Source organism: Bacillus hominis (assembly GCF_030348325.1).
GTDB classification, from domain to species: Bacteria; Bacillota; Bacilli; order Bacillales; family Bacillaceae_G; genus Bacillus_A; species Bacillus_A hominis.
The window spans coordinates 1-57,671 of sequence record NZ_JAUCFS010000003.1 but is presented as its reverse complement, the minus strand read 5'-3'; the positions used below and the strand labels follow the sequence as shown (position 1 = coordinate 57,671).

The 57,671-nt window shown below is 32.8% G+C and carries 57 protein-coding genes and 10 pseudogenes (1 of these 67 running past the window's edge); 25 read left to right on the top strand and 42 right to left on the bottom strand.

The features are described 5' to 3' along the window. Positions 1-722, top strand: the 3' portion of a protein-coding gene (locus tag QUF93_RS00710) for a YfcC family protein (protein ID WP_289361074.1). It extends 691 nt beyond the left edge of the window; only the last 722 of its 1,413 coding nucleotides appear in the window; the start codon falls outside the window, past its left edge; the stop codon is at positions 720-722. 77 nt (positions 723-799) lie between these two features. Here the strand turns inward: QUF93_RS00710 and tnpB are convergent, their stop codons facing one another. Then, entirely contained in the window at positions 800-1,921 is a 1,122-nt protein-coding gene (gene tnpB, locus QUF93_RS00705; protein ID WP_289361073.1) for an IS200/IS605 family element RNA-guided endonuclease TnpB, read from the bottom strand. A gap of 220 nt (positions 1,922-2,141) precedes the next feature. Here tnpB and iadA point away from each other — a divergent pair, with 220 nt between their 5' ends. Next, positions 2,142-3,314 (top strand): beta-aspartyl-peptidase, encoded by a 1,173-nt coding sequence (gene iadA, locus QUF93_RS00700; protein WP_289361072.1) that lies wholly within the window; start codon positions 2,142-2,144, stop codon positions 3,312-3,314. A 26-nt stretch (positions 3,315-3,340) separates the two neighbouring features. Here iadA and QUF93_RS00695 read toward each other — a convergent pair. The 3 genes and pseudogenes from QUF93_RS00695 to QUF93_RS00685 form a co-directional block, all read right to left on the bottom strand. Further along, positions 3,341-3,478: pseudogene (locus QUF93_RS00695) on the bottom strand (IS6 family transposase); the annotation flags it as partial. Between the two features lie 99 nt (positions 3,479-3,577). Then, entirely contained in the window at positions 3,578-4,462 is an 885-nt protein-coding gene (locus QUF93_RS00690; protein WP_199710455.1) for an Rpn family recombination-promoting nuclease/putative transposase, read from the bottom strand. Positions 4,463-4,737: 275 nt separating this feature from the next. Further along, positions 4,738-5,445, bottom strand: coding sequence for an IS6 family transposase (locus tag QUF93_RS00685; RefSeq protein ID WP_289361071.1), 708 nt, complete (start codon positions 5,443-5,445; stop codon positions 4,738-4,740). A gap of 119 nt (positions 5,446-5,564) precedes the next feature. On the opposite strand from QUF93_RS00685, the pseudogene QUF93_RS00680 reads away from it, so the two are divergent. After that, positions 5,565-5,687: pseudogene (locus QUF93_RS00680) on the top strand (vancomycin resistance histidine kinase VanS); the annotation flags it as partial. Positions 5,688-5,807: 120 nt separating this feature from the next. On the opposite strand, the gene QUF93_RS00675 reads toward QUF93_RS00680, so the two are convergent. Genes QUF93_RS00675 through QUF93_RS00665 form a run of 3 tightly spaced genes read right to left on the bottom strand, consistent with a single transcriptional unit; the run spans position 5,808 to position 7,908 of the window. Continuing rightward, positions 5,808-6,383: a replication-relaxation family protein gene (locus QUF93_RS00675; RefSeq protein ID WP_289361225.1), complete on the bottom strand. Its 576-nt coding sequence runs from the start codon at positions 6,381-6,383 to the stop codon at positions 5,808-5,810. A gap of 22 nt (positions 6,384-6,405) precedes the next feature. Continuing rightward, positions 6,406-7,572: an FtsK/SpoIIIE domain-containing protein gene (locus QUF93_RS00670; RefSeq protein WP_289361070.1), complete on the bottom strand. Its 1,167-nt coding sequence runs from the start codon at positions 7,570-7,572 to the stop codon at positions 6,406-6,408. A 15-nt stretch (positions 7,573-7,587) separates the two neighbouring features. Then, a complete protein-coding gene (locus tag QUF93_RS00665) occupies positions 7,588-7,908 on the bottom strand; it encodes a hypothetical protein (RefSeq protein ID WP_001202663.1) in 321 nt (106 codons plus the stop codon). Positions 7,909-8,199: 291 nt separating this feature from the next. Between QUF93_RS00665 and QUF93_RS00660 the strand changes: the two genes are divergently transcribed. From QUF93_RS00660 to QUF93_RS00640, 5 genes are all read left to right on the top strand, one after another. After that, positions 8,200-8,430 carry a helix-turn-helix domain-containing protein gene (locus tag QUF93_RS00660; RefSeq protein ID WP_289361069.1) on the top strand — a complete coding sequence of 77 codons (231 nt, stop codon included), beginning with the start codon at positions 8,200-8,202 and terminating at the stop codon, positions 8,428-8,430. Between the two features lie 108 nt (positions 8,431-8,538). After that, the gene (locus QUF93_RS00655; RefSeq protein ID WP_289361068.1) at positions 8,539-9,804 is read left to right on the top strand and encodes a Y-family DNA polymerase; all 1,266 of its coding nucleotides are present in this window, start codon (positions 8,539-8,541) and stop codon (positions 9,802-9,804) included. Positions 9,805-10,590: 786 nt separating this feature from the next. Continuing rightward, complete coding sequence (gene ltrA, locus QUF93_RS00650) at positions 10,591-12,573, top strand: group II intron reverse transcriptase/maturase (protein ID WP_289375106.1); 1,983 nt, start codon at positions 10,591-10,593, stop codon at positions 12,571-12,573. A gap of 123 nt (positions 12,574-12,696) precedes the next feature. Next, a complete protein-coding gene (locus QUF93_RS00645) occupies positions 12,697-13,038 on the top strand; it encodes a YolD-like family protein (RefSeq protein WP_289375173.1) in 342 nt (113 codons plus the stop codon). Positions 13,039-13,086: 48 nt separating this feature from the next. Beyond that, positions 13,087-13,461 carry a hypothetical protein gene (locus QUF93_RS00640; RefSeq protein ID WP_289361066.1) on the top strand — a complete coding sequence of 125 codons (375 nt, stop codon included), beginning with the start codon at positions 13,087-13,089 and terminating at the stop codon, positions 13,459-13,461. Between the two features lie 246 nt (positions 13,462-13,707). On the opposite strand, the gene QUF93_RS00635 is transcribed toward QUF93_RS00640, so the two are convergent. The 12 genes from QUF93_RS00635 to QUF93_RS00580 all read right to left on the bottom strand — a co-directional run bounded on the left by QUF93_RS00635 (position 13,708) and on the right by QUF93_RS00580 (position 23,198). Continuing rightward, a complete protein-coding gene (locus tag QUF93_RS00635; protein ID WP_289361065.1) occupies positions 13,708-14,130 on the bottom strand; it encodes a protein-tyrosine phosphatase family protein in 423 nt (140 codons plus the stop codon). A 26-nt stretch (positions 14,131-14,156) separates the two neighbouring features. After that, a complete protein-coding gene (locus QUF93_RS00630; protein WP_088232983.1) occupies positions 14,157-14,438 on the bottom strand; it encodes a HesB/IscA family protein in 282 nt (93 codons plus the stop codon). A gap of 39 nt (positions 14,439-14,477) precedes the next feature. Continuing rightward, positions 14,478-16,238: an arsenical pump-driving ATPase gene (arsA, locus tag QUF93_RS00625; protein WP_289361064.1), complete on the bottom strand. Its 1,761-nt coding sequence runs from the start codon at positions 16,236-16,238 to the stop codon at positions 14,478-14,480. Between the two features lie 18 nt (positions 16,239-16,256). Next, positions 16,257-16,616 (bottom strand): arsenite efflux transporter metallochaperone ArsD, encoded by a 360-nt coding sequence (gene arsD / locus QUF93_RS00620; protein ID WP_289361063.1) that lies wholly within the window; start codon positions 16,614-16,616, stop codon positions 16,257-16,259. 64 nt (positions 16,617-16,680) lie between these two features. Further along, positions 16,681-17,085, bottom strand: a complete 405-nt coding sequence (arsC, locus tag QUF93_RS00615) for an arsenate reductase (thioredoxin) (protein ID WP_289361062.1) — start codon at positions 17,083-17,085, stop codon at positions 16,681-16,683. Positions 17,086-17,110: 25 nt separating this feature from the next. Next, complete coding sequence (gene arsB / locus QUF93_RS00610; RefSeq protein ID WP_289361061.1) at positions 17,111-18,166, bottom strand: ACR3 family arsenite efflux transporter; 1,056 nt, start codon at positions 18,164-18,166, stop codon at positions 17,111-17,113. A 28-nt stretch (positions 18,167-18,194) separates the two neighbouring features. Continuing rightward, the gene (locus QUF93_RS00605; protein WP_088232987.1) at positions 18,195-18,542 is read right to left on the bottom strand and encodes an ArsR/SmtB family transcription factor; all 348 of its coding nucleotides are present in this window, start codon (positions 18,540-18,542) and stop codon (positions 18,195-18,197) included. A gap of 680 nt (positions 18,543-19,222) precedes the next feature. Further along, positions 19,223-19,717, bottom strand: coding sequence for an arsinothricin resistance N-acetyltransferase ArsN1 family A (locus QUF93_RS00600; protein ID WP_289361060.1), 495 nt, complete (start codon positions 19,715-19,717; stop codon positions 19,223-19,225). Positions 19,718-19,748: 31 nt separating this feature from the next. Further along, complete coding sequence (locus tag QUF93_RS00595) at positions 19,749-20,807, bottom strand: flavin-containing monooxygenase (RefSeq protein ID WP_289375104.1); 1,059 nt, start codon at positions 20,805-20,807, stop codon at positions 19,749-19,751. Positions 20,808-21,026: 219 nt separating this feature from the next. Continuing rightward, positions 21,027-21,230, bottom strand: coding sequence for a hypothetical protein (locus tag QUF93_RS00590; protein ID WP_289361058.1), 204 nt, complete (start codon positions 21,228-21,230; stop codon positions 21,027-21,029). Between the two features lie 79 nt (positions 21,231-21,309). Next, positions 21,310-22,695 carry an FAD-dependent oxidoreductase gene (locus QUF93_RS00585; RefSeq protein WP_289361057.1) on the bottom strand — a complete coding sequence of 462 codons (1,386 nt, stop codon included), beginning with the start codon at positions 22,693-22,695 and terminating at the stop codon, positions 21,310-21,312. A 182-nt stretch (positions 22,696-22,877) separates the two neighbouring features. Next, positions 22,878-23,198: an ArsR/SmtB family transcription factor gene (locus QUF93_RS00580; protein ID WP_002202396.1), complete on the bottom strand. Its 321-nt coding sequence runs from the start codon at positions 23,196-23,198 to the stop codon at positions 22,878-22,880. A gap of 249 nt (positions 23,199-23,447) precedes the next feature. On the opposite strand from QUF93_RS00580, the gene QUF93_RS00575 reads away from it, so the two are divergent. Beyond that, entirely contained in the window at positions 23,448-24,122 is a 675-nt protein-coding gene (locus QUF93_RS00575; protein ID WP_289361224.1) for a recombinase family protein, read from the top strand. A gap of 266 nt (positions 24,123-24,388) precedes the next feature. Here QUF93_RS00575 and QUF93_RS00570 read toward each other — a convergent pair whose 3' ends face one another. The 6 genes and pseudogenes from QUF93_RS00570 to QUF93_RS00545 form a co-directional block, all read right to left on the bottom strand. After that, entirely contained in the window at positions 24,389-25,405 is a 1,017-nt protein-coding gene (locus tag QUF93_RS00570) for a sensor histidine kinase (protein ID WP_289375102.1), read from the bottom strand. Continuing rightward, complete coding sequence (locus QUF93_RS00565) at positions 25,402-26,073, bottom strand: response regulator transcription factor (RefSeq protein ID WP_289361055.1); 672 nt, start codon at positions 26,071-26,073, stop codon at positions 25,402-25,404. The genes QUF93_RS00570 and QUF93_RS00565 overlap by 4 nt, the downstream gene beginning before the upstream one ends. A gap of 196 nt (positions 26,074-26,269) precedes the next feature. Then, positions 26,270-26,641 (bottom strand): YxeA family protein, encoded by a 372-nt coding sequence (locus QUF93_RS00560; protein ID WP_289361054.1) that lies wholly within the window; start codon positions 26,639-26,641, stop codon positions 26,270-26,272. A gap of 61 nt (positions 26,642-26,702) precedes the next feature. After that, entirely contained in the window at positions 26,703-28,685 is a 1,983-nt protein-coding gene (locus tag QUF93_RS00555; protein ID WP_289361053.1) for an ABC transporter permease, read from the bottom strand. Then, complete coding sequence (locus QUF93_RS00550) at positions 28,675-29,442, bottom strand: ABC transporter ATP-binding protein (RefSeq protein ID WP_289361052.1); 768 nt, start codon at positions 29,440-29,442, stop codon at positions 28,675-28,677. Before QUF93_RS00550 ends, QUF93_RS00555 begins: the two co-directional genes overlap by 11 nt. A 329-nt stretch (positions 29,443-29,771) precedes the next feature. Next, positions 29,772-29,945 (bottom strand): annotated as a pseudogene (locus QUF93_RS00545) (DUF6262 family protein); the annotation flags it as partial. On the opposite strand from QUF93_RS00545, the pseudogene QUF93_RS28955 reads away from it, so the two are divergent. Further along, positions 29,927-30,037 (top strand): annotated as a pseudogene (locus QUF93_RS28955) (YolD-like family protein); the annotation flags it as partial. The pseudogenes QUF93_RS00545 and QUF93_RS28955 sit on opposite strands and share 19 nt — an antisense overlap. 48 nt (positions 30,038-30,085) lie before the next feature. Further along, positions 30,086-30,460, top strand: coding sequence for a hypothetical protein (locus QUF93_RS00540; RefSeq protein WP_289361051.1), 375 nt, complete (start codon positions 30,086-30,088; stop codon positions 30,458-30,460). 597 nt (positions 30,461-31,057) lie between these two features. Here QUF93_RS00540 and QUF93_RS00535 read toward each other — a convergent pair. From QUF93_RS00535 to QUF93_RS00520, 4 genes and pseudogenes are all read right to left on the bottom strand, one after another. After that, positions 31,058-31,255: a hypothetical protein gene (locus QUF93_RS00535; RefSeq protein ID WP_289375100.1), complete on the bottom strand. Its 198-nt coding sequence runs from the start codon at positions 31,253-31,255 to the stop codon at positions 31,058-31,060. A 142-nt stretch (positions 31,256-31,397) separates the two neighbouring features. Beyond that, the gene (locus QUF93_RS00530; RefSeq protein WP_048376245.1) at positions 31,398-31,595 is read right to left on the bottom strand and encodes a hypothetical protein; all 198 of its coding nucleotides are present in this window, start codon (positions 31,593-31,595) and stop codon (positions 31,398-31,400) included. Positions 31,596-31,922: 327 nt separating this feature from the next. Beyond that, a pseudogene (locus tag QUF93_RS00525) lies at positions 31,923-32,578 on the bottom strand (SMI1/KNR4 family protein). A 96-nt stretch (positions 32,579-32,674) separates the two neighbouring features. Beyond that, a pseudogene (locus QUF93_RS00520) lies at positions 32,675-32,788 on the bottom strand (aminoglycoside phosphotransferase); the annotation flags it as partial. Between the two features lie 902 nt (positions 32,789-33,690). Here QUF93_RS00520 and QUF93_RS00515 point away from each other — a divergent pair. The 7 genes and pseudogenes from QUF93_RS00515 to QUF93_RS00485 all read left to right on the top strand — a co-directional run bounded on the left by QUF93_RS00515 (position 33,691) and on the right by QUF93_RS00485 (position 39,752). Further along, positions 33,691-34,167, top strand: a pseudogene (locus tag QUF93_RS00515) (DUF3967 domain-containing protein). 120 nt (positions 34,168-34,287) lie between these two features. Further along, positions 34,288-34,431 (top strand): hypothetical protein, encoded by a 144-nt coding sequence (locus QUF93_RS00510; RefSeq protein WP_221784302.1) that lies wholly within the window; start codon positions 34,288-34,290, stop codon positions 34,429-34,431. Positions 34,432-34,710: 279 nt separating this feature from the next. After that, entirely contained in the window at positions 34,711-35,139 is a 429-nt protein-coding gene (locus QUF93_RS00505; RefSeq protein ID WP_289361049.1) for a hypothetical protein, read from the top strand. 32 nt (positions 35,140-35,171) lie between these two features. Continuing rightward, complete coding sequence (locus QUF93_RS00500) at positions 35,172-37,340, top strand: DUF1430 domain-containing protein (protein ID WP_289361048.1); 2,169 nt, start codon at positions 35,172-35,174, stop codon at positions 37,338-37,340. 4 nt (positions 37,341-37,344) lie between these two features. Next, positions 37,345-37,989, top strand: a complete 645-nt coding sequence (locus tag QUF93_RS00495) for a putative bacteriocin export ABC transporter (RefSeq protein WP_289361047.1) — start codon at positions 37,345-37,347, stop codon at positions 37,987-37,989. A gap of 293 nt (positions 37,990-38,282) precedes the next feature. Further along, the gene (locus tag QUF93_RS00490; protein ID WP_289361046.1) at positions 38,283-38,672 is read left to right on the top strand and encodes a DUF3221 domain-containing protein; all 390 of its coding nucleotides are present in this window, start codon (positions 38,283-38,285) and stop codon (positions 38,670-38,672) included. Between the two features lie 78 nt (positions 38,673-38,750). Beyond that, positions 38,751-39,752: a trypsin-like serine peptidase gene (locus QUF93_RS00485; RefSeq protein WP_289375099.1), complete on the top strand. Its 1,002-nt coding sequence runs from the start codon at positions 38,751-38,753 to the stop codon at positions 39,750-39,752. 154 nt (positions 39,753-39,906) lie between these two features. On the opposite strand, the pseudogene QUF93_RS00480 reads toward QUF93_RS00485, so the two are convergent. The 8 genes and pseudogenes from QUF93_RS00480 to QUF93_RS00450 form a co-directional block, all read right to left on the bottom strand. Further along, positions 39,907-40,614: pseudogene (locus tag QUF93_RS00480) on the bottom strand (IS6 family transposase). A 168-nt stretch (positions 40,615-40,782) separates the two neighbouring features. Continuing rightward, positions 40,783-40,917 (bottom strand): hypothetical protein, encoded by a 135-nt coding sequence (locus QUF93_RS00475; RefSeq protein ID WP_289375097.1) that lies wholly within the window; start codon positions 40,915-40,917, stop codon positions 40,783-40,785. Between the two features lie 307 nt (positions 40,918-41,224). Next, positions 41,225-41,422: pseudogene (locus QUF93_RS28950) on the bottom strand (hypothetical protein); the annotation flags it as partial. Between the two features lie 131 nt (positions 41,423-41,553). Then, the gene (locus tag QUF93_RS00470) at positions 41,554-42,066 is read right to left on the bottom strand and encodes a hypothetical protein (protein WP_289361044.1); all 513 of its coding nucleotides are present in this window, start codon (positions 42,064-42,066) and stop codon (positions 41,554-41,556) included. A 27-nt stretch (positions 42,067-42,093) separates the two neighbouring features. Next, a complete protein-coding gene (locus QUF93_RS00465) occupies positions 42,094-44,241 on the bottom strand; it encodes a DUF1430 domain-containing protein (RefSeq protein WP_289361043.1) in 2,148 nt (715 codons plus the stop codon). 15 nt (positions 44,242-44,256) lie between these two features. After that, positions 44,257-44,880, bottom strand: a complete 624-nt coding sequence (locus tag QUF93_RS00460; RefSeq protein ID WP_289361042.1) for a putative bacteriocin export ABC transporter — start codon at positions 44,878-44,880, stop codon at positions 44,257-44,259. A 77-nt stretch (positions 44,881-44,957) separates the two neighbouring features. Further along, positions 44,958-45,239, bottom strand: coding sequence for a hypothetical protein (locus QUF93_RS00455; RefSeq protein ID WP_289361041.1), 282 nt, complete (start codon positions 45,237-45,239; stop codon positions 44,958-44,960). Positions 45,240-45,536: 297 nt separating this feature from the next. After that, positions 45,537-47,828 (bottom strand): PA14 domain-containing protein, encoded by a 2,292-nt coding sequence (locus tag QUF93_RS00450; protein ID WP_289361040.1) that lies wholly within the window; start codon positions 47,826-47,828, stop codon positions 45,537-45,539. Positions 47,829-47,978: 150 nt separating this feature from the next. On the opposite strand from QUF93_RS00450, the gene QUF93_RS00445 reads away from it, so the two are divergent. The 3 genes from QUF93_RS00445 to QUF93_RS00435 all read left to right on the top strand — a co-directional run bounded on the left by QUF93_RS00445 (position 47,979) and on the right by QUF93_RS00435 (position 50,708). Beyond that, complete coding sequence (locus QUF93_RS00445; RefSeq protein ID WP_289361039.1) at positions 47,979-48,620, top strand: polymorphic toxin type 44 domain-containing protein; 642 nt, start codon at positions 47,979-47,981, stop codon at positions 48,618-48,620. Between the two features lie 157 nt (positions 48,621-48,777). Next, positions 48,778-49,599 carry a C39 family peptidase gene (locus QUF93_RS00440; protein ID WP_289361038.1) on the top strand — a complete coding sequence of 274 codons (822 nt, stop codon included), beginning with the start codon at positions 48,778-48,780 and terminating at the stop codon, positions 49,597-49,599. Continuing rightward, positions 49,593-50,708 carry a hypothetical protein gene (locus QUF93_RS00435; RefSeq protein ID WP_289361037.1) on the top strand — a complete coding sequence of 372 codons (1,116 nt, stop codon included), beginning with the start codon at positions 49,593-49,595 and terminating at the stop codon, positions 50,706-50,708. Before QUF93_RS00440 ends, QUF93_RS00435 begins: the two co-directional genes overlap by 7 nt. Positions 50,709-50,854: 146 nt before the next feature. On the opposite strand, the pseudogene QUF93_RS00430 reads toward QUF93_RS00435, so the two are convergent. Together QUF93_RS00430 and QUF93_RS00425 are read right to left on the bottom strand one after the other, a co-directional pair. Then, positions 50,855-51,054 (bottom strand): annotated as a pseudogene (locus tag QUF93_RS00430) (tyrosine-type recombinase/integrase); the annotation flags it as partial. Between the two features lie 100 nt (positions 51,055-51,154). Next, entirely contained in the window at positions 51,155-51,421 is a 267-nt protein-coding gene (locus tag QUF93_RS00425; RefSeq protein ID WP_098323423.1) for a hypothetical protein, read from the bottom strand. A gap of 190 nt (positions 51,422-51,611) precedes the next feature. Here QUF93_RS00425 and QUF93_RS00420 point away from each other — a divergent pair, with 190 nt between their 5' ends. From QUF93_RS00420 to QUF93_RS00405, 4 genes are all read left to right on the top strand, one after another. Beyond that, positions 51,612-51,962, top strand: coding sequence for a hypothetical protein (locus tag QUF93_RS00420; RefSeq protein ID WP_353050831.1), 351 nt, complete (start codon positions 51,612-51,614; stop codon positions 51,960-51,962). A gap of 166 nt (positions 51,963-52,128) precedes the next feature. Further along, positions 52,129-52,365 (top strand): hypothetical protein, encoded by a 237-nt coding sequence (locus QUF93_RS00415; protein ID WP_289361036.1) that lies wholly within the window; start codon positions 52,129-52,131, stop codon positions 52,363-52,365. Beyond that, on the top strand, positions 52,359-53,474 hold the full coding sequence (locus QUF93_RS00410; RefSeq protein ID WP_289361035.1) for a hypothetical protein: 1,116 nt from the start codon (positions 52,359-52,361) through the stop codon (positions 53,472-53,474). The genes QUF93_RS00415 and QUF93_RS00410 overlap by 7 nt, the downstream gene beginning before the upstream one ends. A gap of 404 nt (positions 53,475-53,878) precedes the next feature. Then, complete coding sequence (locus QUF93_RS00405) at positions 53,879-54,130, top strand: hypothetical protein (protein WP_289361034.1); 252 nt, start codon at positions 53,879-53,881, stop codon at positions 54,128-54,130. An 866-nt stretch (positions 54,131-54,996) separates the two neighbouring features. Here the strand turns inward: QUF93_RS00405 and QUF93_RS00400 are convergent. The 3 genes from QUF93_RS00400 to QUF93_RS00390 all read right to left on the bottom strand — a co-directional run bounded on the left by QUF93_RS00400 (position 54,997) and on the right by QUF93_RS00390 (position 57,040). Next, positions 54,997-55,428 (bottom strand): NUDIX hydrolase, encoded by a 432-nt coding sequence (locus QUF93_RS00400; protein ID WP_289375095.1) that lies wholly within the window; start codon positions 55,426-55,428, stop codon positions 54,997-54,999. A gap of 305 nt (positions 55,429-55,733) precedes the next feature. Beyond that, on the bottom strand, positions 55,734-56,171 hold the full coding sequence (locus tag QUF93_RS00395) for a DoxX family protein (RefSeq protein WP_098489204.1): 438 nt from the start codon (positions 56,169-56,171) through the stop codon (positions 55,734-55,736). Between the two features lie 365 nt (positions 56,172-56,536). Beyond that, complete coding sequence (locus tag QUF93_RS00390; protein WP_097904902.1) at positions 56,537-57,040, bottom strand: DinB family protein; 504 nt, start codon at positions 57,038-57,040, stop codon at positions 56,537-56,539. Between the last annotated feature and the right edge of the window lie 631 nt (positions 57,041-57,671).

The following is a 57,671-nucleotide window of genomic DNA, read 5'->3' as shown; positions in this document are numbered from 1 at the left end:
ATCCTTCTATAGGAATCTACGGAAAGTATACAAAAGAAGACGCGAAAAAGTTACTGCAATCAAGTGGGAAGTTAACAACAAGACATAAGTTCATCTTAGGAGCTTTTGTAATTAATTATATCGTTTTGGCGTTTGGTGTAATCAAATTCCAATGGTATATTACAGAAATCACATCTTTATTCCTTTTATTGACAATAATAATTGGAATCATCGGCAAACTATCTGCAGATCAGATTGTTAACTCCTTTATAAACGGCTCTGCATCCTTGCTCGGCGGTGCTTTGATTATTGGTGTATCGCGCGCCATTCTTGTTGTATTGAATGAGGGACATATCGTTGACCCTATGCTGCATCAATTATCTGTATCAATCAAGCATATTCCGGACTATTTAAGCGTTGTTGGCATGTACAATTTCCAAGCTCTTATTCATTTTGTTCTAGCATCTGGCACTGGCCATGCGATGCTGACAATGCCGATTATGGTGCCACTTGCAGACTTATTGGGTATTACACGCCAAACTGCAGTGTTATCTTTCTCTTTTGCTGATGGAATCGGAAATATGATTTTTCCGACCGCTACGACCTTAATGGCAGGCTTGGCGATTGCAGGAATTTCTTGGACAAAGTGGGCAAAGTGGATTCTGCCACTTGTGTTCATTCACTATCTCATCGGATTAGTAGCTGTTATCATAGCTCACTTCATAGGATATGGTCCATTCTGATTTGAACTACCCCCACTTTCACTTCGTTTAGAAGAGGGGGGATTCCTAAGTAAAGAGTTCTATCGAACTCTAATTTATTAGGCTAGCTCCACAGTCCTTGCGGTTAGAAGCCTTATCGCTTCATTCTTTAGATTGATACTTGCGTTAATATCCCTATCATGGTGTGTAAGGCAAGAAGGGCAGTCCCATTTACGTAGGTTTAGATTTTTAACGTCTTTGTTTTGATATCCACAACAAGAACATAATTGGCTTGAAGCAAATGTTTTCGATACGACAATGATTTGTTTGCCGTACCATTTTGCCTTATATTCCAACATAGTTCGAAACTGAGACCATGATACCTCACTAATTGCTTTTGCTAACTTATGATTCTTTAACATATTCGATACTTGCAAATCCTCTATACCGATAACATCGTGATTTTTGATGATTTCAGTCGAGATTTTGTCCAAGTAATCTTTTCTAGCATTCGTCATGTATTCATGAATTCTAGCTACTTTTACTCGTTGTTTATTCCAGCGAGAAGATCCTTTCATTCTTCTAGAAAGAACACGCTGTGCTTTTGCCAACTTCTCTTCTAATGATCGAAAAAACTTCGGATTTTTATAGGTAGTTCCATCTGACAAAATGGCGAAATCTTTTAGTCCCACATCCATTCCAATGTAAGAGTTTGTTTTCGGAAGTTCTTGCACTTCTGTTTCAACTAACAATGACACAAAGTATCTGCCAGAAGGGTTCCGTCTAACTGTAGCATTTAAAATACGTCCAATTACTTCACGACTTTTGTTAAATCGAACAAGACCTAGTTTTGGCAATTTCATTTTGTTTCCTACAACGGCAATGTTTTCATTTGTTTGTTTTGTGGTATAAGATTGTACGTTATTCTTCTTAGATTTGAAACGTGGGGCACTGTTTTGTTTTTTGAAAAAGCGTGTATAAGCATCCGCAAGGTTGCGAACAGACGACTGAATCGCAATACTGTCCACTTCTTTTAGCCAAACAAACTCTTTCTTCATGGCAGGAATTTTGGCAGAACATGTACCATATGTCAAACCTTTTCCTGTTTCTTTGTATGCATTATCCCATAGAGATAGGAAATGATTGAATACAAAACGAGAACAGCCAATTGTTTTATTGATTAGGCTCGCTTGTGTTTTATTTGGATAGATACGAAATTTATATGCTTTATTGATCATCATTCGTTTCACCCCCATTTCGATATGTGTCTATTATACAACAAACGTACATTCGATAGGTAGTGAAGTAACAGTTTATGTATGTCGAACAATTAAGATGGCTTCCTACCATCCCTTGTCCGAAGCCAATTTATCTCCCACCTACTCACTTCGCGTTCCTTGAGGAAGGAGTTTTCTTGGCTAAAATGATAAAACGAAAAGTATTGACAGGAGGAAAAAAGAATTGATTACCTTAATAAAAAATGGAGAAGTATACGCACCCAACTGCCTAGGACGGAAAGACATATTAATTGCAGATGATAAAATCGCATTCATAGATGATAGAATCGCAATTCCTAACAACTTTGCTCCTATTCTAGTCATTGACGCGGCAAATCTTTTGGTTGTTCCAGGATTTATCGATTCACACGTTCATATTATTGGTGGAGGCGGAGAAGGCGGATTCAAAACCCGCACACCTGAGCTGATGCTCACTGATATTACAACTGCAGGTATTACAACACTAGTCGGTTTACTCGGTACTGACGGGACAACACGTAAAATGGAAAGTCTACTTGCCAAGGCGCGGGCACTTGAAGAAGAGGGAGTTTCTTGTTTCATTCACACAGGCTCCTATCAAGTGCCAGTAAAAACGCTGACGGGAAAAATCGAAGATGATATTATTTTAATTGACAAAATTATCGGTGTTGGAGAGATTGCTATCTCCGACCATAGATCATCAGAACCTACATTTGAGGAGATAGTTAAAGTCGCCACTGCCGCACGCAATGGCGGCATTCTGTCAGGAAAATCTGGCATATTAGAAGTTCATGTAGGGGACGGAGAGGGAAAACTTTCATTGTTGCATGAAATTGCAGATAAAACCAACATTCCGATTCGGCACTTCCATCCAACACATATAAACCGAAACGAAGAATTATTCAGAGCGGGTATTGATTACGCAAAACGAGGCGGTTACGTAGACTTTACCACAAGTACTACTCCTCAATTTTTGGAGGACGGAGAAGTGAAATGCAGTGAGGCATTACGTATTATGCTTGAAGATGGGGTCCCGGTCGGACATATTACCTTCTCCTCAGATGGACAGGCCAGCCTCCCCTTCTTTGACAACAACGGGGAGTATGCAGGCCTTCAAGTCGGAAAAGTATCTTCGCTATTTCACGAAGTACGAGAATCTGTTTTAGTGGAAGGTATTCCGTTAGAAACGGCACTGGAAGTCATTACTACGAATCCCGCACAATTACTGAAGCTTTCAAGTAAGGGCTGTATCCAAATCGGGAAGGATGCTGACATCGTATTGTTGGAAAAAGAAACGTTGGACATTCACAGCGTCATTGCAAAAGGCAAGTTTATGGTAGAAAATAAAGTTCCGATAGTGAAGGGAACATTTGAATAAGAAAGATAAGAAGCTTCTAGTAATTGTTACAATTCATAATTTACTGAAAAGGCGGAGTCTGTTTGATGTCTTCGCCTTTGTTTATATAGAGCATGAACGGTTTCGATTCCTTTTATCGTACGTGAAGCATAACGAATACTTTGAAATCCTGCGAATTTGGAAAAAGCACTGCTAAAATCTTCAGCAATGTTTTTCCATTAGACGTACTACGATAATGAACGTCTAATTTCTTCTATTCATAGGTTCTATAGGTTCATATATATTTACTTTAATTTCAAGATACGTTCTATTTCCTCCACACTTAATTTACTTGCTTTTGCAATAGTTTCAAGCGGTACACCAATTTCATGCATCCCCCGAATCATTTGCATTTTACCTTGCTCAATGCCTTTTTCCATACCCTCTTGTTCTGCATGCGCTAGCTTAGCTTGTTCATCTAGAAGTACTTTCTCACGAGCTTCATAAGCTGTTCGGAAAGAAGAATCATGGCTCATATTTTCCCATTTATTAATTGCTTTTTGTAATATTGGATCTTGATTCATCGCAATCTCCTCCAATGTTTGAGTTAAATGTTCATCTTCATGGGCTGGCAACAATAACATCCAACGGACAAATGTATTTTCCCACGGGTTTACTTTTTCTTCACGCCATTGTTTCACTAATTTTGGAATCTCTACAAAATGGATTTCAATGTCGTCACTTAATAGTTGCTGCATTTTTGTATTCCATAATTGTCCGATGGTATGAAATGCATCATCCTGAGAAAATAAAATAAAGTCTAGTAAGTTAATGGTAATTGTTTTCCGAAGTGAACGATATGGCATCCCTTCTTGCATTTGGGATGTAAAAAGTTTACTCCAATAGTATAAAGATCGCTTCACCATATCATGTGTATTTCGAAGCTGAATTTCTATATTTACTTGCGTCCCATTATCTAGTGTTGCTAATAGGTCTAAAATCGATAACTTATCATCTTCATAGGATTTATGGAGATGTGGATCTTCTAGTTGTAGCGATGTAATAGGTGCATCTAAAGATTCCTCTAGAATTGCATTTAAGAAACCAGTTAAAATTTCCTCATTTCCTTTCGTCCCAAATAACTGTTTAAAAGCAAAATCAATGCGTAAATTTACTAATTTGGTGGACATGGATCTCCTCTCCCTGTCTATATCATCTCTTATTCTTATTGTACATAAAAAAAGGTAGCACATGCAAACAGGCTCTTATGCTATCTCACATAAAAATCTGCCTAAATCCTTAAATTTTTTACACCAGAACCAAAAATGGAATAATGCCTGGAATATCGATTTTCTCAACTGAAAATGCATCAGACCTTTTTATAAATTATTGAGCTTTATTTGGTTCTGGTGCAAAAATAAAATAAAAGAGAATAAAGCGCATATATTCCTAACGGAATTGTATCTTATGCTACCAGTCCAAACAATTGATGGATGAATTTTTTCTGATTTTGGACAGACTGGTCCCGTAAATCAATCTGTTCTTTTTTAATCATATGCATAGCTTCTACTCCAGAAAGAATGGATGTAGCTGTGTCAAAACATTTGAACCCTAGCATAGAACGGATTCGCTTCTTTATAAAGCGATGATCTTGTTCTACTATGTTATTCAAGTATTTTTGTTGTCTAAGTTGCATACCATCAGGTATGCTTTTCTTTTTTTTCAACTGTTCAATTGCTATAGGATAAGCTGGATTCTTATCGACTGTCATAACACGAGGCTGCGAAACATGAAAAGACCGCAAAGCTTTCTTGAAAAAGCGCTTTGCAGTCTTCTGGTCTCTTGTTTTGCCTAGGCAAAAATCGATTGTGTTTCCTTTCGAATCAACAGCACGATACAGGTACATCCATTGACCTTTTACTTTGATATATGTTTCATCGACTCTCCAAGAGTCATTTGTTTGTTTGAGGTGACGTCGGATTCGTTTGTCCAATTCAGGACCATACTGGTGTACCCAACGCATAATCGTTGTATGAGAAATGGATAAACCCCGTTCTTCTAGCATTTCCACCAAATCACGAAAACTGAGGTTGTACCGTAGGTACCATCTTACCGTTAACAAAATAATATCAGGCTGATAATGCCTCCATTTGAATACATTTTCCTTTTCCATACCAATCACGCACCCTTTCTAAAGTAATAGTAACAGTATGTCCAAGATTTATAGATTCATTGCAATTGTCCTTAAGTTTTTGCACCAGAACCCTTTAAAAAGATATTGGTACAAACGAATATGTGGGACAAGTTGTAGATATGAATGGATATAGTGATAATCGAGAGGTTATCATACAAGTTATTAATTATGGAGATATCATTCTAGAAGAAGTTTTACCCTATCTTTTTAATATACTTTATTACCATTTCATAACTTACTTTAAATTTACTTTGCTCATTTACTGCATTTTAACAATCATCATCACACATGACTTAATATATTATTGAAAAGAAAAAAGCTCTGCACTATGCAGGCTTTCTTTATGATTTCACTGTTAAATTATTCATAAAACTTTCTATAGAATTCGCCTGGAATATACGAAAATAAGGAGATTGAACGTCGTAATGTTTGTCAGTAATGATAAGGATTGAAGGAAAGAATTTAGAAGCTTTCGGTTGCCAATATTCATTATGCCATTCTTGGCTATGGAAGTAAAACTCATATCTATTTATCTTATCTTGCATTAGCTTTTTACTGTACACTGACTTTTGAACTTCAATAAAGAATGGCGATCTACGCCATATTGTAAAAGCATCCGGCTCCATATATTCTTTCCCATACTTTGGTTCAACTTCGAATAGTTTAGGATTTTCATAATGAACGAGTTGTTTGTATACGTCCACAATACCAAGGAAATGAGGAATTTTTTGACTTGTCTTTCTGATAGAACTTGGCTGCGGAAAATAAATGTATGGGTGCTGCAATACGTTAGCATCAACATAGCCGTCTCTTCTTAATCGTTTCATAACCGTATTACAACAAGTTACCGCATTCTTTAAGCCTTGAAAATGCAAGTCAATAATATCGTCACGGGACATGCATCTAAATCGATTCAAATCATTCAAAATTCCTTTATCTCTACTCTTCATCATCTAACACCCCAAATAACGGAATTTCTTCTTGCGATGAATTCTGGAGTATTTTCTCCTCTTTAGACATGCGATATGTTTCAACAATTTGTTTCGCCTTACTTAATTCCAAATAAGGAGCTTGCACTTTCTTTAATCCATTTCGTTTTAAAATCATTTGGCCTGATTGCTCTAAATGCTCTGAACCAGGAGTACCCATGATATTACTATTAATTGCACTATCACATTTAAAGCCGATTCTTACGGTCATATTGAGCTTTAACTTACCATCTAACACTTTCGCATCTGGCCTCTGCATACTAAGCATAAGAAACACCCCAAGTGATCGGCCGACTGCTGAAATCTTTTCAATTGTAGTCATACACTCTTTTTCATCTTTTAGCATGGCCACTTCATCGATAGCAAGTAGAATATATGATTTTTGATGATTAGGATTTAATTTGTTGTACGCATCAATATGATCAACTTCATATTCTTCCATAAGTTTTCTTCGTTCTCTGATTTCCTTCCATAACTTTTGAAGCATTATTTTCATTTCAATTTCTTCCATACAAACTTCTTTCACATGCTTCACTCTACGCAAAAAATGAAATTCAGAGTTTTTTAAGTCACCAAGGTACAAATGCAACTTTTCAGGAGACATATATTGAATAAGTGTGGATAATACAACACGTACCATACTACTTTTCCCGCTTCCCGTTTCTCCTGCTATTAATAAGTGTGGTGTATTGGAATCAACCATATCGTACGTAATCGTTTTTCCGAATTGGTCCCGGCCAACCACAACAGGAAGACGGTATTCTTTTAATAATGGCTGCCATTCTTTATAACAGTAATTGTATGGTTTTAGTCCAGCATCTGAACGGAATACATGTAGTACAAACTTTTTCACATCCCCTTCAATCGTAATATTCCGTCCTAATATTTGCTGAAAACAAAACCACTTCTTTTCAATCTTCTGTGGATCTAATCCGTTTGGTATGGTAAAAACATACCTCACGCTTTCTGCTGAAGAAGAAACATTATGTAACTTTGGATAAATAGGCACTTTTCCCCCACGCGTTTGATGTTCCGTATATAAACCTGCTTTTCCGAACACCTCCATAAGCTGATTCCTTAACCTTTGCGTACGAAGCCACTCCTTTATAATCCCCATTACTCCCTTCCCTCCTTAAAACATGATTACGATACGAACAAATACATATCCAATCAAGCAAACTCCACCAATTCGCGTTCCGTGATAAATACCTTCACTTACAAATTTAGCTGCTGATATATAGTCATGTCGCACCAAGTATTTTTCTAACATGACTGCTCCGATTAAAATCGTTCCCATAACTCCTAATGCAATGTAAGTATGTAATACCTGATCCGACATATGAAGGAATGCGAAAGGACTTAATGAATTGTATTTACGGATTTTCTGTTCTTTATCTTTGTATGACCGATCCATAAACTCGCGAAAAGGAATTGTTTCTTTCCTAGCACGCATTTAAATGCCCCCTTTATAAACAGAATTTAGAATATAGATATTACATAGCTTCATCTACTTAATACCGTGGTAGTTTTACATTGGTAGAAATCTTGATAAATACTGTGGTAATCATTCGCAACTTACTTTGGTAACCTCGTATTCTTCTACCTTAATAAATACCGTGGTAGCTGCTTTGATACATCATATTGTGTACAGCTTGTACATTATGTAAAAAACTTTTGCCGTCTATGCGAATAGTTTTTTACATTTATGTCCACAATGTTGAAAATAGGTTCAGGAGGGATTTAAGTGTTTTGGAAATTCGGAGGGAAAAACCGAACGAAATTAGGTGATTTTTTAGATCGGAATGGCTTCACCCAAAATGATTTAGAAAAGACCGCGAAATTAAGTCGTCCTACAGTTTCAAAGGCGTGCAATGATAAAGAATACATACCTAGTCCAACTGTAATGAAAAAGATTTTAAAAGCTATTAGGCAAATAAAACCCAATGTTAAATCCACCGACTTTTGGGATATGTAAAAACTGGCTAACTAGAGTCAGTTTTATTTTTTTACAAAAATCACTTCATAAAAGAACATATATTCGTGTATAATAAGAACAGACGTTCTTATTAAAGGAGGCATAACGGTGTATGATTACTCAATTTTGCCAAATCGAATTGTTTTATGTGTAGATCTTCGTAGCTTTTATGCAAGCGTGTCCTGTATCAAGATGGGATTAGACCCACTACATACCAAATTAGCTGTAGTAGGAGACGTAAACAGGAGTGGCTCCATTGTTTTAGCTGCAACACCACCACTAAAGGCATTAGGTGTTAAGAAAATGGCAAGGTTGTACGAAATACCACGACACAAAGACATTCTTGTGGTAAACCCAATCATGGGCACTTATATAAAATGCTCAAATTACATAACAAAATTAGCTTTACAATACGTTCCGATTGAGGATTTCCACCAATACAGCATCGATGAATTCTTTATGGATATTACAAATAGCATCCATCTGTTTGCGAATGAGCCATATGAATTCGCGTTGAAATTCAAACGTGAAATATATGAGAAAACAAGAATTGAATGCACGATTGGGATTGGGCCTAATCCTTTAATGAGTAAGATTGCTTTAGATGTGGAAGCGAAGAAGACAAAAGACTGCATCGCATATTGGAAGTACGAAGATGTACCCATAAAATTATGGCCGATACGACCACTTGGTAAATTTTGGGGGATTTCGCATAAAACTGAAGAAATGTTAAATCGAAAGGGCATACGTTCAATTGGAGATTTGGCCATTTATCCTCTTAAATATTTAAAACAAAGCTTCGGCGTGATTGGAGAGGAATTACACTTACATAGCAATGGGATTGATTTTAGTCGTATTTCAGAAAAATATGTTCCAGCTACAACTTCTGTTGGGAAAAGCCAAATTCTAATGCGTGATTATACAATAGAAGAATTTCCAATTATCCTACTGGAACATACTGAAGAAGTTTGTTATCGGCTTAGAAAACAAAACAAACTTGCTCAAACCGTTCATTTTTCTGTTGGTTATAGCAAGAGTTATACAGGTGGCTTTAGAAAAACACATACTTTAAGCCGCCCAACAAATTTAACAATGGATATTTATCATATCTGTACATACTTTTTACACCAGCAATATACTGGCGAACCCATTCGCAGCATAAACATTTCTCTAACGAATCTAATCCTGGAAGGGGAGGAACAAATTTCTCTTTTTGATAACATAACGCAGCGGGAACAAGAAATGAAGTTAACAAAAGTAATGGATGAAATACGCACAAAATTTGGGAAGAACAGTATTTTACGAGGGATTTCCTACACGCATAGCGCTACAGCTAGACACAGAAACACACTATTAGGGGGACACAACGCATGAGTGCGAGACGTTATCGACTAAGCAAAAACGTTGGTATTACAACGTTTTCAGCGACAAACGATGACTGTTCTTTAAAGAAATAAGCCAAGGCTACAAGAACAGGATAACTGTTCAGACAAGTGAGAGGAATGAAGGAGTAACGACCTGAAACTCTCCCAGTGAGATTCCCGACAGCATACGTTAGACATAGCGTGATGTTGGAAGCAGGGTAAAACATGCAATCATTATCCGAAGTACCCTATAGGATAACCGAAAGCCATTCGGAATAATAAACCAAATGGATCTGATAAAGTATTGTATGCTGTCAACCGACATGGTGAGAATGTGTAAACACTGACGAACTTGCGAATGTACGCCTCGATATTGTGACGGGTTAGAAATGACTCGGAGTCTGAAAATAAGACTTGTCTAATGGATTGGAATAATTCATGTTGTAACAATCCTAACGTTGTTATAGGCAACGGAGCTAGGCACGGGGTATAGCAAGCACCTAAACCGGAGGTCATATGACCTTTAAAACAATGATAGTCTGAACGGAACGTCGAAAGCTACTAACGTTGAGAGAAATCTCTATCGGCGGATATAGTTGAATGCGAAACGGATAACCGAGTGAAGTATTCTTAATAGTAGTGAGAGTAGTGGCACGACCCGAGAAGGTTCTGTAATGGAACTGGAGGAACAGCCACAAGCCTACATTGGAGGAACTGAATTTCCATCTAATCTTGCATGGATTCTGGTAAGACTCAAAAGGTCACCAAAAATCAATATAAGAGTAGGTGATAGACCATGAATGACAAATCTAAGCCCACGCTAAAGGATAAGAAACTTAGACACAATGAATACTACGGTATTCAAACTGTCCTAGACGACTTATACCAAAAAGCAACCAAAGGAAATTCTTTCAAGAAACTGATGCCTACTATCACATCAGACGAAAATATACTCCTCGCTTTTCGTAACATAAAAGGAAATAAAGGGAGTAAAACATCTGCCTGTGACAACATAAACATCAAGGATATTGAAAGAATGAATCAGAGCTATTTCTTGAATGAAGTTAAAAGACGCTTTCAAAACTACCAACCACAAAAGGTAAGACGAAAGGAAATTCCTAAGCCCAACGGAAAAACAAGACCTCTGGGAATACCAAGTATGTGGGATAGAATTATCCAACAATGTATTCTTCAAGTTTTGGAGCCTATTTGCGAAGCGCAATTTTGTAATAGAAGTTATGGATTCCGTCCGAACCGAAGTGCAGAACATGCCATAGCAGATAGTACTAAAAAGGTAAACCAACAAAACCTTACTTATGTGGTAGACGTGGATATTAAAGGATTTTTCGACGAAGTAAATCACGCCAAACTCATGCGTCAAATATGGACACTGGGTATACGGGACAAACAATTACTCGTCATTATCCGAAAAATATTGAAAGCACCAGTAAAAATGCCTGACGGTACAACAATGTTTCCGACGAAGGGAACTCCGCAAGGAGGTATCCTCAGCCCTCTGCTCGCCAATGTTAATCTTAATGAATTTGACTGGTGGGTTAGTAAACAATGGGAAACATTCAAAGCCCAAAAGGTAAAGCCTAGATACAAAGATGGAATCTGGAGTAACGACAACGTAACATACGTCCTATCCAAAACATCAAAAATGAAACCAATGTACATCGTAAGATACGCAGATGACTTCAAAATCTTCACAAACACACGAAGTAATGCAGAGAAAATATTCGAAGCATGCCGAATGTGGTTAGAAGAACGATTAAAACTGCCTATCTCAACCGAGAAATCCAAAGTTACCAATCTGAAAAAGCAAGAGAGTGAATTCTTAGGTTTCTCTCTCAAAGCTACAAAGAAAGGAAAACGGAAAAACGAGAACACACGATACATTGCAGAAACACATGTATCACTAAAGGCACTGGAAAAGACGAAGCAAGATTTAGCAAAACAAGTGAAAAAAATACAGAAAACCCCGAACTCTATTGAAGCAATCAAAGGAATTAATTTATACAACAGCATTGTCATTGGCAAGCATAACTATTACAGAATAGCAACGCATGTCAGCCTAGACCTCGATAAAATGGGTTTAGAACTCGACTGCATGATGTATAACCGTTTCCCTAAGGCAATAAGAAGAGGAAAAAGCAACACTAATGGATACACGAATATAGGAAAATATGAAGGAAAAGACAAAGGTATAAAACCCTATCTAAAGTCAAAAAGGATGAGGTATCTCATGAGACGTCCTATCCTACCAATCGCCTATATTCAACACAAAAGTCCGCTGATGAAAAAGCAAGCCATTAACAAGTACACCGTAGAAGGACGAGCCTTGATACACAAAAACTTGGCAGACATAACCGAAACAGAACTTAAATGGCTAAGAGAAAATCCAGTCATAAATGGGCAGACAACCGTTGAATACAATGACAATCGAATCTCTCTTTACGTAGCTCAAAAAGGTAAATGTAGTGTGACAGGCGAGAAACTTCTGCCCTGGGATATCCATTGTCACCATAAGCGATTATGGAGTGAAACAAAGGATGACAGCTACAAAAACCTTACCATCATCAAACCAAGTGTTCATAGACTAATACACGCAACCAAGACAAAAGTCATAAATCAACTACTCAATGAACTTAAACTCAATGAGGAACAGCTAGACAAACTTAACAAATTGCGAGAGCTAGTCAAAAACGAGGAAATCTGTATTGAATCACAAACTGAAGTGGGATTAAATTATGAACAACTAGCGTTGTTTGCTTAGAATTTATCATTATTAGATGGAAAGAACACTACAATATAGGTGGACCGCGGTATGCCGTGAAAGTGGCACGTACCGTGCGGATCGGGGGAAAAGTTAGAGATAACTTCAAAAACTTACCTATCGATATATAACGCCAATATGCCAAAAGGAAGAGGAATGGTCAAATGGACTCCATTTGCAGCAATGCCTGAACAGTTTGCTGGTATTCGTGAAATCATCAAGGAGAAAAACAAAGTAACTCGGCCGATCTTAACCGCTGAAGAAAAAGAACTGATTGAGAACATGTTGCTATGTTCCTTATTATCTGAAGAAGAAATACTAATTACATATTATGAAGATGGTTATTTACTCTCTAGCTATATGACTGTTGTTGGTATTGACCAGCAAAATAGTGCTGTCATATGTACCGATGCTTTTTATAATAAGATGACACTGCGATTTTCTAATATAATAGACGTAAAATAGAATCGATTTAAGTGATTAGGATTGAATAGTTATAAAGGAGTGTATAAAATGCAAGGGAATCAGATAAGAAAGAATACATTAAGAACAGTGATTGATAATAATATAAATAACTATCCCTATTTAAATATACCTATGATTATCAACGAAAAAGATGGAATGGTTTATGAAGTTCTAAACGCTGGTTTCCAAAATAATGATGCAGTAGCAATGATCACAACGGATGACTTCGCTACTACTAGGGTAAATACACCGATTGTATCAGTAAAAAACAATGATGGTAGTATTCAATTATACCGCTTACCTTTAGAACTTGAACATTGGGTGCTTTCTTGTATGCGTGCTGCTTCAACAGGGAAAAATCCATTCCCATGTAAAGTTGCTTTTGGAATCATTGACACTAAATTTCATGTGGAATTTAGATGAAATTTAACCGGTTCACTATACGTAAGGAACCGGTCACTCAAATTATTACTTTTTCATTGAATCCCTATCTAGATTAGTAAGGTTTGTTTTTTCTTTAAGTTCCATACATAATCCCCTGTTAATGTGATATTCAACTTTGTGCTGTAGTCAGTAATTCTCTTGTTTTCAAACTCCCATTCCCTTATATATATCCTAACTATATAAAAAGCCTCAAAAAACTTTGTTTTTTGAGGCTCGGATAATTGTTTAGTATAGACGTTTCAATACTTGTTTCATTTCTGAATTGATATTAATGCTTGAACGGATTTCTTTTGCTTTTTGTTCCGCTTCTTCTACGTTAGATGCATGCCCTAATTCTACTAATAATCCAGTTGCAACTGTACCTGTACGATTACGTCCACCGGAACAATGGAAAAATACTTTCTTATCTTGTTCAACAGCTTCTTTGACAGCTGCAATTGCAGTTTTTACTGACTCATCTTGTCCCTCTACACCTTCTACAATCGGACAAGCATGACGTGTAGTTTCTGCTGGAAATCCTTCTGGTTCTTCTCCATCGGCACGTAAATCAAATACCTCAGTGATTCCATGCTTTTTTACTGCTTCTTGTATCGCGTCCACTCCACCAATATATACTTTTCCTTTTACGAGTTCGTGATAGTTAGTCATGTTTGTTAATCTCCTTCAATTATTATTTAGCAACAATTCGATCCGCCACTTATTACAAGGCCTGCACCTTGTTGATCTTCTACATAGTCTAGTGTCAATGTATTTACAAGTTCAACAACCTTTGGATCCATAGCAACTTGAATACCGTTTACTGTTTCTGTGACATCATTTTCTTGTGCTTCTCCTAAATTAATACCGTAGCTAGGTCCACAGCATCCAGCACCATCAAATGTAAAACGCAGTGTTGAAACACCGTTTTCTTTCATTGCATTCTCAATAAACTCTTTTGCTTTATCTGTAATATTCATTTTCATTTCTCCCCTTCATAGTAACTAATTAAAAATGTTTTATTTTACTAAATCTTTAAGCTTCTCATACCCTACAATATCTTCCGATTGCCAAGGGATAATAACACAGTTCTTTCGTGATTCCCTTTGTACCGCTTGAATCCACTGTATTTCAGACTGCGCTCTTCCTCTTAACACTAAATCGCTTGTATGTGTTGCGTAAAAACTTTGATTGATAACCCACCATTTTGGAGTAATATCCGCACGTTTTAAGTCTTCTTGTAGACGGCTTGCTTCATGGACTGGTGTCGCTTCTGCAAGCGTTACAATTACAACACTTGTTTCTTCCGGATTACGCAAACGTGGTAATAAGTTCTTCACAGACTGTGGTACTTCACCGGAAGAACGTGCAATTTCCTTATGATACGTTTGTGCCGCATCCAACAACAATAACGTATGACCCGTTGGCGCTGTATCAATAACTACAATTTCATCATTTGCCCTTTCAACAATATCCGCTAAAGCACGGAAAACTGCGATTTCTTCTGTACAAGGAGAACGTAAATCTTCTTCTAAATACGCTAAACCTTCTTCATCAACCGTATCTTTTGCTTGCTCTATGACTTCCTTACGATAGTTTTCAACTTCTACTTTTGGATCAATTCGACTTATCGTAATATTCCCTTGTTCTCCATGCATGACATAATCAATATGTGCTGCGGGATCAGTTGTAGTTAAGTGTACATGGTGTCCTTTTTCAGCCAGACCGACTGCAATTGCAGAAGCTACCGTAGTCTTTCCGACACCACCTTTTCCCATTGTAAAAATTACTCGTTTTTCTGATTCTGAAAGATTAGTAATCAATGTCTGAAGTGAAGGAATAGAGACGGCATTTGCTTCTTCATTCGAAATCGAGAGATTTTCCATTGGTTGAACCAGTTTTCTCATATTCTCTATTCCAGTAACATTAAACGGTACTAATGGAATTTCAAAAGTAGGAAGATTCTTTAATTCTTCTGCCATGTTTTCTAACGCACTCGATTGTCTCTTAAACAGCGCATTTGAGACATCATCATTTTGTACATAGTCTTTCAAGATACCATTTACAAGTAGAAATTGATTACTAACACCAATTTCTTTTAATTCATGAGCTGCTCGTTCCGCTTCTTGCAATGGAGAACTATCTGGTCGTGTGACAAGCAATAACATTGTTTGGTTCGGATTGGATAGTGCCTGAACCGTTTGATTATATAACTCTTTTTTATCTCCAAGACCTGCTAATGGTCCCAAACAAGAAGCTCCATGAGTACTTTCTTCTAGGAAACCACTCCAAGCCGTAGGAAGTTGAAGAAGACGTAACGTATGACCTGTTGGCGCTGTATCAAAGATAATGTGATTGAATTTCGATGTTAATTCTTTATTTGTAAGTAACGTAGAGAATTCATCAAATGCAGCCATTTCTACTGTGCAAGCTCCAGATAATTGCTCTTCCATCGTTGCAATAACTGTATCAGGGAGCTTTCCACGGTATGGCCCAACAACACGTTCTTTATATTCATGGGCTGCTGTTTCAGGATCTAAGTTTGCTACTTGTAGATTTGGAACACTTGGAATTTCTTTAGGTTTATTCGTAAGTTCTATTTCGAACACATCTTGTAAATTAGAAGCTGGGTCAGTACTTATTAATAAAACTTGTTTCCCCATATCAGCTAACGTAATAGCTGTTGCACATGCAGTAGATGTTTTTCCTACTCCGCCTTTACCAGTAAAGAATAAAAATGGTGTGAATGCTATTGTGTTTGGGTTATATAAGTTTGTCATTGCCTTTCACTTCTTTCTCTATTTTTTCACGTTTAACTTTAAACGTACGACTGGCTTTTGACTCAACTCTTCTTCTGTTACATCTGTTAATTTTGTAAGTTCTTCATTTGTCAGGTGACTTTTTTCTTTTACTACTTTTCCATCCACCAATGTTACAGGCAACACATCTGGTCCTTTATCTGTTAATAGTTGACTAATAACAACATTATTGGCAAATGCATCTGGTTCACTCGCCAAATTATAACGAGTCACATCAATTCCTTTATTCTTCAAGTTGTTAACAGCAACTGAAATACGAATTAACTCTGGATCAACACTTGGACCGCAAACTCCAGTAGAACAACACATTGCAGGATCAAAAATTTCAATTTTTTTCATCTCTGATTTCTCCCCTTCTTTATAAAAAAGCCGAGAAAGAATTCTCGGCCTATTTTGTTTTCAATTATTCTCCTGTTTCAGCATACTTTTTAATGCGTGCGCCAATTTCATCACGAACTCTTTGAAATACAGACCACTCTTGACCAGCTGGATCATCAAATCCCCAGTGAACTCGTTTTACATGCGGTGGTGTTGTCGGACATACATCATTTGCGTGACCACAAAGTGTTACAACAAGATTAGCTTTGTCTAAAATGTCACGATCAATAATATCAGATGTTTGATCCGTGATATCAATGTCTACTTCATTCATTGCTTTAATCGCATTTGGATTTACTCCGTGCGCCTCAATACCAGCAGAAAGTACATTCCATTTGTCACCTAAATATTTTTTTCCCCAAGCTTCTGCCATTTGGCTACGACAAGAGTTTCCTGTGCATAAGAAGTAAATTGTTTTTTTGTTTTCCATGATAATTCCACCTTTTTATGAATAGTTATTTTGGTTGTGTTTGAAAGTATTTACGTTGGAACCAAAGCGCAACATTGACAAGTGCAATCATAACTGGTACCTCTACTAAAGGTCCGATAACTGCAGCAAACGCTGCACCAGACTGGATTCCAAATACACCTACAGCTACAGCAATCGCTAATTCAAAGTTGTTACTTCCAGCTGTAAATGCTAATGTTGTTGATACCCCATAACTTGCACCGATTTTTTTCCCCATAAAGAAAGAAATAAAGAACATCACTACAAAATAAATAAGTAATGGGATCGCAATACGCACAACATCAAATGGTACGCTAATAATAGCTTCACCTTGTAATGAGAACATCACAATAATTGTAAATAATAATGCGATTAATGTAATTGGGCTGATTTTGGGAATGAATACTTTTTCGTACCACTCTCGCCCTTTTGTTTTTACAAAAATAAAACGTGTTAACATTCCTGCGATGAACGGAATTCCTAAATAAATAAAGACTGATTTTGCAACCTCTGCCATTGTAATATCTACAACAGCTCCTTCAATTCCTAACCATTCTGGAATGACTGTTACAAACACATAAGCGTATACTGAGAAAAATAACATTTGGAATACAGAGTTAAAAGCAACTAATCCTGCCGCATACTCCGTATCACCTTTCGCTAAGTCATTCCATACGATAACCATCGCAATACAACGAGCTAAACCAATCATGATTAAGCCCACCATGTATTCTGGCTTATCCTGTAAAAATATAATTGCCAAGGCAAACATAAGGATAGGACCAATAATCCAGTTTTGTACAAGTGATAATACCAATACTTTTACATCTTTAAAAACGCGCCCCATCTCTTCATAACGAACTTTTGCTAATGGAGGATACATCATTAAAATTAACCCAATCGCAAGTGGTATAGAGGTTGTTCCTACTTGTAAACTATTCATTCCCTCTACAAATCCAGGGGATATATAGCCAACTCCAATTCCTACTGCCATTGCAAGAAAAATCCAAAGGGTTAGATATCGATCTAGGAAAGACAGACGTTTTTTCCCCGTGTTGCTCATCCTTCTCACTTCCCTTTCTAACTATTTATTAACAACCACACCGGAGTGTAGGATTGCTCTTCTCAATTTGTTTAATTTTCTCTGTTTGGTCTGGTACATGTGCTAAAATATCTTCTAAAAGCGTGTATAAATCACTTGCTTGATTTAAAGAATAATAAATCCACTGACCTCTACGCTCTTCCTGCACTAAACCTAAATCCTTTAACTTTCGAAGATGTTGACTGATAGAAGGTTGACTCATATCAAATACTTCAAGAAGTTCACAGACACAGCATTCACGTTGTTTAAGGATTGATACAATTGTTAATCTTGTTTTATCTCCTAATAGTTTCAGTAATTGGGATGCTCTTGTTACCTCTACAACTGTTTTTTCCATATCCACACCTACCTCATTATAATTACATAAGCATATGCTTATATGTTGTGTAAAAATAAAATGTATTATTCCTTCAAGTTACTTTATTCTTACTTTCGAAATAAGTATATAACTATTTACTTATATGTTCAACTAAAAACTCTCACCTTTACAGAATCTTTACACTGAATTTCCTTATTTAAAATTTGTACTCTTTTTCTTATCCCAAAAGATATAAATGATAAATCCTATAGGTCCTGTTAAAAAGATAAATATTAACCATATCAGAAAATGCTGCTTACTAATTTTATTTTTCTGATATTCGAGCGTAACATATGTACACATAAGAATAATCAAAAGATATATACCTACAATGAACAATTGATCTAACAAGCCTGTCCCCTCATTCTTTTTAATAAATAATTCTTAAGCACTTTTTAAAATCATATCATAAGTAAATAATTATATGTCTATACAAAAGGTAGTTCAGCTTACAAATACGCTAAGAGGCTAATAAAGCAAAAGAATATAACATATATCATTTAGTTGTTTTTCTAAATTACATTGATAGATACTAATAAATTTTTCAGTTGATTTCTAAAATAGAAAATCGTAACCAACTACATACTAAAGGTATTTACATATTCATTGCATCTAATGTGTAAATACCTTTACCTTTTAAACTGCTGATACAACGTTATTTATTCTACAGATAATAATTTCTCCATAATCATCACATCAACACGTTCCCCATCCATTACACCCTGCTTTTCAAACACTCCTACTTCACGATAACCCATTTTACGATATAAGCCTTGACCTAGATTATTAAAAGAAAAAGTAAACAAAACAAATTTATAGAATTCATTTTGCTGTCCGGTCTTTTCTAAAGCTAAAAGTAACTTCTGTCCCAAACCTTTTCCACGATATTCTCTCTTTATGTATATAGATAGTTCCCCTACACCACGATAAGCGCATCGATGACTATATGGATTAATGGAAGCCCAACCGACAATATGAGAATTCTCTTCCATGACAATTACCGAATATCTTTTTTCTCGTTGAAATAGCCATTCCATCACATATGTATCTGTTTTTATTTCTGTCTCTAAAGTCGCAATACGATCCTCGATACCCTCATTATAAATAGTCATAATTTCTTGTAGATCTTGTTCAATTGCTTTTCTAATCTCCACACTTATCTCTCCCTTATACCCCTTATTCACCTCATATTTTTAAGTAGCTTATTAGCTTTCTCACAACAAATTTAGCATCTGATTCAACTCCCCTTAATGTCGCGGAAGAAAACGAACGCTGACCTTCTAAACCAACATAATACACCCCTTGGACTTCTGTACTTACACCAGCTATTTGTAAAGGTTTCCCTTCTGAGTCCAGTGCTCCAATAGCATTGAAGTAAGAGAGATTAGGATGATAGCCCGTTGCAAAAATGACCGTATCGATTGGCTCCTTCTTCCCATCCGGCCAAACTACACCATCAGTGTAAAAAGATGTAAACATAGGCTTTTGATCTGGATTCTCCCTAGCTAATCGTTCCTTGTAATCACCTAAATCGATGACTCCACCTGAACTCGGTGCGTTTTTTCCAAATCTCCAAAACGGAAAGGTATCTATGTCTAATACCTTAAGCCAAAAATGTAAATCCTTCCCCCACACTTTTTGTTTCATGAGTTGAACAGGCTTTCGTACAGCTAAAGATACTCTACTTACATCGGCCAGTTCAAGCGCAATTTGGACAGCTGAATTTCTCCGCCCCACCACCACTACTCTTTGATTGATATAATGATTCGGACTCCGATACATAGCGGAATGTATAATATTCCCCTTGAATTTCTCTTGATCCTTTATTATCGGATTAAACGGACTGTGGAAAGAGCCAGTTGCATTTATAATAGTTCTAGTCAGAAATGTCTTTCCAGAGACTGTTTGAACTTTAAATATTTCATCTTCTCTTTCTACAGATTCAACTCGCTGATTTGTCATTACTGGCAGTTGGAATTTTTCCGCGTAATTTTGCAAGTAATCAATTACTTCATTTCGCGTAGGATAATCATCAGGATGCGCTGGGAATTTCATTCCAGGTAACGATGAAAAGCGTGCCGGAGAAAACAATTTCAGACTATCATAATAGCGAGGCCAAGATCCTGCAGTCTGTTCACTCGCTTCTAATATTAAAAATTGTAATCCCTTTTTTTGAAGGTGATAACCGGATGCAAGACCAGCCTGCCCTCCTCCGATTACAATGGAATCTAATATTTCTTTCATCTTTATTCCACCTTTTGATTTTATTTGCATTTTGCAACTAATAAAGAAAAGGAATTATTTCTCTGAGAACTTACAGCATACATTGAATTCGATATCGATGCGCTCAACGATAAAACGATGACAGTCTCTAAATTCATTAATATATGAGAAAATTCCATGTGAATATTCATTTACTTGTCAATCAATTGTCCGTGCTGCATAAGCCCTTTTGAAATGTATTTAATTAGGTTGCTTCAATTCCTGATAAGCTTCAAAGAAGTTCTTATAAGTTTCCTCTCCTAAACTATTAACTTGGAGTCCAAACATACGTTGAAAAAGATAATCTTTTGCTTTTTCAACGTTACATTGGTGGGCATTCATTATTAATCGCATATAGGATAAAAAATAACTCTTTTTCAAATTACCTGCATGATTAATAATCATTTCATTGTGTTCTCCTTTCAAACTTAATTATTCTGTAAGGAGATGTAATATAAATTACTACTCCTTACAGGTACTTTTCTTAAGAACACGAATCTGTTCCACAACATGAATCATTTACCTTGTTAGAACTTAAATTTACGCTACAAACACCAGTCTCGGGCAAATCAAGTTCAACTTTCCCTGCCGATTCATAGTCTCCTATAAGATATGCGATGATAGATCTAACCTGTTCATAACCTGTTGCCATTAGAAATGTCGGTGCCCTACCATAACTCTTTGAACCTACAATGTAGAAGTCTTTTTCCGGTTGGCGAAGTTCTTTTTCACCATGAGGTCGAACTGTACCACAGCTATGCAAATTAGGATCAATAAGTGGTGCTAATGTTGCTACACTTTCAGTAGCAGAATCTATAGAAGTACGTATTTCACTTATTATAGATAAGTTAGGATGATTACCCGTATTTACAATCATCTCATGAACATCATTAATTTTTATTTCTTGTTCTTCTTGATGACCTACAATGTCCATTCCATCTTTTGTTCTAACTACGTGTTGAATTTTATATGGTGTGATTACTTCCACACTCCCTTCATCAACTAATTGATGAATACGGCTACCTAAGGCACCACGTGCTTCAAGAGCATCTTTTTCCTCTCCACCATAGGCTTCTTCCGCACGTTGTTTCCTCATGATCCAAACAATATTAGTTTTTGGATTGGATTCTTTTAATGTAGCTAACTCTAATAAAGCATTGATTGCGGAATGACCACTTCCAACAACGGCTACTCGCTTATTTGCATATCGTTTTTGCTCTTTTCCTAAAATATCTGGAATTCCATAAAAAATATGCTCGTTAAGGGATTGTTCTTCTTTCAACCAAATACCATTAGAATTTGCCGGATTCGGATTTCCCCACGTACCTGAAGCATCTAACACCGCTCTAGCTTCATAAATTTGAAGTACACCTTCTTTTTCTGTATAGATCATGAATGGCATTTTTTCACGATCCGCTGTTTTCATTTTATCTGTATCTTTCCTACCTATAGATAGTACTTTAGTATTCAAATGGATAAATGGTTTAATTTCTGGAAGGTTCGCAAGCGGCTGTAAGTATTGTTCTACAATTTCTTTTCCTGTTGGTAATGCTTTTATGTCTGGTGATTCCCAACCATGCTGTTCAAGGAGATCCAAAGCAGCTTTATCTATGTTATATTGCCAAGATGAGAATAGTCGCACATGACCCCATGTAAGAATGTTTGATCCTATATTTTCTCCAGCTTCTAATAAGATAAATGATTCACCATTTTTGGCTAAATGTGCAGCTGCCGCTAAACCTACAGGACCTCCCCCAATAATGACAACTGGTAATTTTTTTAATCTCTGCACATCAGTATTGTTTTTTAGTGTCTGATTGTCAGTTCCACAACAATCTTGTACTTTAAATGAAAGTTGAATAGGTTTCATAAAAAATCCCCCTTATTTTCTCTAAATTTATAAGTGTAAAGTTTTAATTTAATTATTTTAATCAAAAAAAGTTGATTTAAAAACCGGAACGAATAATTAGGTCTAATCATCTCTCAAAAGCTATATTAATCAAAAAAAATTGATTTAAATTATATTAAAATGCTCTTTCGTCCCAACCAAAATTATGACATAGGACGAAATATACAGCATAATTGCTCAGATAATAGTGCGTCTACTTCTTTTTTATTAATGTTATAGTAACTCCATGTTCCTTTTGTTTCTTTCGTAATAAGGTTCGCATCAAGTAAAAGTTTTAAATGATATGAAAGTTTTGATTGTGGTAATTCAAGAACACCAGTTAAATCACATACACAAGTTTCTCCACGCTGACACAATTCGTACAAAATGTGTAACCTTTTTTGATCTGCCAATGCTTTAAACTTCTTTTCATACGTTTCAAAGGTTTGGGTAGTTGATTGAGTGTACAATTTAATTTCTTTCATGGTAATTTCCTTTCATCAATTTTTTTTGATATTTATAATATATACGCATTTCATTACTTTTACAACTAATAAATCAAAAAAAATTGATTTATTAGTTGTAAAAAGTATTTAGTTTGTAAAGGTATACCTTGACAAACATTTACGTATTGTCTATGCAACGTTAAAAAATCACGTTTGTAAAGATATATTTATTTAATTTATAAACGTTTATTTTTAATAAATACCTTTATAAACGAAAGTGATATAATTATAGTAACAAATATAAGGGGAGTACCAAAATTGACTAATATTTATGGATATATACGTGTAAGTACAAAAGATCAAAATGAACAACGTCAATTACATAAGATGATGGAACGAGGGGTGGAAGCCCGACGTATTTTTGTCGACAAAGCAAGTGGACGACATTTTGATCGTCCTCAGTATCAATTATTACGAAAAATATTGAATACAGGTGACATTGTTTACATAGATGCCTTAGATCGTATGGGGCGTAATTATGACGAAGTAATCGCAGAGTGGAAATACATCACTAGAGAATTACAAGCAAATATTGTTGTTTTAGAAAATGAAACGCTGTTTGATAGTCGTAAGTTCCGTGAGATGGGGGATATGGGACGTTTAATGGAAGATCAATTTTTATCTTTGCTTTCCTATGTTGCGGATCAAGAACGGAAAAAGATTCGTCAGCGACAAGCTGAAGGTATTGCAGTTGCTAAATCTCAAGGTAAGCATTTAGGGCGTCCTCCATTTAACCTTTCAGCATTAAGCCAAAAGCAACTAATTATAATAGAAGGAACTTATGCAAAGTGGAAAAAAAGAGAAATAACGAGCGTTAGATTTATGGAACTATTAGAACTTAAGAAAAATACTTTTTATAAGATACTAAAAGAATATGAAGAGAACAAATTACAACCTAAATAAAGCAAATGAGCCGAATATTCCTTAGAGTAGGAAATTCAGCTCATTTTATGTCGAAATTTGCTTAGCGTATATTTTCGTTAAAATGTGGGCGGTACCCCATGCCCATCAACTTAAGAAAAATAAACGCCCCAAAAACGAAAAAAATGAGCTAACTTCTCAAATTAACTACCTGTAGAAAAAGAAAATTTTCGTTTAGGGGGTACTTCAAAACCTTAGCTTGATGGCGATGGGGCGGTACCCCTATTTGGGTAGAAATAAATAAAGCATCATAAACAATCGTTTATGGTATCTGACAAAGGAATTATAAATGTAACTTTAGTTCCTATATTTACCTTAGAGTCAATCGTAATTTTTATGCCTAGCTTGGAACAAAGCTTTTCACATAGATATAAGCCCATACCTGTACTTTTACTAAATCTTCTACCATTTTCACCTGTAAATCCTTTTTCAAACACTCTATTTATATCCTTATCTACGATCCCTACTCCATTATCTTCTATAGTTAACACGACTGAGTTGGCTTTCTTAACTGAATATATGCTGATCATGGGCGTTTCACTGTTTGCATATTTTACAGCGTTCCCTATTATCTGATTGAGCATAAACTCGAGCCATTTTCCATCACTATATACAATTTCGTTGATATCTTTTATATCTAGTTTGATTTTCTTATGAATGAAATCCCTATAATTTCTTTTCACGACATTCCTTACTGCATCATTTAGATGAATGGGTTTGATAATGTAGTCTTTGCTTACATTGTTACTTCGGGAATAATACAACACCTGTTCTACAAATCCCTCAATCCTATCGATTTGGAGGTCTATTTTATTTGTTAATTCATTTTGATTATTTTCAATAATTAGCTTTGTAGAAGCAATTGGAGTTTTAATCTCATGCACCCATGTTTCTATATACTCCCTATAATCTGCCTGCATATCTTTGTAGTATTTCACTTTCTCATGCATATCTCTACTTACCGGCTTCAGTATATGGTTTAGTTTTTCCCCATGGATAAAATGAGCTTCCTTTATTACTTCTGGAAGTAGGTATTTCTTATCTAAACTTTCTAATATGCTGTCAACTTCATCATAATATGCTTTAGCCTGTATACACTCTAAAGCCATATACGAAAATAAGGGGAAAAACCAAATACAAAACACAAAGAATATGAGAAGGGCATGAAAATCCATCATAACCATCACAACTAATAATATAAAAAATAACAGCAAATTCGATATAATTACTACCACTTTGTCTTTAATAAATTCAGCTATACTCATGGCATGATATACCCCAATCCCCTTCTTGTTTCAATTGGGTTTTCGATTCCAATCTCCTCAAGCTTTTTTCGTAATCTAGTAATATTCACAGTTAGAGTACTGTCATCTACAAAATAATCTGACTTCCACAAGTGTTCCATAAGGAACTCCCTTTTTACAATATTCCCCTTATTGTTTATTAAATAGGAAAGGATTTTTACTTCATTTTTCGTTAACTCTATCGCTTGGTCTTTATATATAACGGTTGCATTGGAAAGATTTAAATTGAAACCCATGTAACTTAACATATTACTCGCCTTCGGGCTTCCATAGGTTCTTTTCAAGATATTCGTTATCCTTGCTAATAATATTTCTGTATTATAGGGCTTTGTAATAAAATCATCTGCCCCTAAGTTCATACTCATTAATTCATCTACTTCATTGTCCCTACTTGTAACTATTATAATTGGAACATCTGAATTTTTACGTATTTCTCTACATATATAATATCCATCGAACACAGGAAGATTTATGTCTAGCAATATAAGGTCTGCATTTTCGTTTTCAACATACTGCATGATATTACTATAATCTATAGGAGCTTTTACATCGTATCCATATCTTTGTAAAAAGTTTTGTAATTCTTCTCTAATCACTTCATCATCTTCAATAATCATAATTTTTTTCATATAATTCCCCCTTCGATCTATTTCACCTTCCATTATATTATCCCTAATGTTTTATATAAATATACAGCTATATTTAACTACTAAATATGAAAGTACATATTTAGTTTTATTAGGAATTTTCACCTGTCAAATTCTTGATTATGTTAAAGAGGTATCTACTTTTCAGTAAATACCTCTTTACATGAATGCTTATTTATTATTTAACATTTAACTTTGCTTTCACTTTTTCAGGTAATTGTTCCGCTGTTACCTCTTTATATGAGTTTATATCATTTGAGTCTTTATTCAAGGGTTTAAATACATCAACAGCAAGATATGCATTTACTTTCAGCTTTTTTTTAGCCCAAAATTTCACAGGAACCTCATTTCCGTTTTTATCATATGCCATTAGATTATAATCAACGAATCCAGTCGAAGGGTTCACAATTCCTGATTTACTATTTTCTGTTATTTTAACGTAACACTTTTCATACTTCAGTTTATTATAACAGTACCAACCTCCAACTGCTGCGAATAACAGTCCACTTAAAATACTTAAAACAATTAGCGTTTTTTTCAAAATAATCACCTTTTACTTCTATTAGTTTTACTGCTGAATTTTACTAAAACCTTGTCTACAATTAATCTCTTTATAAATTACTCTTAACAATATTTTTATATCCTATATATGTTGTAAAGAAATATCCTACATACACTATAATAAGTATGAAAGCGGTCATTAGCGCTGGAAGAGTAATATCTAGTTTATACACATTACTTATCATGTCACTCATCATCTTAATTCCCACCACTGAGTGAATCAATGCAAGAATAACCGGAAGACTAAAATATATGCAAGTTTGCATAAAAATTGTTTTGTTAATCATTCTTTCGTTTGCACCTATTCTCTTTAAGGCTTTATATCTTTCTATACTATCACTGGCCTCTGATAATTGTTGAAGAGCTAATACAGCCATGCTAGTAATTAAGAACACGATTCCAATATATATTCCGATATACAGCACCATAACTGTGGATGCCTTGGATTCTGAGTATGTTTGATCCTTTGATACCCCCAGTGGGATACCTCTATCCCGATATCCAGCCGTAAAAAAGTCATCGGCGATTTTATCATATTTTTTATTATATTCTTCTCTGTTTTTATCTAAATAATTTACATTAAATACTGACATACGAATCTTATAACCTGATAAAAATTCATCATTTATAATGATTGTACATACATTATCCGTAAAACCACTAGTAGTATGAAGATTTTCTTCTATAACTTTAGTGTTTTTTACCAAGTATTCTTTTCCTTTAATATTAAGTTTATTACTGTCTTTCAATTTTTTATTAAATGGTTGAACTATTGGACTTTTATCTGATGAGATTAAAACCTCATCCTTATTTAAATTTATTTCTTTTTCACCCTTTAATTGGAGAATTTTATTATAATCAGATACCTTAACAAAGCTTACGTTAAATGGTTGAAGCTTTTTATCTCGAGATTTCAACAATTCTCCTACGCTTAACGCTGCATCATATTCATTGTAAACTATATATTTTTCATTTTTACTTATTTTAGATTTAATCTTATTTAACGTATCTTCGTGGTTATTTTGACCATCATTGTACAACCTTACACTAGCATCAAAAGGCGTTACTTGTTTAAGTCCTTCTTCAGTAGCTTGTTTAAAACTTATTCCAGTAGACAATATCCCTATTGTAAGAAATAACATTAAACAAATGAGAGACATGGATAAAAAATTCGTATTCACCTTACTATTTATTTGTTTAATTATAAAAATATTTAGCTCTTTTAAATATACCTTTTTATTTTTCTTTACTATATACAAGATGAATCCAGATAAACTAAAGAAAAATAATACTGTACCTAAAATTCCAAGGATTATTGTTAGCAGGAGCATAGGATCATCTATATTGAAGCCTATCTTCAGGATTGTTTTATATGCATAGCCAAGTGAGATTACGCATAAAACAAATACTATTAGATATATAATAGGATTTTTAAACTTTACCTCTTCATTTTTCTTACTTGCTGTTAACAAATCAATGATCTTGTATTTAGAAATAACAAATACATTAAAGATTATAACAAGTAAGAACATGATACCAAAGTACAATATTGTCTTACCTATAGCACCTATCGAAACTGCAAATTTATATTCATTCATTGGTAAATCGAATAGCTTTAAAGTCAAGCCAGATAAGGCTTGCGATGCTGCAATCCCTAGTATAAGTCCGCTAATTAAAGATATAACTCCAACTATTATGGTCTCTGTTACTAATATGCTAGATATTCTTCTTTTTCCCATACCTAAGGTCATATAAATTCCTAATTCTTTTTTACGTTTCTTTATTAAAAAATTACTCGCATATAATATAAGACTTCCTAATATGATGGATACAAATACTGATATACCAGCCAATGCACTAGTTAACGTTTTTATATATGATGAACCTGTATACTTCAGTTCAGTAAGCGCCTTTTGTGACTCTATTGAATTAAAGCTATAAAATATACAAACAGCTAATGTTAGTGTTAAGAAATATATAGCATAATCCTTAAAACTCTTCTTTACATTACTTACGGCAATCTTAGAGTACATTATTATCATCACCTCCAAGTAGTGTGATCACCTCGATAATTTTATTAAAGAATTCTTTTCGAGAATCATTTCCTCTTACTAACTCATTAAAGATTTTCCCATCTTTAATAAAAAGGATTCTACGAGCATAGCTAGCTGTAAAGGCATCATGCGTAACCATAAGAATTGTTGTCTTTAAATCTTTATTTAGACTCTCAAATCTTTCCAGTAATAATCTAGATGATTTAGAATCCAATGCTCCGGTTGGTTCATCCGCAAGGACTAAGGATGGATCTGTCACGATTGCTCTTGCTGACGCAACCCTTTGTTTTTGTCCACCTGACATCTGATAAGGATATTTGTTTAAAACTTCTTCAATCTCTAAATACTTTGCTACTGCTTTTATTTTCCCATCTATTTCTGAAATTTTTTCACCTTTAATTGTTAACGCTAAAGCAATATTTTCATATGCTGTAAGAGTATCTAATAGGTTAAAATCCTGAAATATAAAGCCTAACTCATTTCGTCTAAATTTATCTAATGCTTTTGACTTTAACCTAGTGATGTCACTATTATTGATGATTATTTTTCCTATAGTAACATTATCAATAGTTGATATACAGTTAAGAAGCGTCGTTTTACCACTTCCTGAAGGTCCCATGATTCCAACGAATTCCCCTTCATCTACTTTAAAGCTAATATTATCAATCGCCTTTGTTACGTTATCTTTATTTCCATAATACTTTTCAATTTTTTCAACACTTAATATGCTTTTCATTTGTAGCACTCCTTTTGGTAACGCTCCTTTTTTGGGCTTCGTCTTATGCAACTAATTTTATCCGGTTATATTTGTAGTATCGATGGAACTACATTACATTAACATTACATTTTCGTAATGTTTCACAAAAGAAACCCTCGACTCATGAATAAGCCGAGGGAAAAATAATGAAAGAGAATTTTGTTTTAGGCACAGTTCCTAAGTAGAAACTGTATTTGAGTTAATATTTTGGGCATTGGCTCTATTGTATTGACGGTCTTTCTTTATTGCTTTTCAAAAAATTTAAGTGTGTGCGATAAAATTACATCTTTCTATTTTTTTATATCCACTTATATCTGTTTATATACGTCTGCATATGCCACTTTTAGTTGATTCCGTAATTGTTTGTTTTCTTCTTCAACTTTCTTGATTCTTCGCTTCAACGATTCAATAATTACGTCTTTGTTTCTATCACTTATCTCACGTTTTATCTGTTTCCGTGTAGACGTTTGTGCCTGTTGTTGGTATTGACCAGCAAAATAGCGCTGTCATATGTACCGATGCTTTTTACAATAAGATGACACTTCGATTTTCTAATATAATAGACGTAAAATAGAATAGATTTAAGTGATCAGGTTTGAATTGTTATAAAGGAGTGTATAAAATGCAAGGGAATCAGACTAGAAAGAATACAGCAAGAACAGTTATTCATAATGATATAAATAACTATCCCTATTTAAATATACCTATGATTATTAATGAAAAAGATGGAATGATTTACGAGGTTTTAAGCGCTGGTTTCCATAATAATGATGCAGTAGCAATGATCACAACGGACGGTTTCGCTACTACTAGGATAAATACACCGATTGTTTCAGTAAAAAACAATGATGGTAGCATTCAATTATACCGCTTACCTTTAGAACTTGAATATTGGGTACTTTCTTGTATGCGTACTGCTTCAACAGGGGAAAATCCATTCCCCTGTAAAGTTGCTTTTGGAATAATTGATACTAAATTTCATGTGGAATTCAAATGAAAAGGAGTAATATTTTTTTGCTTCTTTTGTTGTTTTAGAATAAAGTTTGTTCAAATTAATTTGCGTACAAGAGTTTAAAATAGAAAATGATATTTAGCATTTTTCCGAGTGCATAAATGCATATGCAAATTCTGAAGATGATCCAATTAATTATAAGGACCCTACAAGGAATTAGAAGTTTTTAAAACAATTCGATAATCGGCAAGATTATCTTTTATCCCCTTAATAGGTTTTTTTTGCGTACATCTTAATATAAATTTATCTCAAAATTCGAAAGTAAACTTTTACATATTAGTTTACTTTCAGTTTCATCAATAAGAAAAACCACAGCAATCGCTGTGGTTTTGACCAAAACTATATTGTAAATGCTCATAGCATTGTATGTTGGATTTCAATTGTAAGTTCCAATATAAACTAATAGATATTAGTTTATATTCAAATTCCCATAAACATTGACTTCACAACAAAACCCCTGATATCCTCAAAACACATAACAAAAGTATACATTCGAAACGGCATAACAAAGGAGTTTAATCCCTCATAAAAAAAGATGAGTATCTCATCACTATTGAGATACTCATCCAAAGAAAGCATAAATTAACTATTAGTATTTAGCTCCTTCCTGAATTTCTTTATAAAAAACGCCATTATTAACGTACTAATTCCTATACTTAAACCAAGTAATTGATCTAACGAAATTACATCACGAAAAATCCAACGTATAATAAATCCCACACCAAATACTAATACAAGTAACAAACCAAAATATTTTAGTCCTCCATATACATCTTCCATACCCAAACCCCTTTTAACTTCATAATCGAATTACAATATATCGTAGTATTTAAATAAATTACCTACATCAGTTAATCTTGGTTTGTAAAAAAGTTTGATTAAAACTAATATAGAAGTCTAATTTTTATATACATAAAATATTTTATACTTTACGCTCTTTAAAAAAGTTAGACGCAATGAAACAAGCTATTCCAGCAATAAGAACACTAAATGATAATACCTTATTTGTATTTTCAAACTGTATAATATCTGTAATCACATTAAGCATAATTAGTCCCCAAACAAATAAAATCGGCCCGAAAAAAAGTAATATTTTCCCTAATAATGAACGTTTTTTCATAATCTCCCACCTTTCCTATATATAAATTCTATCATAATTTTAATTGGTAATTTCTAGTTTTAGGGGTAATTTTCCAGGTCGTGATTAAATTATTTCATTCCATTTTTGTATAAACAGTTGTAGCTTTGAAATAAAGTTTAATCAAAAATACTTCACAATCCCAAGTTTTACGATAAATAAAAAAAATCCATTTTGAAAAGAGATTGATCAAAATGGATTCTTCTTTAGCAGATTTTTGTTTTGGCTTTATAAAAAAGTTTGATCATTTTCTGCCTGTATTGCTCCATAATCGCGCCCGATTATTCTCTAAAAAGTGAATAGTTTCTATTAAACTTTCTTAATATACTCATACACTTCTTTAGGTTTTATATTAAGCAGGTGAGCAATTTCTGTTATTTTTTTCCTTCTTTCTTCATCTTTTTTACTTTTGTCTCCAATGTTTGCTCGTATTCTTCTGCAATATCAAATAATGGACTCAATAAAGAGTGCCATATTTCAAAATCTGCAAATTTATTTTTTTCCAAAAACTTATTTAGCAATGTTTTTAATTCTCTACTTTGTATAATTCTTTTTCCTTCTAACACTTGTTTCTCAGTAAGAAAATTACCTATATCTTTTATAAAATTGATAAATGAGTCCATAGAATCTGCAAGGAAACCGCCAACACCCCAACTGTCCATTCCGTGCATTAATGAAGATATAGGGTATCCATCCTCATTTAAATCAATAATAATTGGATCTCCACACATAGTTTCATATGCAATAACAATCCAATTTGCATCCCAAGTATCTTCCTCATCGGTTACAAGGGAGTTTCCATCGGTGTCAATGCTATATCCTACTTGAAATTCTTCTAATTGTTCAAAAGAAAATATATCAAAATTTACATATTCTCTAATTTTTTCATGTTCTAAGTTAATAAGTTCTAAATTCCTCTTAATTTCTACTTTTTGTTGATAAGAATTAAATTTTATCATTGTCATTTTTACTACATCCCTATTCATACTTTATATTTATTCTTTTTTATCTGTTTTTTTACTAAAAACCTAAGGCAAGAATATTAATAAATGATATTGTTATTTTTTCTTTGCCTCATATAAAGATTCTGTATTTGGAAAATGTTTTTTAAACACTTTCACAATTTTATTATCACAAAGATATATCTTTGCTGTATTCCCTATAGCTATTGTAATTTATTTTCTCTCCTTAAAATAAACTACAATAATGCCCTATACTTTACCTAATAAATTCGATGTAATTATTGTAAAATCCTTTTGCTATTAAACTGCCCCTTTAGTTAAATAAAAAAGATCCTGTAAAACAGGATCTAAACAAACTTTAGAACATCGCAACATTCTTTAAAACGTCGCGACTTTATTATAAACATCGTATCTTTTTTAGAAACATCGTGACTTTATTTCAAATCGACAACAGTATGACTTTGTTTTAAGTCGATAGTTAACATAACCCCACTTATCAGCAGTCAATCTATCTAGAAACCTAGAAAAAGTCCCTTCGGTTCTTCTGAAGGGACTTTTCGTTCACATAATGTGTTTATGAGTCATTGGGTGACGTGAAACTTCTTGGCAGACAAAGACAAACCTGCTATGTGGGTTGAGTGTATAGCTGATGAACAGAACAGAGAATACATCAAGCAAATCAAGCATCTATTTCATCTTGTAGATTCAGCTTGTTCAGTTCCCAAATTTACAGCGTATCATCCCATGAACTTTGACCATCGTAGGATATACCATGCTGATTTTTTGCCATTTTCATGGGGTCCTCGTGAGAAAGTGTAAAGACCATCTTGGGTTTCTCATCCTTAATGTACAAGATGTAAACTGTATCATGGATCAGATCTATTGGCTGACCCGGGATTTTTTCAAGGCGCATCGTACCCTTCGTTTTCACCATTGTATAGTGGGGATTGAGGGGAATTTCTTCAACTGGGATCGTTTGGACAAATTGAAAACCAAGGGAATGTAGGTATGCCTGACTTTTTTCAGTCCCTGTCAGATAGTCCTCTTTCGAAACAGAGGGAGGACAAAACACGGCTCAAACTTATTGGGGATCTGAGGTAGCTAAGAACTTAGGGATTGGATCAAGTACTTTGCGTAAATATTACCTTACCCTGGAGGAAGCCGGGTATCCTTTTGAGCGCGGCAATAATAATTCTAGAATTTTTTATCATAAAGACGTAGCAACTATAGAACGACTAGTAACAGCTATGAACAAAAAGAACGTAACGCTAGAACAGGCTATAAATCTAGCAATGATAAGTGTTGAAGGAAATGAGATAGCAACTATTGCTATAGATCGTGTAGCGGATACAGAACACATAAAGGTATTAACGGAACGTATAGAACGATTAGAACAACTTAATGTAGAGTTAATTCAAAGATAGGGTCAGTAGAGTAAAATTTTACAAGAGACTGATGCGCAAAGAATAATAAGGGAAGAACAAAGAGATAGTCAATTAATGCAAGTATTAAGAGAAATACAAGAGAGTAAGCGCCTAATAGCATCTGCAGAACAGAAGAAATCATTCTGGAATCGTTTATTTGGTAAGTAAATTTAAATAAAACATTAGAATAGAAATATAGCATATATAGAATAAAGGAATGCGGTATAGGTTAATATATAAGGATTTCCTTGCTATAATTAATTTAATTTTATTAGGGGGTAATAATCATTGAAAGACATTTATGAATTATTAAATTTAGTAATTGATGATCAAGAAGTATCTGTAGATTATTTAGAAGTTACTGAATCAGAAAAAATCAAAGTGAAAAATGAATTAAAGAAAATATTAATGGATAATAATGATAGTAATTAATATTTGTAATTTGTTTGATCTAAATAAAGAATCCTGACGACAAAACATAAAAATTATACGCTAAGGAACTTTTTGTTAGTTAAAACCACAAATAGGGAATGCAGTATAGATCAGTTTACAAGCATTCCCTTATAATTGTTTTACTTAATTAGTTTTTATGTTAGTTTTAAATTTTAAATATTCTGTATTTTATTGATAAAAATATTTATATATTACATATTTTCCAAATATTTGATATTCTTTAAAGGTAGTAAATTACAAATATTAGGAGGAATATTAATGCTTAAAAAAGGGATTTTATCATTAAGTTTATGTACAGCTGTTCTAGCTGTACCTGTAAGTAGTTTTGCAGCAGAAAATGAATTACCAGTTCAGTCATCTGAATCAAAAGTTATTTCAACTGAATATGGATATACTAGTGCTTCGGATAATTTGAAACCTATTACTAAAGAGGATAAACCACAATATAATATGTCACAAAATGTGGCTGGTGGTGTTTGGACATACGGTCAAAAATTAAATTGGCAACTAAAACAAGCCCAGTTTTCTAATTTTAATACAAATGATTGGGTACATAGATCAACAGCTATGGCAAATGATGACTATTGGAAAACTGAGTGGAAGAGTAGAGGTGTTCCTGCCAATTCTATTACAGATTATTTTTGGACTTTAAATACGTATAGATCTTATTATGATATTATGCAATAAAAATAATATTATTTAATAGAAAGAGAGAGTATATGAAAAAAATCCTATTTAGTTTGTATCTAGTGATTTCTTTACTCTCTTTTTTTGTATTTGTTGATTTGATTTCTACTGATCAGGAGAAATCAATGAAGCAATCAGGAAAAGAGACTAGTTTTGTATTCACTATGAACCCAAAAGTTTTAGATATTGAAGAAGAAAAGTTTTTATCAATATTGTATGATGCATCTAATCGTTACAAAGCTAATATATACAAACCCTTTTATTCTGATGAATCTTCAGTAGAGTATGTTTATTTAACACATAATGTAAATTCTTATTTTTCGAATTTTATTTTATTAAATGGATATTTTCCTAAGGATACTAAAGTTGATGATTTTAATCTTTCTACTTCAGAGAATAAGTTAACAACAGGAAAATTATTCTCTTATAAGAAGGAAGTAAATTTTACTATTAAACCATTAAAAGAATTGTTCAAAGATAATAAACCATCATCAGGAAAATATATTGTATCTTTAAAAAATAAAAATCATATAGAACCGTTTATAGATGTTATAGAAAGAAAATTAGGGATAACTATAGATTATTCCGATTACGAAGTTCAGTCGCCTATTGGTTTATTTTGGTTAAAAATAGTTCCTATCATTATATTATTTGTTTTATCCGTATTAACAACTGTGTATTATTATTTTTTAGAATATAAAAATTCCGCGATTCGATTATTAAATGGATATGGAACTTTTGATATTTGGAAGAAATATTTTTATGAGGTATTTATTTTGTATTTCTTGGCTGTTCTTTCTTCTACTGTTGTAGTGGCAATTGTAAAAGCAGGGGATTTGATATTTACTTCATATTGGTTAAAATTAATAATTACATATTTCCAGTATCAGTTAATAGCTGGAATAATTTTATGTTTTGTTATGTCTTATCCTTTTATACGGGTAAAGAAAATATCTATTTCTTCAAGTATAAAAAATATGAAACCATTAAAACAGATACAATTTGTAAATTTTTTAACAAAAACGGTTTTCTCTATAATTATGTTATATTTACTTTTTGTTTCTTGTATTTCTTTATCTGATTTGTATAGATATTCTCAGGTAAACATGAATCAATGGGAAAAAATAAAAACATATGGAATAATGCCTACTAAAGCTCTTGGTCCAAATGGAAATAATCCACGAGCTGTTTTAGAAATGTTTGATAAACAATATAAACTATTTAAATATACAAATGATCGAGGGGCTATTTTAATAAAAGTTTCTGATGATTACAAAGCAAAACAACATGGAGTATCTGTTCCCGGATCTTCAATGTATAGTGAAAATACAATTATGATAAACAATAATTATTTAAAATTAAATGGAATAAAAACAATTGATAATAAATTAGTTCAAATTGATGAGAATAGTGAAGAATTAACAGTTTTAGTCCCTGAAAAATATAAAAGTGAAGAAAAAGAGCTAAAACAGTATTTAGATGATATATATTATTTTCAAAAATATGAAGTGAAAAATAGTTTTTTAAAAGCTATAGGAGAGAAACAAATATTAGAAGAAAATAAGCAAATACATATTGTTTGGGTAAAAAATAATCAATATTATTTTACTTTTTCTACTGAAAATGCGAAAGATACAAATAATCGTATTTATGATGGTATCGGGATTGTGTTAACAAATAAAAATGGGAATGAAGGAGCATGGTATGATACAGCTGTTGGAAGTGACGGTTATTTTATAAAATTGACGGATAAAAAGGTACCTTATAATAGTATTAAAAATATAATTAATGAATTGGGCTTACAAAATTTTTATCCTGTGCTTTATAATGCCTACGATGTTACTGATACCTATATTCAAGAAAATTTAAAGATTATGTATAAATATATATTCGCTCTTCTAATAATTTCGCTTGTTTATTTATTAGTCAGCTTTTTTACAACGATGAATTACTTAGAACAATATAAATATAAGCATGTAGTTCAAACAATTAACGGATATTCTTATTTCGATAAGCACAAATTGTATTTGTTGTTTACAAATGTTATTTGGTTATTGATTATTATTTGTTCTTTAATAATAGAGAACTATTTATTTGGATTTTTTACTTTTATTTTATTTGTGTTAGAAAATATTATTACCTATCTAGTTTTAAAACGAAACGAAGGAAAAAAAATGTTAAGGATTATAAAAGAGGGATGATGACATGAATGAAAATAAAGAAGTAGAAATTGAACTTGATAAGGTAAATAAATTATATGGTGATCGATTTATACTAAAAGATTTTAGTCTTAAAGTTTTTAACAATGAATTTATAGGGATTATCGGTAATAGTGGCACAGGTAAATCAACTTTGCTTAATATTATTGGTTTACTTGAAAAAACAGATAACGGAAAGGTTATAGTACAAGGAAATAATAATCCATATAGAAATAAAAAGATGTTATTTAGAAATACATTTGGTTATATTTTTCAAAATTATGCTTTAATGGACAATGAAACTGTGGGTTCAAATTTAGAAGTGGCTCTTCATTTTCAAAAGTTAAAGAAACAAAAGAAACAGGAGCTGATGAAAGAAGCTCTTGATAAAGTAGGTTTATCCTGTTCTTTAAAAACAAAAGTATATACGTTAAGTGGTGGTGAACAGCAACGTCTTGCAATTGCTAGGGTTATATTGAAAAAATGTGATATTATTTTAGCTGATGAACCAACAGGTGCTCTTGATAAAGAAAATCGAGATCATGTTGTTATGTTATTAAAGAAATTACATAGTGAAGGTAAAACAATTATTGTAGTAACTCATGATACAGAATTACAAAATTTATTTTCTAGGATAATTAATTTGAGATGAATTTATGATGTATTATTCCATCAAGTAAAAAATTCTAGGTGGGTTTTGATTAAGTTTTTTATAAAAAATATATAATTCTTTATAAACTAGGAATCCATTTTGATCAATCTTTTTTAAATGGATTCCTTTTGTTTTTTATCAAATGAGGTGGGATTTTTTAAATCAAATTTTATTCCGAGTGAACATATGAAAATGATTTTTGGATGTAATTTTATTTAAAGTAAGGTTACATTTATTTTTTTGCTATTAAATTGTGCTATTTTATAATGTACTAAGATATATAGGAGGTTAATATGAAAAACAATAAGATGATTGTTGTAATAGTTATATTGCTATTCATTACCTGTATGGCTTTGCTTATTATAAAAAAACAAGTAAAAGAGATTTCTTTAAATTCTACTGTAAACCCTACAAATGAAACGTCATCTATTAAAGAAGGGTATGTTATATTCAAAAACAATAAAATTTATTTCATTCAAAATGAGGATAATATAAATTACCAGAAAATTCTTGATAAAATTAAAGACAAACAGCACCCATCTGATTCTATATTAACTTCTCACAATCCTAATTTATTACAAGATATTGAAAGTGGAGATAAGATAAAAATATGGATAAAACAGGTAATAGAGTCATATCCTCAAAAGTTAATAATAGAAAAATATGAACAGGTAAAAAATTGATAAATTTTTAATTTATTCCAATTAACTTTCGTTTTGTATAGAATTATATTGCATATTAAATTTATGGGAGGAATCAAAATGAAAGTTAAAAAGTTTGCCTGTTCTCTTGTTTGTTCACTTAGTTTTATCTCTTTTACTAGTTTTGCTTCAGCGGAAACAAGCGTTCAATCGGAAAAAATATTAACTCAAAATCAAAGTAGTCCTTATGACATGATTAAATCTGATGGTACTACAGTAAAATTTAATGAATACTCAAGGTCTTTAACACAACAAGATTACGATGAAGCTAACACTGGAATAATAGGAAACGGAAAGGAAATTACACCAGAGGCTCCCTTTAAGTTAAAACCTTTAAATAAATTGGGATTACCTAAAGAAAAAGATAAACCAAATGAGGTTGTTTTCGGGAGTGATACTCGAAACAAAGTATCTGATACATCTACACAACCATATCGTTCAATATCATATATTTCTACATCCTTTTCTGATGGTGATTATATGTGTACAGGAACTGTAATTGGAAAAGATACGGTTTTAACTAATGCTCATTGTGTATATGATACGGATACTAAACAGTATTTAAAAACTGGATATATTATTCCGGCATTAAATGATTCACACTACAGTTATGGATATTATAATATTGAAAGTTATAGTGTTCCTTCTGGATATATTAATAGTGGAGGTAGTTCTGAATATGATTTTGCAGTAATGAAAGTATCGACAAATGGAGGTTCACATATCGGTGATGTTGTTGGTAGCTTAGGCATTAAACAAGTTAGTAATATAAAAGGTACAGGAATAAAAGTATACGGATATCCTGGAGATAAAGCACAAAGTACAGGATCTGTATCTCAATGGGGAGCTTCTGGTTCGATTTTACAAGAAAATTCATCCTTAGCTTTCTATGAAATTGATACCTATGGTGGACAATCTGGTTCTGCTATGTTGAATTCTTCAAATCAAATAATTGGTGTTCATAATGGTGGGTATGATTTAAGTGGTAATAAAGTTATAGATTCAAATGGTGGTCCAAAAATGGTTAAGCCTATGTATGATTTTATTACATATGCTCGTTAATTAAGATGCAATACTAGCAACTTCTAAAGAAAATAACATACTAATAGCAAGGGAATGCTTGTAGACTGATCTATACTGCATTCCCTTATTGGGTTCTGGTGCAAAAATAGAATAAAAAATAATAAAGTGCATAGATTCCTAATGGAATCGTATCTTATGCTGCATGTCCAAATAATTGATGGATGAACTCTTTCTGACTTTGGACAGACTGGTCCCGTAAATAAACCTGTTCTTTTTTCATCATATGCATGGCTTCTACTCCAGAAAGAATGGATGTAGCTGTGTCAAAACATTTGAACCCTAGCATAGAACGAATTCGCTTCTTTATAAAGCGACGATCTTGTTCTACTATGTTATTCAAGTACTTTTGTTGTCTAAGTCGCATACCACCAGGTATGCTTTTTTCTTTTTTCAACTGTTCAATTGCTATAGGATAAGCTGGATTTTTATCGACTATTATAACACGAGGTTTTGAAACATGAAAAGACTGCAATGCCTTCTTGAAAAAGTGCTTTGCAGCCTTCTGTTCTCTTGTTTTGCTTAGGTAAAAATCAATTGTATTTCCTTTCGAATCAACAGCACGATACAGGTACATCCATTGATCTTTTACTTTGATATATGTTTAATCGACTCTCCAGGAGTCATTTGTTTGTTTAAGATGACGTCGGATTCGTTTGTCCAATTCAGGACCGTACTGATGAACCCAACGCACAATCGTTGTATGAGAAATGGATAAGCCCCGTTCCTCCATCATTTCTACTAAATCACGAAAACTGAGGTTGTACCGTAGGTACCATCTTACCGTTAACAAAATAATATCAGGCTGATAATGCTTCCATTTGAATACATTTTCCTTTTCCATACCAATCACGCACCTTCTTTAGATTAGTAGTATCAGTATGTCCAAGATTTGTAGATTTATTGCAATTGTCCTGAATTTTTTGCACCAGACCCAAAAAAATTCACCTCAGATACAACAAAAGAGCCTTACCTCTATAGGCAAGACTCCACTAGTGTAGTTATCTAGTATTTACATAGCAAATAAGAAACATAAAACATATAATACCAAGTAGCAGAACCCTAATATTCCGCCTACAGCTAGTACCTGTTTAACCCAACTCTTGTATTTCAGATTACTGTCAATAATCGCTTGCACTCCTTCCATATCCGTTTCCTCCTATTAAGGAGAACCCTTAACGACTCTCACCTCGCTATGATACCATTAAGGAATGATTAGTAGATATGTAATATTACATATAGAAATGTATCGTTATAAATGTAAGCGCTTACTATAATAAAGGTATAAAGATTCACCACATCGCTATCAACTTAAGAAAACAAGTTACCCCCAAAAAGAGAAAAATAAACTTCGATGCTATAAAAACACAAAATTTCCATTTAGGGGGTACTTTAAAATCTTAGCTTGATGGGTATGTATGGTGACACCTACTAAACAATCCCTTTACTCCATACTACAACTCCTCAAATTCATCAATTTTGGTTTTACGCTTTAAAAGTATTTCGATATCTGTTTTTTCTCTCTCCATCAACCCTGGGGCATGTCTAACATTTAAGGCTAATTTTTTATAACCCCATATATATTCTATTCTTGTCTCTTAACTATCCTTATGATTATCTGGATACCATGAAGGCAAGTTTTTATTTTCACCCTATCGTCCTCTTCAGGCTAACAAGGGATACAACATAATAAATCTTACTCCTATTAAAAAACGTCAAATACTTTATAAAATAAGTGTTTGACGTTTTCTAACTATATAAACCTGTTTAAAGAATTAATTATTTAACTTCTATTCTCACCCATTCTTTCCTCAATTTCTTTTAAAGCTTTTTCATAATTTTCTTCTCCTGCTATTTCTTTTATCTTCTGTTTATTACTTTCTGAAATTTTATAGTCATATATCAGAATCATCTTCTCATCTTTCGCTGGTATTCCATTATCATCAAATAATACACTTATATTCATACTCTCAGTTTTATCATACCCTGGGTTTAATGTTTCTGGAACAAAGGAAGTATCTGACTTTCCGTTCTCTTGTCTTAAGTAAACAAAATAGTATTTATTTTTATCCGAATTTCCATTTAAATCTTTATTAAATGATTCTGGTGACTTCCTTTGTACATCTGATTTATTTTCAACTTCAGTAGATGATTTTAATATATCTTCTTTTGTATCAGTTACTCTTAAACTATCTTCCTGATTACTTTTGTTATTAAAGAAAAGATATCCCCCAAAAAATAAAAGAATTAGAATAAATAAACTACCAATTAATATTAGCTGCTTTTTCTGTAACAAATATATCCCTACTTTACTGAATTTAATCTACTTTTCTATTAGTATTTGCTTTGTAATTTTATACTCATTTAAAATCAACAAAATGCTCATTAATACAATATCACATATTGCAAGTACTAAACTTATTTTAAATAGTAACCAACTGTTTTTAGAAATAAAGAAACATGTTGTAAAAGATAGTTGCCAAAATACTAATAACGCAAGATATATAAGATTATGCTTTTCAAAGAAACTATATCCAAAAATCCATTGTAATGCCAATGTTTGCTTATTAATCTCCAAATAGTATATAGCAGAGAAAAAGAGGAGCACAGCCGTTAATACTAAAAATAAACCACAATTAATTATAGTTAACTGTAACTTCTCCGTATCTTTTTGTATCTTCATCTCCACGTCAGAATACGCAACAGATACGGGACTCCAAATACTATCAAATTCATATTTCCTAATTGTCTGTTTTGTTTTATCAAATGGCTTATCACCTGTACTGTTTTTAGTATAATATCCATACCCCATCGCTATTGTACTAGCCAAATAGTTCTCTTCAAAACTACTTGTTAAAATTACAGCAATTGGATCATTAATTTCATAATTTGTTTGTACCGCCATTTGAGAAGTGAATGTAAAATATGATTGATTATTTTTAACATAATTTATATTCACTTGGACTGCATCCGGGTTCTCTTTATTTAACATCATTGCATACTCTTGCTTTATTGTTTCTTTTATCGGTTCTTCCTGCGCTTTATATTTTTCAGGCACTAATACTGTTATTTCAAATTTATTTGATGTAGGTAATTTTAATTTTTCATTATGAATATCATATATGGGATTTAAGGATAAATAATTAGTATTAATAACAATTTGTTTCCCTTCTGATCCCCAAGGATTAGCATCCAATCCTAGCATTTTTTTGTTTGCATAGTAGTAAGATGGGGATATATATATAGCCCCTTGTGCTTCTAACTCCTCATATAACTTTTTGAAACGGTTCAAGCTATCTTTATCTTTAGAATCTATTGTATTATCAGTACCAGCTTCAATTCCTAAGAAGGAATAATTTTTTAGTATCTTCCATTTATTCTGTTGGTCACTCGTTTTTTTCAATTCTATAAATGTACTAATACCTTGTTGTAAACCTAAAATTAAAAATATAGCTAATATAAAGCGTACTACTAGATTAGTATAAAAAAATAATTTTATAGGCTTCTTATTTTTAATCATTTGAGAAATATTTATCGCTTTAGTACCAATCCAAGTAATAATTAATATTACTCCAATAATTAAAAATAGGAACATCATCTTTTTCATCCAAAAATTCAAAAATGGGACTAATTTTTGATACTCATTATAAGGGTATAAGTATACTATTAAGCCAAGCAATACTAAAAACCAAGAACTTACGATTATTTTTCCATATCTTCTGAGTAAGTACATTCCAATGTTAAAAAAACTATCTCCATGCATAGATTGAATTGCAATGGCTTTGTAATTATTCATAACATCATAAGTTATTGAAAGTAATAATAGCAAACATAAAACAAAGCATGTAGTGTAAATCATAATTTGATAAGGATACTCACTGGACGAAGTAGGTGAATCTTTTTTTGTTATTTTTAATACAAATCCATACTCTGCAGCAATTTTCTCAAATGTTTTAACATCTTTTGTATTACTTAAACTGTAAATCCCTTTAATATCTCTTACTTTTTCTGCTGCAACCAGTGGACGAATTTCTATAGGATCAAAATTATGAAAAATTTCCAATTGACCAATTTGATTTTTATCTTTACTAGATATTGTCGAAAGGAAAAAATTCGGATTACTATTTTCATCTAAAAAATTCCCTGTCTTTAAATCCATATTTTGAAAGTATGTATCAACATTTGACAATGCTACATAATATACAAGCTTCTCTTTTTTATTTGCTCCAATCTCTTGTGACATTCTTTGTAAATTCACTTCAGACTTTTTAACGATTTCAGTAAGCATTTGAAAATTTTCGAATTTACTTTTAGAAGGGCTCCCTGATTTGATTTCAACATCCCAATTCTCATGAGAATGATTCATGTCATAATTAAAAGATTGAAACTCTAAATATTCAAATTGCTTAATTGACAAAAAACTTACGACTGTAAATGTAATGGTACATAGAAGAAATATTAATTTTTTCATAATATAACCTTTCCCTTATAATTGAATGATTCTAGAAAATAAATGAGATAAAGATGTATCATGAGTTACAACAATGATCGTTTTTCCTTTTTGATGCAATTTCTTAAATAAAGAAATAATTACATCTCGATTTTCATTGTCTAATGAACCAGTGGGTTCATCCGCCAAAATTATGCTTGGATCCTTAAGTAACAATCTAGCAATTGCAATACGTTGTTGCTCTCCACCGCTTAAAGTATGTACTTTTTTTTCACCATATCCCATAAGTCCAACCTCACTTAATGCAGAATACATAGCTTCTTTTTTTTGTGGTTTGCTCATTTTTTTATGTTTCAAAGCAATCTCTAAATTATTATTCACAGTTTCATTATCTATCAAAGCATAATTTTGGAATATAAATCCAATTTCATCGCGTAATAAATATCTTTTCGTTTTTTTATTTTCCAGACTTTTCTCCATTATTAAAATTTCTCCAGAATCTGGTTTTTCTAATGTACCAATTATATTTAATAACGTAGTCTTTCCCTGACCACTTTTCCCATATACTCCAATGAACTCACCTGATTTTACTTCTAGGTTAAAGTCATTAAAGATCGTTTTATCAAGAAATGTTTTCTTCATATTATGTATCTTAATCATTGAATTACCCCTTAAGTAATGTTTTTAAGGGGATTTATATATAATATAAATCCCCTTAGTCTTCAAAATACCCCAATTTAGTTAATATATTTCTGATAAGTTACGTTATACGGACCATTATATGGTAAGTATTTCACAGCAGCTTTTCCAGGTGGCTTAATCTCACTTCTATAATTTACATTTGCACGTGTAAGACCTGAAGAATGGTAAAATACGGAATGTCCATATACAGAATAATGTACCATTTCCTCCTTGTTGTAACCATATTTCCAACTTTCAGTAGCAGATGAAGTAATCGGAGCTAAGACACCTACAGCTAACATAGATGATAACGCCAAAGTAATTACCTTCTTCTTCATAATTATCCCAACTTCCCTTTTTATTGGCACTATTAATAAGCAAAAATTAAAACTATTTCATATATTAATTTGTAAAATAGAATAATTTTAAAATAAGATTTTACAAATTACGGAAGCTGCGCAGCTTTCTTTCTCATATTAACTGTAATGGGATATTATAACAATACACGAATCGAAATATGCAAAATTACATATCTTTACTAACCATTTTAATTTAATCTCAGAAACAATATAAAAAAGCTAGTTCCACAATTAAGAACTAGCTTTTTTGTACATTTACTTTCAATTTTGATAATCCTAATTTACTTTTCTATAGTCCATCTTTAAATTAGCATTCCCTGATAATTCTAGGTATTCTACTGTAATTTTGTGTACACCAGCAGTCATCGGTACTTTTACTTTACGAATATCTCCTCCACTCGGAATCCAAGAATCAATTACTCGTTTATCATCAACATATACTCTTACGCCATCATCAGCCTTGGCTTCAAATTCGTAATTTCCATTCTCAAATAGACCTAATTTTGTAAAACGAGCAGAAAAATTATCATTAGGAATGCTTGGATATGGAGAAGTGTTACCCCAGTTAAAATCAATATTAATAAATCTATCTAATGACCATTTTCCTCCTTTTACTATGGCATCACCCTTTAAATCCTTATTGGCATAATACTCTGCTGTCCAATGTGGGAATGGAACAGCATCAGTATATGGCTCCATACCAAATTCTACTTTACTTCCGCCACCTTCTTCTAAATATTGTACTTCAATAAGGTGAACATCTTTTTCTGCAGACTTTCCAAGGATTGTTGCACCTGTATTGTCATTAATAATTACCTTTCGAGCATCTTCTACAAATCCACCACTTCCATGCCAACGATCTATAACAAGTTTTCCATCAATATAAACTCGAAGACCATCATCAGCTTTTCCACGAATAATATATTCGCCTTTAGGTAGACGCTTTACTGTGGTATAGCGCGCTGAAAAATTATCCTTAGGTACTTTCAAAGTTGGAGCGCCTTCGCCATTATCTTCTGCAAGTTTTTGCTGTTGCCCAAATGGCGCAATTACTCTCGCATCTACAGGAAGCCCTTGTAAATTCTTATTTGGATAATAATACGCCAACCAATGATCAAATGGAACTACATCAGAGAATATGCCTGCATTCCCTGCCAATTCATGAAAATCTGTGTCTATTTTATGCTCTCCTGCTGGTAGCTTTGGTAGTAACGCACGTTTGATTTGTCCAATTGAAGCATTATTCCATCCATCAATAATATTCTTACCATCAAAATTCACTTTGACATAATCGTCGGCAAGAGCTTGCATAAAGTAATCCCCTGCTTCTAAACTTTGTGACTGATCAAATTTAGCCGAAAATTCATCATTTTTTTGTCCTTCTGGTGCGCCTAATCCCCAATTATAATGAACTTGGCTCGTTTTTTCTTTGTAAACGTTATTACTAGGTGAAATATCAGCACCCGGAATAACAGAGTAAAAGTTATCAATATCCGGAGTCCAAACAAGATAATGATCTTGTGGAGTAGAAATCCATTCATCATGTACAATTGCTGAACGATGCCAAACTCTTTCTGCAGGATCAAAAATCTCTTCATATCCTACACCTGTTACAGCATGATTTTTATAAATAGGGTGGGTTTGAGTTGTAATAATAGCTGGTCTATTTTTATCTATCTCTTTCTTATATTCTTCAAAGACGGCTGGGTTTGCAGGTTTGTTCTTATATTCTTTGATAGAAACAGAATATTTACCTGTTTTTTCCCAATATTCTTTCGCACCAGCGATACCATTATTTCCAAATGTATTGCCCACAGCATCTGTTTTCATTAATTTAGGTAAGGTATCAATAATATAAGTTTCATAATCTGCTTGGTTATTTTTCAAACGTGGAAATCCATTATTTGACCAATAAGTTGTAACATTTGCATAAGCTGTAGGTAAACATCCATGAGTCCAGTCGTAGTCTGGCACGTTCGGTATGTACTTATGATTATAATAAGGAGCATTTGCGGAGCGAGTTAACCCGTTAACTTTTTTTATATTCCCGCTATTAGAAGTAGTGTTCTTTGCATTCGTAAACATATTTATTTCTTCTAATTTTTTCTTTGATACTGATTTTTTAGTATTCAAATCTATGAAAGAATCTTCTGTATTCGATTTTTGTAAATACGAAATTGGGCCTACATAAATACTATTTTCTTTATCTACTTCTTTGTATGGATTTGCACCTTTTCGTGTGGATTCTATTACACCTGAAAGTTTTTCGTTTCCACTCACAATTATAAACCCGTTGTCCTGGTTTTCTTTTTGTAAAACAAATAGATACGCAGTTAATTTTTTATTTTCATCATATAATTTCCGATCTAACACTAGCGTACTTTCTTTCCAATCTGTATTAGAATTATTTTGAATAATATTAAAATAATTCTTCGCTTGCTGCGTTGCTTTCTCTACGGGGACAGCGTTTACATCCCCATTCTCTTCAGCACTAACATTCGTTGTAGCAAGGAAGAGTACAAATAAAAAGGTTAAAACAGTATAACTTCTCTTAAATACTTTACACATACTAAAACTCCTTTTCTATATGTTTTGCAATTCTCGAATATGATATAACAATATTTAGAAAAAGTGAAATAATTTTTCAATATATAAATTTACATATTAAAAGAATTGCATTATAAATATATAGACAAATAAAAAAGGAGGTCCATGTATATGTGGAAAAAAGCATCACTTATTTTTTGTTTATTATTCTCGTTTTATTTATCCGATGGTGGCTTTGTATCTGCTCAAACAATACCATCAAATGAAATGACTTCAAGCTTCTCTTATATTTTAAAGAGAAATGCCTTAATCATGGCATATGCTGCTGAAGAAGCTAAAGAAGAGGGAACTTATCCTTGGAGTGTAGGGTTGGCGTTTGCAGAAAAAGTAAAGCCTGGTGGTGAATGGGACTATAAAACAAAGTTTGGTAGAAAAAAACAATTCATCTACAACGGCTATTTGATGAAAGGTGAAGATTTAGGTAACATTCACTTTGGTTATGTAGCAAGGGCAGGCACAATACCAATTGAATTACTAGCTGATATTGAAGGTGCTTATCAATTATGGTATAGCGAAGAGCTCAAGGGGTGGGCTGACAATTATTTTGATCAGCCTAATGATGAAGCAGGTAGAGCATATGGGGTTATTTTATGGGATAACAAATTGCTTCCAAATCCCCAAGATCCACCGCCTCCACCTGTGAAGCCGTCTGAACCTGCTGCAAAGCAACAAAAATTTAGTGCTCTAACAATTCAAGAAAAAACTAAAATTAAAGCAGATATACACCGTATCTCTAACGAATTATCAAAATAAACATGTATGATTTTAAAAATGTAAACTGGCCTCTTAAAAAGAGGTCAGTTTTTTATATTCCTGAAATATGTAATTATGCATATTTCAGGAATATTAATTGCTAAAATATACCATACATTCTAGAATATTAAAAGATTACGAATTAAGGAGATACGATATGAAACCTATTATTAAAGGATTAAGTATGAGTTTTTTAGCAATGAGTTTTTTACTTCCAACTAACGTCAGTTTTGCAGAACAGAATATTGAAAGTACTGGTGCATTACTAAACGATCCACTCAAACAAACTGAGGAAGGGAAAAAATTATATGAAATGGGAAAAGAAGCAGATAAGAAGATGAAAGAAGAAGAACAAAGAAAACAGAGAATCCCCCATATGAGACCATCTAATGAAAGATTTGAAATCCCAATGGAAGGCAATATACAATCTAAATTTTATTATTGTGGACCAGCTTCAGTAAGACAAGCTCTAAGTTTTCATAAGATTGATAGTGGTATAGGAATGCCCTTCCCTTCACAAGAACAAATTGCATTTTCAGCTGGAACAGAACACCATCAGGCTTCTACATCGGTTGGACTGGTTAAGGCAATAAATCAATACAGACATGATTTTGATTTTGAAGATAGTCCTTATAAGGTAGGAGATATTGAAGATTCGGCAAATCCAATACAATTACTAACCCAACGTGTTAAAACTTCATTATCCAATAGAACGAATGCACCTATACTATTAGTGGAAACTGAAAATATGCAACATTATAGTAAAGCACCAAAAAATTACCGTCACTATATTACGGTTAGTGGTTATTATGGTAATGAGAACTCCATGCGTATTCAAGATGCAAACCATATAGTTCACAATAAAATTCCCTTAGGTGGAGGATATACAGAGACAATCGGCGATGGATCTTCTAAAGGGGTTGGGAAAGCTGTACTTATGGCAGATAAAAAAGGTGGAAATGCTGTAGTCATATGGTAAAGAAATATATATATATAATCATCGTTTTAATTTATTCCATTATTCTACATGCATGCTCTGCAACACCAAACAACCTTCAAAGTAGTACAAAGATTGACCAGCAAAAAGAAGAGGAATTCACAAAATTCACCCCAAAATATAATAGGTTTTACTTACCATCAATTAACAAAAATAAATTATACATGACAATTGATGATAATAGTAAGTCCGGTATGCCTAATAAATTAATTGAATATGATTCTAAGAAAAACTCAACTAAGGTTATATTCAACTCAAAATTAAATAGTCCAAATATGCAAGGGCAACAAGCTAACAAAGACTGGTTATTGTGGCTTGATACTGATGATTTTGGAAGCAATTCAATGTTATATGTGAAAAATCTAAACAATGACAAACAAAAAATATTATATCAATCAACTGGTCCAATAGATGCAAATCTATATCAGCACTATGTAACATGGACAGAGATTGATTCTGCAAAACAGGTTGGTCACATAAAGGTATACAATCTAAAAACTGATAAAGTAAAAGTTATTGCTACAGTAAATTCATATGATACGGGTTATTCTGTAAATCATATGAATCAAGGGAAATTAGTTTATTCTGATAGAGATGAAAATAAAACTAATTTGTATGTATATGACCTTACAAGCGAGAAAACAGTCACATATCCCATCCCGCACGAATATATTAGTAATACTCGAATTGTGGGAGATAAAGTATTTTATACCACCTTTCCAGCTCCTAATCAATGGTATCCTGAATCTTACTTCCTTGTAGATATGAAGACTAAAACTATAGATCCTCTCCAATTGGAAGGGGTTAGTGGTGATTCAAATAATAACATAGGGATAGTAAGTGCATTTGAGGACTACATGGTATTTCAGACAAGTACTCAGCAAGTATGGATATACAAATTACAAAGTAATGGATATAAAAAGCATAAGTTAGATGTCTCCTATCCATTCCAAACGTTAATGTCCGAAGGACTGGACATTAGCATTATATGTGAAAATAAGGGAAGCGATGCCCGTCATATTATGTCTCTTGCTGGTAAAGATGTAAATAATATTTTCTCAAAAGAGAATATCAAAACTTACGATAATTAACAAAAATATAGTTCTGATATTATCACCTATATAATAAAATATTGCATTATACTATCTACTGAACATATGAATAGGGTATTGAATACCTGCTTTTGGCAAGTAGCAATTTTTCTAATAAAAAGATCATTTGTTTCCAAGACAAGTGATCTTTTCATATGTTTCTCCAGGTAAATCTTCGTTGTTTGGATATTTTTATGCCCCACGTTTGCATTAGATGATACAAATCGGCATTTCCCTGGTCAACTGTCATAATTGCAATATCATACCGAAATGTATGTACTGTTACTGGATTTTCACGATATTGTAAGAACTTTAAGTTTGTCTTTTTTATCATTTCTGTACCTTGCCACTATACACCACTGAAAAGTTCAATTCATATTGATGTATCAAGATTTCTCCACTCCTTTTCCCCTTAATTTTCCTCACAGATCATTCTTATTTGTCGCTTACTCCTGTAGTTTTTGAAGATAGGTACGCATTTGCGGTACATACCAGCTTTTTCTTAATCGGATGATTGCAAGTCCTACAATTAAAATCAAAAAGGCTTGTAGTAAAATATCTTGTGTTTCCCATAACATGCACAAATACAGAAGACTTCCCGAACAAAAATAATACATGGCCAATAATAGGTTTATATTTGCGATTATCATTTGTTTCTTTAAAATAGCGGCTATTCCTGCCAAAACAAGTGTACAAACTCCTATACTTAGCAAAATATATGCGATAACTTAAAAAAAGCATTCCGACACCCCTTTTTCTTTAAATTTCTATTTAAACCATCTATCCCCCCGAATAAGAGACATAATCTCATTCAACACCAAATGTATTAACAGTTTCTTAAAAATCAATTACAAGCCAATCTGAAACGTCATTTTTTTCGAATTCATCCACAACGGCTATTTGATGAAAGGTGAAGATTTAGGTAACATTCACTTTGGTTATGTAACAAGGGCAGGCACAATACCAATTGAATTACTAGCTGATATTGAAGGTGCTTATCAATTATGGTATAGCGAAGAGCTCAAGGGGTGGGCTGATAATTATTTTGATCAGCCTAATGATGAAGCAGGTAGAGCATATGGGGTTATTTTATGGGATAACAAATTGCTTCCAAATCCCCAAGATCCACCTCCACCGCCTGTAAAACCTTTTGAACCTGCTGCAGAGCAGCAAAAATTTAATGCTCTAACAATTCAAGAAAAAACTAAAATTAAAGCAGATATACAACGTATCTCTAAAGATTTATCGAAATAAGTGCTTAGTTTATTCAAAAATTTTAAAGTGGGTTCCTAATTAAGGAGCCAGCTTTTTTTATTTAATAATCTAAAATATGTAATTATACATATTTCAGATTATTAAATTGCTATAATATACCATTTATTCTAGAATATTATGAGATTGTAAATTGAGGAGATGCGATATGAAACCTATTATTAAAGGATTAAGCATGAGTGTTTTAGCAATGAGTCTTTTACTTCCTTCTAGTGTCAGTTTTGCGGATGGAAACATTGATCCCAGTCAAGCAAAAAAACCTGTTGTTACATCAAAACCGCCATCATTAGATCCTGAAGAAGGAAAAAAAATTCTTGAAGATGGAAAAGGAGTAGGAAAAGCTGTTCTAAGTGCGACAGGTGGAAATCCAACATTAGTATGTTGAAAAATCTAAAGGTAATTTCCATTATTATATGCCTAGGAATACTTGTCTCTTGTACTCTAAATAAATCAAATATAAAGCAAATCAATAGTACTTATCCAGAATTTAAAATAAATTATGATACATTTTATATGGCATCTACTTCTAATAACAAAATGTATTTACCTGTTGCTGATAATAGTAAAGAACGTTTACCTAATAAACTTCTTTTATATAACTTTTCTAACCAAACAGAGGAGACTATATTTCATTCAGAAATGGGTAGTGAAGCAAATATACAAGGGGTACATGTTAATGAGAAATGGCTATTATGGAATGATACAAATGCTGTTGGCTCTAAAACTGTTCTTTATGGGAAAAATTTAAGTAATAACAAACAAACTAAAATTCATAAAACTAATGAAATTATAGAACCGTACCTTTATAAACATTATGTATCCTGGATGGAAATTAATGATCAAAAGAAAAATGCGGCTATTATACTATATGATTTAGAAACCAATACACAAACACAAATTGCCACCGTAAATTCCTATGACACAGCTAGTACTACTCTTCATATGAATGAAGATAAATTAATCTATACGAACTCTAACGAAAAACAAACTACCATAAGTATATATAATCTTGAGAATAAACATACAAGCACTTATTTAGTTCCACAAAATAATGTTTTAGCACCTAGAATTGTGGGGGATAAAATCGTCTACGCGAGCCTGTCTAGCGATGAAAAAAACACTACCACTCAAATTGAAACATATTTTATTTTGGATATAAACTCTAAACAGTTAACGCCTCTCTCTATTGAAGGTGTAAATAACAAGCAAGGGGAGACCATTGGGTCTCTGAGTGCAACTATGAATTATTGGGCTTTTACTACAGACGATCAAAAAGTTTGGGTGTATCAATTTAATAAAGAGGGTTACAAAAAAATCAAATTGGATATTTCAAATGTATTTCAATTACGTATGTCTGAAAATGGGGACACTAATATTATATGTGACAACCCAGATACTTTTCCAGAACAAGTGCATGATTCTATCGTGTCCGTTTCATATGATAAATTGAAATCTGAATTTCAAAATAAAAAAACAGAATCCTATATTAAGTAGAAGTTGGTATAAACATATATAATTTACGGACATAGCTTGTATCCCTATAAAATCAAGGGTTATCACGTTTATAAATATGATTGAAAACATTTATAAACACTTGTTAAGTGATTATAACCTTTATAAACTTCTTAGCGTACAATTTTCTCGAAATGATATGGAATGTAGTTTCAGGGAAAGGTTATGTAGATACAAAAGAAGTCAACGAAAACATTAAGGAATTAAATACTGCCGTTAATAAGTTTGTTAAACCGTTTGAACGATTAGAATAGAGACTCGGAAGATTCTTTGTCTTCTCCTATCCTCTTTAGAGCTGTCACTTCAGTGATGGCTTTTTGTTCATGAAAACAAAAGGATAATTATGGTTTTTATTGAATGAATAGATTGGGGAGGATGGATAAATTATGCAATATGAAGAAATATTGAAAGAATTAGCGGTAGCGGGAATATATACCGAAAAACAAATTTCTAATTTGTTATGCAATAATAGAAACGAATTAACTATTTTATGTGACTCTGTAACAAAGTTCGGTGAATCTGAAACAGAAAGATTTCAAGTGATGGGTAAGTACGAAATATATGTTCATAATAATCAAGGTTACTCTTATCATGCACCATCAAAAAAGACATTGGTTTATATTATAGAAAAGATTTAAAAGCATCCAAAACGGGTGTTTTTTCTTTGTTATATAGAAATTACACATTAATTGACAAAATGGACACTTGATAACATATAGGAATCACTATATTAGGTTTAACGTTGTCTTTGTTGTTAAGGGATGTTAAAGGGTAACAAAATGAACGAAAATAGAAATAGTTAACAAATGTCTATTTTTATAGTTTATAGGTGAACGTAACTATACCTTTATATTGCATGTGTAAATTAATATTGATTATAAGTATATGCGTATTTATAAGAATCCCCCATTCCTCTCTATTTACCTATATTTATATTTTGACTAATTTATTATGATGTAGATGTTAATTTAAAGTTATTTATACAAAATAATTAAATGCATTTTTTAGGAAGAGAAAATGATATAACACTCTGTTTTCTTAATTCACATAATTTTCAAAAATAAAATATCTGGATGTTAATATTTGTTATATAATATACTTGTCAAAGCATTACCCCTGTAGTTTCTATGATGAATCTGTTAGGATAGTTTGTCCGTGTATTCGCCCTAACCTAAAAAAGAACTTGTAGTGATTTCTACAAGTTCTTTTTGTTTTTCTTATTATATTAGAATAGATACTTTTAAATATAGCAGAATCAATAAAGAAGTATTTATTTCTCGTTCGCTAACTAAAATTTTGCATTTTATGTAGCCCTGGAATAAAGTTTGATTAAATTAACCTAATAAACCTTGATAAAAGAGGCAAATGGAAAAAGCGTGTTTAGAAAAAAGATTGATCAAAACACACTTTTTCTATATTCAATTGAATCATCCTTTTATAAAAAAGTTTGATAATTTTTGTTATCCTTTCTCAATTAAAGCGCCCTATAATGGAAGATCGTTTCTTAAAATTCTATATAAAAAGGTTGTGTGTTTTCATCCAAACTGTATTCAATTCTTTGTCTGAAATTCATAAAAGTTACCATTTCTAAAGCTTGTTCAATAGGATAGAACCCTATCTCCAAACTTTCTGGTGTAGTCGTTAACTCGCCTCCAACTGGTTTACCTAAAAACAACGTATTACATATTGAATGGTTCACATTTTGGAATACTCCACAAAATTTTAAAACCTCAATATCAATACCTGTTTCCTCTTTAGTTTCCCTTATTGCAGCATCTTTCAAAGACTCTCCTTCTTCAACTTGTCCACCTGGCATTTCCCAACCTCTTCTAGGTCCCTTGATTAATAGAATTTCTTTTTGTTCATTGATTACAATTGTCGCTGCTGAAACTATATGTTTTGGCGGTGAATAAATATTTTGTGTGCTTTGTTCCAATTGACTTTCCCCATTTCTATAAATTTAATATGTTTATCTTTATACAGCAACTTTGTTCTTTCCTGGAATAACTTACTATTTCAAAATGAACCATCCAATCCCCTTCCTTATTCCAGAATATGGCCCTTTAATGGAGTAACTCTATTGCTACTCAACAGTTCCTTAGTCCACCTTTCAGTTTAGATCTTCTTTTCACTTTTCACTATAAAAACACCCCTTTAGATAAACAGATCCAAAGGGGCAAAACATCGCGTCTTTTTTATAAACACCGTGACTTTATTTAACTTTTTGTTTGGGAGATTTGATTAACAATTTGGCTCAATGCCTCGTTTATTGGTGTAGAAGATGCGGCTTTGTGGTCTCAACGCCCATGAAGCGATATTGAGTGCAGCATATGAAAGCGGAAGGATAATATGAAGTCCGTAATCACCATAATCGTTAGCAAACGCATGAGATAAAGCAGCACCAGTCATTAAAAAGAAGATACCAGCGTAAGCCCATTCTTTAAGCCGAGGAAAACCTGGCACAACAAGAGTAATGGCTCCAAGCACTTTCCAAATTCCGAGAATGGTCAAGATGTATAATGGGTAACCAAGATTCGTCACTAACTCGACGTTTCCCCCATATTGCATCAGTTGCCCGATACCACTTAACATAATAGCTGCTGCGAGTAGTAATGTGACCGTCCAATAAGCAATCATTTTTCCTTTTGTTTTCATCCTTTGATCCCTTCCTTTAATCATTGATTTAAAAATGAAATACCATTACTGTGGTAGTTTTCCTTACAACTCTTCACAATCGTCAGGACAATCGGCTTAGCGTTGTAAATCCGCATTTTCCTGACGATTCCCCTATTAGATTGTCATTCCTTAAAATCTATTTGCATCCTCACGTTTTATTCCTGTTTCTTTAATACAGGATTCAATAATTAGTTATTCAAGAACATGGCCAAATACATAAAGAATGGGCACAATTCTTGCTACAGAATTGCGCCCGATTGCGGAAGATCAAGATGATGATTTTGATTGCTGTCTTTAGCCTTTTGGACTAACACACCCGTTTAAGAACGGAACCATTTAAAGAAGATTGGTGCTTGAGTTACTCTGTTCTATTTTGAATATAGGTAAAGTCCAAAATCTTGCATAACGGAGGTGTGCCCCATTTGCCGTAACATGGTAGCTATATTGCCACGGTGATATGAACCATGAGTGACAACGTGAAGTACTGATTCAGAAATAGAAGTTTCAAGCAACCCAGCATATGGGTTGTCCACCACTATCAACTTATCAATTTCTTCTTGACTGTTTAAAAGGGCTTTGTTTCGTTCGGATAAGTCTTGAAATAATTTTTTCATCTCCTCAATACTTTTCGTTTCCACCTGTTCTTTCAATTGGTCTGTAGACACCATTGCTTCATTCATACTTTTACCTGAGATAATGTCAAACCATGCGTAATCTGTAAGATAAATGTGCGACAACACCTTTGATACCGAAGAAAAACCACTCTGAATTTCCTTATGATAAATGTCCTGTGGAAGTTCTTTTAAACGATCAATTATAACTCCATTTGCCCATACGTGGTATTTGTACATTATTAATGCGGGGTGTGCCATCTTAAAGTCCCTCATTTCCAATAGTTTTTTCATATTGAAACAATGAATGCCTAAAGGCTAAATAATTTATCTATAAATTCTGTTGTTCAATTTATTTATTATTCCATTTTATTTATAATATTCCTTCACAATCTCTTTTTTACATAAATATCCAATTAACCACCGAGTGTTATTCAAGAATATGGCCCGATTGTTGAATAATATGACTGGCGTTTTTTAAACAACTTTATTATGTTTTAAACGACTTTATTGTAAATTAAACAACTTTATTATCTCTGTACACCTTATAATATTATAAGGATTCTGCAACAGGAAATAACAAAAATATAAATAATAAAAAGAATTACTTATATTATATCGTATATATTAATAGAATAATATATAGAAACATTTACATAAATCCGTTATGTATTACATAGTTTAAGTTAAGCTAATTTCAAAAATTGATATACTAGGCATACAACTAGTATTTTGGAAAAAAAACACGCTAAGCAAAAAATACAATAAGCCGCCCATACGGACGGCTTATTTACATAAAATTCGAAAGCGGAAGTTACTTTTTAGATTGTAGTTTAAAGGTTTCTGTTTTATCGTTCCAACTCATAGTAATCTTTATTACATCATCTTTATC

Excerpts from the sequence above, each read along its gene's own strand:
- tnpB (WP_289361073.1), bottom strand. The coding sequence starts at position 1,921 with ATGATGATCAATAAAGCATATAAATTTCGTATCTATCCAAATAAAACA.
- QUF93_RS00690 (WP_199710455.1), bottom strand. The coding sequence starts at position 4,462 with ATGTCCACCAAATTAGTAAATTTACGCATTGATTTTGCTTTTAAACAG.
- QUF93_RS00685 (WP_289361071.1), bottom strand. The coding sequence starts at position 5,445 with ATGGAAAAGGAAAATGTATTCAAATGGAGGCATTATCAGCCTGATATT.
- QUF93_RS00670 (WP_289361070.1), bottom strand. The coding sequence starts at position 7,572 with ATGGGGATTATAAAGGAGTGGCTTCGTACGCAAAGGTTAAGGAATCAG.
- QUF93_RS00665 (WP_001202663.1), bottom strand. The coding sequence starts at position 7,908 with ATGCGTGCTAGGAAAGAAACAATTCCTTTTCGCGAGTTTATGGATCGG.
- ltrA (WP_289375106.1), top strand. The coding sequence starts at position 10,591 with ATGAATGACAAATCTAAGCCCACGCTAAAGGATAAGAAACTTAGACAC.
- QUF93_RS00640 (WP_289361066.1), top strand. The coding sequence starts at position 13,087 with ATGCAAGGGAATCAGATAAGAAAGAATACATTAAGAACAGTGATTGAT.
- QUF93_RS00635 (WP_289361065.1), bottom strand. The coding sequence starts at position 14,130 with ATGACTAACTATCACGAACTCGTAAAAGGAAAAGTATATATTGGTGGA.
- QUF93_RS00630 (WP_088232983.1), bottom strand. The coding sequence starts at position 14,438 with ATGAATATTACAGATAAAGCAAAAGAGTTTATTGAGAATGCAATGAAA.
- arsA (WP_289361064.1), bottom strand. The coding sequence starts at position 16,238 with ATGACAAACTTATATAACCCAAACACAATAGCATTCACACCATTTTTA.
- arsD (WP_289361063.1), bottom strand. The coding sequence starts at position 16,616 with ATGAAAAAAATTGAAATTTTTGATCCTGCAATGTGTTGTTCTACTGGA.
- arsC (WP_289361062.1), bottom strand. The coding sequence starts at position 17,085 with ATGGAAAACAAAAAAACAATTTACTTCTTATGCACAGGAAACTCTTGT.
- arsB (WP_289361061.1), bottom strand. The coding sequence starts at position 18,166 with ATGAGCAACACGGGGAAAAAACGTCTGTCTTTCCTAGATCGATATCTA.
- QUF93_RS00605 (WP_088232987.1), bottom strand. The coding sequence starts at position 18,542 with ATGGAAAAAACAGTTGTAGAGGTAACAAGAGCATCCCAATTACTGAAA.
- QUF93_RS00595 (WP_289375104.1), bottom strand. The coding sequence starts at position 20,807 with ATGAAAGAAATATTAGATTCCATTGTAATCGGAGGAGGGCAGGCTGGT.
- QUF93_RS00590 (WP_289361058.1), bottom strand. The coding sequence starts at position 21,230 with ATGATTATTAATCATGCAGGTAATTTGAAAAAGAGTTATTTTTTATCC.
- QUF93_RS00585 (WP_289361057.1), bottom strand. The coding sequence starts at position 22,695 with ATGAAACCTATTCAACTTTCATTTAAAGTACAAGATTGTTGTGGAACT.
- QUF93_RS00580 (WP_002202396.1), bottom strand. The coding sequence starts at position 23,198 with ATGAAAGAAATTAAATTGTACACTCAATCAACTACCCAAACCTTTGAA.
- QUF93_RS00570 (WP_289375102.1), bottom strand. The coding sequence starts at position 25,405 with ATGAGTATAGCTGAATTTATTAAAGACAAAGTGGTAGTAATTATATCG.
- QUF93_RS00565 (WP_289361055.1), bottom strand. The coding sequence starts at position 26,073 with ATGAAAAAAATTATGATTATTGAAGATGATGAAGTGATTAGAGAAGAA.
- QUF93_RS00555 (WP_289361053.1), bottom strand. The coding sequence starts at position 28,685 with ATGTACTCTAAGATTGCCGTAAGTAATGTAAAGAAGAGTTTTAAGGAT.
- QUF93_RS00550 (WP_289361052.1), bottom strand. The coding sequence starts at position 29,442 with ATGAAAAGCATATTAAGTGTTGAAAAAATTGAAAAGTATTATGGAAAT.
- QUF93_RS00540 (WP_289361051.1), top strand. The coding sequence starts at position 30,086 with ATGCAAGGGAATCAGACTAGAAAGAATACAGCAAGAACAGTTATTCAT.
- QUF93_RS00535 (WP_289375100.1), bottom strand. The coding sequence starts at position 31,255 with ATGGAAGATGTATATGGAGGACTAAAATATTTTGGTTTGTTACTTGTA.
- QUF93_RS00530 (WP_048376245.1), bottom strand. The coding sequence starts at position 31,595 with ATGAAAAAACGTTCATTATTAGGGAAAATATTACTTTTTTTCGGGCCG.
- QUF93_RS00505 (WP_289361049.1), top strand. The coding sequence starts at position 34,711 with ATGCTTAAAAAAGGGATTTTATCATTAAGTTTATGTACAGCTGTTCTA.
- QUF93_RS00500 (WP_289361048.1), top strand. The coding sequence starts at position 35,172 with ATGAAAAAAATCCTATTTAGTTTGTATCTAGTGATTTCTTTACTCTCT.
- QUF93_RS00495 (WP_289361047.1), top strand. The coding sequence starts at position 37,345 with ATGAATGAAAATAAAGAAGTAGAAATTGAACTTGATAAGGTAAATAAA.
- QUF93_RS00490 (WP_289361046.1), top strand. The coding sequence starts at position 38,283 with ATGAAAAACAATAAGATGATTGTTGTAATAGTTATATTGCTATTCATT.
- QUF93_RS00485 (WP_289375099.1), top strand. The coding sequence starts at position 38,751 with ATGAAAGTTAAAAAGTTTGCCTGTTCTCTTGTTTGTTCACTTAGTTTT.
- QUF93_RS00475 (WP_289375097.1), bottom strand. The coding sequence starts at position 40,917 with ATGGAAGGAGTGCAAGCGATTATTGACAGTAATCTGAAATACAAGAGT.
- QUF93_RS00465 (WP_289361043.1), bottom strand. The coding sequence starts at position 44,241 with ATGAAAAAATTAATATTTCTTCTATGTACCATTACATTTACAGTCGTA.
- QUF93_RS00460 (WP_289361042.1), bottom strand. The coding sequence starts at position 44,880 with ATGATTAAGATACATAATATGAAGAAAACATTTCTTGATAAAACGATC.
- QUF93_RS00455 (WP_289361041.1), bottom strand. The coding sequence starts at position 45,239 with ATGAAGAAGAAGGTAATTACTTTGGCGTTATCATCTATGTTAGCTGTA.
- QUF93_RS00450 (WP_289361040.1), bottom strand. The coding sequence starts at position 47,828 with ATGTGTAAAGTATTTAAGAGAAGTTATACTGTTTTAACCTTTTTATTT.
- QUF93_RS00445 (WP_289361039.1), top strand. The coding sequence starts at position 47,979 with ATGTGGAAAAAAGCATCACTTATTTTTTGTTTATTATTCTCGTTTTAT.
- QUF93_RS00440 (WP_289361038.1), top strand. The coding sequence starts at position 48,778 with ATGAAACCTATTATTAAAGGATTAAGTATGAGTTTTTTAGCAATGAGT.
- QUF93_RS00435 (WP_289361037.1), top strand. The coding sequence starts at position 49,593 with ATGGTAAAGAAATATATATATATAATCATCGTTTTAATTTATTCCATT.
- QUF93_RS00420 (WP_353050831.1), top strand. The coding sequence starts at position 51,612 with ATGAAAGGTGAAGATTTAGGTAACATTCACTTTGGTTATGTAACAAGG.
- QUF93_RS00415 (WP_289361036.1), top strand. The coding sequence starts at position 52,129 with ATGAAACCTATTATTAAAGGATTAAGCATGAGTGTTTTAGCAATGAGT.
- QUF93_RS00410 (WP_289361035.1), top strand. The coding sequence starts at position 52,359 with ATGTTGAAAAATCTAAAGGTAATTTCCATTATTATATGCCTAGGAATA.
- QUF93_RS00405 (WP_289361034.1), top strand. The coding sequence starts at position 53,879 with ATGCAATATGAAGAAATATTGAAAGAATTAGCGGTAGCGGGAATATAT.
- QUF93_RS00395 (WP_098489204.1), bottom strand. The coding sequence starts at position 56,171 with ATGATTAAAGGAAGGGATCAAAGGATGAAAACAAAAGGAAAAATGATT.
- QUF93_RS00390 (WP_097904902.1), bottom strand. The coding sequence starts at position 57,040 with ATGGCACACCCCGCATTAATAATGTACAAATACCACGTATGGGCAAAT.